The organism is Neptunomonas sp. XY-337 (genome assembly GCF_004959845.1).
GTDB lineage: Bacteria > Pseudomonadota > Gammaproteobacteria > Pseudomonadales > Balneatricaceae > Neptunomonas > Neptunomonas marina.
Window position 1 is genome coordinate 115,344 of the sequence record NZ_SPLL01000006.1, and the last position, 57,396, is coordinate 172,739.

Below are 57,396 nucleotides of genomic sequence, written 5' to 3' on the forward strand. Positions count from 1 at the left end.
CCTTAAAGGCTTGGTGCAAGTTGTAAAAGACTTAAATGCAGATCGTGATGTTTATAGCTTAGTGCTGAAAAGCGACAGCGAAAAATTCTTCTCTGCCGGCGCAGATTTGAACCTATTTGCTGATGGTGACCGTTCTGTGGCACGTGATATGGCACGCTACTTCGGCGAAGCATTCGAGACGTTATCTCAGTTCCGTGGGGTCTCTATCGCTGCCATCAATGGCTGGTCGATGGGCGGTGGTCTAGAAGTTGCCCTAGCGTGTGATATCCGTATCGCAGAAGAGCAAGCTCAGATGGCATTGCCTGAAGCGAAAGTCGGCTTGTTGCCATGTGCAGGTGGTACACAGAACCTGACCATGCTGGTGGGTGAAGGCTGGGCGAAGAAGATGATCCTGTGTGGTGAGCGCGTTAAAGCGCCGAAAGCACTGGAGATTGGCTTGGTCGAAGAGATGGTTGAGACCGGTAAGTCGGCTGAACGTGCTCTTGAACTGGCACAGCAAGTTGCAGAGCAGAGCCCAACAGCGGTCGCAGCTTGTAAACAACTGATTCAGTCTAACCGCACCCAACATTGGGATCAGGGTTATATCCTTGAGCGTGAGCTTTTCGTTGACCTGTTCCACAGTGAAGATCAAAAAGAGGGTGTGAATGCCTTCTTGCAAAAACGTGCGCCGCAATGGAAAAACCGCTAAGCAAGGAGCGAGATAATGAGTGCAGTACGCTTTACAGAGCACGCCACGCAAGATGGTAAAAAGATCGTAGAGATCTGCCTGAACGCGGAAAAGTCGCTAAATGCGTTAACGCTTGAGATGGTCGATTTTATCCAGCCAAAGCTGGATGCATGTAAAAACGATGACGATGTTGTCGCGATTGTCTTGGATGGTGCCGGTGAGAAAGCTTTTTGTGCCGGTGGTGATGTTGTTGGGCTTTACAAGTCGATGACAGGTGAAGGTGACAAAGATCTACCGGAAACCTTTTTTACCCGCGAGTACACATTAGATTACACGATCCACACCTACCCCAAGCCCATCATCTGTTGGGGTGCGGGCATCGTGATGGGTGGCGGCATGGGCCTAATGAGTGGTTGTAGTCACCGCGTTGTGACAGAAACCACCATGATGGCAATGCCTGAGGTGACCATTGGTTTATACCCTGATGTGGGCGGCACTTGGTTCCTCAACCGTACGCCTGGCCGTACAGGTCTGTTCTTAGGTTTGACGGGCGCTCGCATGAATGCGGCAGACGCCATCTTCTTGGGCATGGCTGACCGTAAGATTGCGGTAGAGCAGCGCGGTGCCATGTTTGAAGCGCTTCAAGCGGCTACATGGAATGGCAACAACTATTCGGTGGTTAGCGCGGTATTACGTCAGCTTGAGCGTCAATCCGCAGCCGCGTTTGAACAGGTGAGCTCGCCAGTTGCAGATCACTTTGATCAAATCCAAGCCCTAACGGACTACGACTCGGCTGCTGAGATCCACGCCGCGATCCAAAACTTGGAGACGGACGATAAATGGTTGCAAAAAGCTAAAGCTGCGATAGGTCATGGCAGCCCGTTGGCGGTACAGATGATCTATCGCCAGTTGCAGAATACGCTGCATATGTCGCTCAAAGAGGTCTTCCAGTCTGAGCTGGTATTGTCAGTGCAATGTTGCCGCCATCGCGAGTTCCCTGAGGGTGTACGCGCGTTGCTGGTTGATAAAGACGGTAAACCGCAATGGACCTTCAGCTCGGTTGATGATGTTGATCCGGCGTTTTTAGACGAACTCTTTGTATCTCCATGGGAAACTAATCCGTTAGCGTCGCTGTAACGGATCGAATTAATAACGATAAGAAAGGTAGAGAAAATGGCTACGATAGGATTTATTGGTTTAGGAAACATGGGCGGCCCAATGGCGATCAACTTGGTCAAGGGCGGCCATAGTGTTAAGGCGTTTGACCTTTCAGATGAAGCGATCCAGCGCGTTGTCAGCGAAGGCGGCAGTGCAGCGGCATCTGCGAAAGAAGCGGTGATGGATGCTGACTTTGTTGTTTCCATGCTACCGGCTGGCAAGCACGTGGAAGGCCTATTTGTCACAGGCGACGATCCACTATTTGAGTATGTTAAAGACGGTGCGTTGATCATCGACTCTTCCACGATTGATGCCGCTACGGCGCGTCAAGTTGCGGATGCGGCTCAAGCACGCGGTATCAGTTTTATTGATGCACCGGTATCCGGCGGCGTAGGTGGTGCTGTTGCGGGTACGCTGGCCTTCATGGTGGGTGCATCGGACGCTGAGTTTGCCAAAGCGAAACCGGTTCTTGACTGCATGGGTAAAAACATCTTTCACGCAGGTGCTCATGGTGCAGGCCAAGTGGCAAAGGCATGTAACAACATGCTGCTTGCGATCCTGATGACGGGTACGAGCGAAGCGCTGAATATGGGTATGAAGAACGGTTTGGATCCTGCCGTTCTGTCTGAAATCATGAAGCAGAGCTCTGGTAACAACTGGGCATTGCAGGTCTATAACCCAGTACCGGGCGTGATGGACGGTGTTCCATCGAGCAACGATTACCAAGGCGGCTTCCAAGTTGATCTGATGTTCAAAGATCTCGGACTTGCCATGGAGATGAGCCAGCAAAGTGCTTCTCCAGTCCCAATGGGATCGCAAGCACGTGCTTTGTTTAACCTTCACAAAGTCAATGGCAACGGCGGGCTGGACTTCTCCAGCGTTCTGAAGCTGTACCAAGATCAGTAAGCTGATCAATCGCGCCCTGTAACGGAAGCGGGGCGCTTACTTCATTGCCGTAATAACAATAAAGAACGCATGAGGCCTTTCCATGGGATATAAAGAAGAATATCTAAATGCGCTTGAGAGCCCAGAATCCTATTGGGCAGAGCAGGCGAAAGCGATCAGCTGGTTTAAAGCGCCTGAAACCATTTTAGAAAAAACGGAGCATGGTACGTACTGTTGGTACCCCGATGGTGAGCTTAACAGCTGCTATTTGGCCGTCGATAAACAGATCGAAGAGGGGCGTGGTGAACAGGTAGCGCTCTATTACGATTCGCCCGCTGCTGATAAGAAAGAAGCGATCACCTACAACCAGTTACACGAGCGTGTAGCGCGTTTTGCGGGTGCGTTGAAAGGGTTGGGCGTTGAGAAAGGTGACCGTGTTGTCATCTACATGCCGATGATCCCTGAAGCGGCCGTTGCCATGCTTGCTTGTGCGCGCTTGGGTGCAATCCATTCGGTTGTGTTTGGTGGTTTTGCCGCAAACGAGTTAGCAATCCGTATCGACGATGCTACACCTAAGCTGATTTTGACCGCGTCTTGCGGTATCGAGTTTGATAAGAAGATCGCTTACAAGCCGCTCGTGGATAAAGCCGTCGAGCTGTCGACGCATAAACCCTCCCACACAATTGTTTGCCAGCGCGAGATGCTCACGGCAGAGATGGATCCCGCCCGTGATCTTGACTGGTATGAGTTCCAAGAGGGTGCTCAACCGGCTGATTGCGTCCCGGTGAAAGGCTCCGATCCGCTTTATATTCTTTATACCTCTGGCACCACTGGCCAACCGAAAGGTATCGTTCGCGATAATGGTGGTCATGCGGTAGCGCTGCGTTATGCGTTTAACAACGTTTACGGTATGCAGGCGGGTGACGTGTGGTGGGGCGCTTCTGATATTGGGTGGGTGGTTGGCCACTCCTTTATTGTTTATGGGCCTTTGATGGGCGGTGGCAGCGCGATCTTCTTTGAAGGCAAGCCGATTCGTAACCCCGATGCGGGCACGTTCTGGCGTGTTATCGAAGAGTATGGCGTCAACTCCATGTTCTGTGCGCCAACGGCGTTCCGTGCTATCCGTAAAGAAGACCCAGAAGGTGCGCTCTCGAAGAACTATAACCTCTCGAGCCTGCGTTGGGTGTTTGTTGCTGGCGAAAAGCTCGATTCATCAACATATGACTGGTTGAGCGGACTACTCGGTGTACCGGTTATTGATCACTGGTGGCAAACGGAAACAGGCTGGCCGATGACCTCACCTATGATGGGTTGGGATAATCCGTCTGAGGAGCGCTTAGGCTCAACTAACAAACCTATTCCGGGCTACGATATCCGTGTTCTTGACGGCGACGGTAACGATGTTGAGCCAAATGAGTCAGGCAATATTTGTGTGACGTTACCTATGCCACCGGGTGTGGCATGGAGTATCTGGAATAAACCGCAGCGCTATATCGACTCTTACCTAACGGCATTCCCAGGCTTTTATCACACCGGTGATGGTGGCTTCAAAGATGACGATGGCTACATCTACATCACGGGGCGTACTGACGATGTGATCAATGTCTCGGGCCACCGTCTATCTACCGGTGAGATGGAGGAAGTGGTTTCTGCTCACCCAGCAGTGGCGGAGTGTGCCGTGATCGGTGTAACTGATTCACTGAAAGGGCAGCTACCGGTTGGCCTGATCGTTCTCAAAGCGGGTGAAGAGATTAGCGAAGAGGACTTAGAGCAGGAGCTAGTGGCACGAGTGCGTGACCAAGTGGGTGCTCTGGCATGTTTCCGCCGTGCTGTAGTGGTGGATCGTTTGCCTAAGACGCGTTCCGGTAAAATCTTGCGCGCGATTCTGCGCAAGATCGCTGCCGCTGAGAGTTACAAAATGCCATCAACGATCGATGATGAAACGATCTTGCCAGAGATAGAAGAGGTGCTGAAAGAGCGCGGCTTCGTGTAAGGTATTTTGCGGTTAAGCAATGGCACCTTAGGGTGCCATTTTTTATGGCATTTATTGATGCAGCATCGTGTTAATTAAAGCTGTTGGGCGTTTACCACTTTGCTGAGGAGTAAATTAAACGCCCAAGCGATAGTCGGGCTGTTACCCAGGCAAGCCATCGATACGCGGCCTACTTAGCATCGGGTAGAACTGCACAAAATAGATCAGAAAAGGTAGCGCCCAGATTAATGCTGATGCCAGATACATCCACTGACTGTAAGGCATAAAGAATGGGATGCTTGCTCTAATGAGAGTGGCGATGGCGATAAGCATGATACTGGCGCGAATCCAGTTGTTGGCAACAAGGGGGCGGCCAGTATGCACCATGCCAACAATGATCATGACTGAATAAAAGGCTAAACCCAGAGCACCGGTGGTGAGGAAATGTCGAAAGTGGCTGACCTGATAAGGCTGATTTTCTAAGTAGGCAAACCCCATCAATCCGTAGCCTAACGAGATGAAAATCAGCACTAGCGCAAGGGGTAAAATAAAGGTATCGAAAATAACAACGGCCTTGGTTAAAAAGAGGTCATTTAACGTATTCAGGAGTGCAGCTGTCACCGCGAAGCCTAGCCAAGCAAGTACGCGGTTGCCTGGCATCAAGTACTCCGACACCGTAAAAAGACCAATGCAGAGTATGGCAATGTTATAGCGCGGAGGGCGAGCAATAAAAATCTCATCAATCTGCCTCTGCTCTAGCCAATTGTTGACGATAGCCGTACTAACCCGCCGTAGTGTTAATAAAACCAGTACCATAAACGCGCCGAGAGATGCATATAAAGCGGCTTGAGGGTTTTCATGCAGTACACCAAGTTTGCTGGCAAAAAAAACGCATTGGATGAACCAAATTATCGCCAAGGTGACTACCAAGCTTAAATGACGCTTTTGAGGGTCGCGCCAAACAGGGGGAATTGCCCAAACAATAACCCCGAGTAGCAATGGTAGATGGAGGGTTGCAACTGTAAGAACGCCGAGAAAGTCGATCAACCAAAATCCAATACGCCCAAAAAACCAAAGTGCAACGAGGGCGAGTAACGTTCTGCCGGTAATAGGCTTAAGATCAGGAAAAAACTCGGGGAGCGCCGTCAACATGAATCCGATAATCCCGCCACTGGCAACACCAAACAACATTTCGTAAATGTGCCATGTGAGCACGTCTTGCATGAATGAAATAGAGAGCAATCCGCTCCAGACCATACCCCAAAGTACGATGGATACCACCACATAAGCGCTAAGTAACAGGAATGTAGGTCGAAAAGCATAAGCCAGCAGGGGAAGCTGTGGGCTTTTGAGGCGAGTGTGGTCGAAAGTATCCGCAATGACTTGGCGTTTATCGGGCATAAAGGCTTAACTCGAATGTTTCAATGATGGTGGGTTCTGCCAATAGCTTTGCTGTTGTCTCATGAACAAACAGGGTGTCGCGCAGGTGTTTAGGGGTATCGATCGGAAAGCAGCGCACGATTTCACCGGGTTCACCGGCGAGGAGTAGAATGTCATCACTTAGTTTCACCGCTTCCATCAAGTCATGGGTGATAAACAAAATAGAGAGGTTATGCGTTTGGTTCCGAGTAATCAGTAAGTGCTGTAGTTCTTGTTTAAGACCGATATCCAAAGCAGAGAAGGGCTCATCTAAGAAAAGTAGTTCTGGCTCGGTGACGAGCGCACGAGCAAAGGAAACACGTTGACGCATGCCGCCGCTGAGGTCTTTCGGAAATTTTGTTAAGTCACGTTGCTCCAATCCAAGTTGCTCTGCAATTTTAGTTGCGTTTTGGTGACGTATATTCCGGGGGACACCGAGCGACTTTAAACCAAAGGCGATGTTATTCAGCGTGTTTTGCCATGGTAGTAAGCGAGGCTCTTGAAACGCAAAAGCATAACGCTCAAACGAGTTTTCGATTCGCCCGGTTTCTAACGTCAGCAAGTTAGCGCATAAATGCATCAACGTGGTTTTTCCGCCGCCGCTGGGACCCACAATCGACACGACACGCCCCTGATCTAGGCAAAAACTGATATTTTTAAGAATGTCAGTCGGGCCAAAGCGGTGACTAATGTTGTGCACCTGTAATTGCTTTACTCCCGCCACTGCTCAACCTCCCGCTTGATCGGCTCCATGATGAGATACTCGATAAGTAATAACGAGGCAACCAGCATCATCACTAAGGCAAGGGCACCTGATGTATCGAGTTGGCTACGTGTGATGGCGAGCGCAGCGCCAATACCATCCGTTGTTGATAACAGTTCAGCCATAACAACAATCTTCCAGCTCATACCCAGCGCAGCAATCCATGCTGGAAAAAGATAAGAAAAAATATGGGGGAAATAGACATCAATAAACTTGATATGCCAAGGTGCCTGAAAGCTTTCGGCCATCTCTTTTAAGTTTCCCTCCAGCGTTTTTGTACCGTGGAGTGCGCCGATGAAAATGATGGGGAAGCAAGCGACCACGACCGTGAAAATTACTGTGGTGTCGCTCATACCGAACCAGATCATCGCCAATACAATCCATGCGATAGGTGGCATACCCATAAATACGGTAATCAGGGGGCGACTCAACATGGCCGCGGTAGAAAAAAGTCCTGCGCTGAGGCCTAAGAAGCTGCCTAATGCAGCAGAGATAAAAAAGCCGCTGATCGCGCGCTTTATCGTGATTTGCATTTCAGGCCAGATGCCTTCATGAGTCAGCATGTCGATGCTGCGTAATGCTGTTTCATAAGGGGCAGGTAACACCAACTGGCCGAAATGTTGGTAGCCTAATTCCCACAATGCGATCAACAAAAATAAACTGGCAATAGCGCCCCAGCCACTCCAAACATAGCGTGGAAAATCGATTAGAATCTTAAGGAATGCGTGCATACTTGCTAAGTGCTCTGGCCGCTATCGCTATTGAGGTGTTTAAAATCAGCGGCGCACATGGAACGCCGCTTATACTACTGATAGTAAAAATTATTATCAGGTAGCTTGCCACCAATGAGTGCGGGTGTGCGCTGATGTAATAGATTGAAGAAGAACGTTAACTCAGAGCGGGCATCTACAGCAGAAACAGCGTCAAATTGACTGACGCTTATCGCGTCGGCCACGGCCTCGGGCGTCAGCATGGGAAGGCGTGCTGCGACTAACTTTCCGGCCTCGATAGGATTATCAATACACCACTGCGTAGCTTTGGCATATTCTTCGATAAATCGCTTTACGACATGCTGGGGTAGCTGGCTGTTTAATAAGGCGATCCCCGCTTGAGGCACCTTACTTTCTCTGTTAAAAACCCGCCCCCACTCTGCTTGAAGGTCAACACTTCGATAAAGCTCAGGCGCGATAATTTTTGCAGGTAAGGATTTTGTTTTGCGCAGCGCCATCGATAACGCTGGCTCAGCGAGCAGTGCGTGGTCAACTCTGCGCATGATCAGTAGCTGCATGGCATCTAATGGTGTCGCGACATAGCGCAGTTGAAAATCCGTTTTGAGATTTAGGCCTTGGCGTTCAGCCAGCTCGCTGAAAATCAGGTCCGGCATATCGCCTCGGAATGGAATCGCGATCTCTTTGCCCTTAAAGTCACTGAGGGTTTCTAGGTCAGGCTCGCGGGAGATCATCCATAAAATTCCCCACACCGAAACGTTGAGTAGCTTAAGGTCTACACCACGATTGTACAGATTGGCTGCCACGTTGGTTGGGGTGGCAATAAAGTCGGTATCGCCATTTAGCGCTAGCGCCCGCATTTGGTCTGGATTTTGCCAGACTTTAAATTCGACATGAGATGCCACATCGGCAAGCGCACCGGATTCGATCATACGAATCATCGGGTTCGACACGGAGGCGAAGGGCCCTGCTAGAACGATTTTGTCTACCTTATCGGCAGCATGAGCGCTGATGCAGATGAAAAGTAAGCCTGCCAGGCTTGCGGTAATGTGTTTCAAAAGCTGCATATTAGAATGCCATGTTCCATGTCAGGTGTGCGTTAATCCCGGGAGCTAGCGGTTCGGACCCGCTTAAGCCGGTTGTTAAGTGTTCGTGATACTCTTCATCCAACAGATTATTCACGGCAAGGGAGATTGAGTTTTTGTACCCGCCTTGTGTTGGCGCAAACCGATAACCGAGTCCCAAATCAACCGTAGTGAAGTCGCTGGTTGTATCCTCTGTGCCGTTAGTCAGTTGGGTGCCAACTCGGTCTTGCTCTGCCACTATGCGGGCGGCGATGTTCCAGTTCCAGCCGTGCGATGGATCGCTGCGTAACCCCAGAGAAAGTTCGGCAGGGGGGATTCCAGCAAGCGGTTCGTTATCATATTTGTTTTCCCCACGTAGGTAGCTGAAATTGGCGAATGCGAGTAGGTCGTTGCCTAAATCATGATCTAGCGTTGCTTCAATTCCGGTCAATGTGACCTCAGCGAGGTTTTCCGTCACTTTGATCGGTAATCCAGTCTTAACGTGCTTGGCGCCTGTAACACGGCCGATAATATAGTCGTTAATACGTGAGTGGTAAGCGGCCAATGTATAGCGAGTTCTCTCTAGGCTACCTTTTATGCCGACTTCCAGTGTGGTGCTTTCCTCGGGGTCTAGCAGCGGATTTCCTTGATGGAGGAAGCCGTCGCCCCGCGGGCTAGACTCAAAGCGTTCGCGCATGTCTGGTGCGCGATAAGCGCGCGCTAGGTTTACATAGGGGTTCAATGCCGACGTGTGGTTGTAAACTGTCCCTAGGGACCAAGAGAATGTGTTGTTGGTTTGTGTTAACGGAGTTTGAGGGGGAAGACCTGCTGCTGCATCGGCTTTTCCGGTGATGCGGTCATACCGTACGCCCGCTTTAATTTTCCATTTATCGAGCATCACTTCATCTTGGAGATAGATACCTGCCGATGTGATTCGGCCTTTGTCAAACGGATCATTTCGCAGGTTGTTATTGAAATGGGGTGGGTTGGTATCCATGTAGCGATCTGGATCGCCAGTCATTTTCCATAGGTCGGCGCCCAATGTTAGTAAGTGGTTTTCGGTCGGCGCCATGTCCAATTTAAGACTGCTACCGACCGTAGAAAACGATACGTCAGTACGGACAACATCACGCTGCAGTTTGTCGCTGAACGCTGCAATCGTGCGATCAATATCTTGTTGGTATAAGTTGATACGTAGTTGCGGGTTTGATTCACCAGCCAAAGCTGTTTCAAACGCAACTTCATAGAGACTGCGCTTTGTTTGCGGCGAGCGAATCGTCTGCGTGCCATGGGCTCGGTGGGGTTTCGCAGAACCTGGATACCATACATCGTCATCAACTTGATGTTGTAGGTTGAGCGATAGCGTACTGACTTCACTAAGGCGGGTGCGGTATTTTGCCGCAACAGACTTCTGTTGGTATCCGCTGTTTTCTGTGTCACCTGCGGGCGTTGAGTAATCATCAACGTCAAGCGCTGAGAGGTTCAGGTTGAGCGCGTGGTCAGCATTACTAATCGCTAGGCCTGCTGCTGTGCGAATGCCGTTATCTGCGCTTGAGCCACCTACGCGAATGTTGCCATGTGCTTCGGGTTGCTCTGTAAAGTCTGCTTGCTGAGTCACTATATTGATAACTCCGCCGATAGCGCCGGATCCATACAACACCGATGCCGGACCTTTGACAACCTCAACGCGTTCCACTTGGTTAAGATCGACTAACGATGCGATTGCTCCGTAAGGTTGAGCGGAGTTTAATCGTATACCGTCCACCATGATAACGACTTGCTCTTTTTTCAGCCCACGGATAACAGGGTTCATACCCCACGCACCATCCGCGGCTACCGCCAACCCGGGTTCTCCTCGGAGTAAGTCGCCTAAATTATCGGCGCTACTGCGCTCAATTGCAGAGCGATCAATAATGGTCACAGCATGAGGCGTGTTAGTCACATCGGCTTCATGCCCCGAAGCGGTCACCGTTATTGTTTCCATGCGATATGATGATGTCGGTTCCGCATCCGCGAATACCATGTTGGCATGAGTAGCGGCGACGCTAGCTATGACGCCGAGCACGCTAATTGGGATAGTTTGACGGCGCAGCGCAAAGTTGACCCTCGGGTGGGGTAGGCGGTTCGAAGAGGTGGGCATGGACTTTCCTTTTACCAGTCAAATTGAATTCGTTTAAGTGCCAACGAAGAAGTTACGCAGATAATGTCTTTATTAAGAGATCTTTAACAAAAGAGTAAATGATAATTTTTCGCATTAATCGTATTATTCATTTCTGCTCTGTTAACTGAAATGATATTTGTCACATCCCCTTATGAATAACGTTGTGTTAGATGGTTTAAAGCAAGGCAATCTATTTTCTGACCTGAGCGAAGGTGAATTGCAGCCAGTGATCAGTGCGGGGCGTTTGAAGCGTCTCAAGCAAGGCGAATACTTGTTTCGTTATGAAGATGAGGCGGATCACGCCTTTTTAATTAAGCAAGGGCGTGTGAGCGTCTATCGTTGGACACCTGAGGGCGAGACTAAAAAGTTTCATACCTTTACTGCAGGCGATATGGTGGCCGAGGCGGCTATGTTTATGCGTCATGGCCTGTATCCAATGAATGCGCAAGCGGAGGCAGACACGGAAGTTTTCGCTATTCCCCGTGCTGTGTTACGTGAAATATGTCTACAACAACCGGATGTGGCGCTCAAGCTTATTGAATCTATGGGGCAGCGCTTGTTGTCGTTAGTGAACCGTGTTGATCAGCTTTCAAGCAGCAGTGCGGGTAGAACCTTTGTCAGTTGGCTTGTGGAGCAATGTAAAGGTCAGTCTGAACCGGTAGCATTGACGGTGAATCGGCAAGAGCTAGCTGTACAGCTTGGCATCGCACCAGAAACGCTCTCGCGCTTGTTAAATAAATACCGTACTTCTGGATTAATACGAGGCCAGCGTGGGCGTATTGAGATCTGCGATGTGAAAGGGCTGTTGGCGATGGAGCAACTATAAGAGAGATGTACCAGACAAACCGATGGTGGTTTTAAGGCACTCTGGGTGGTGAAGGGGAAACTGTTGAACAGAAACCACCCAGAGTGAAAAAGAACCTTCGACTTAGAAATCGAGTTTCGCTTCTACGATAAAGGCGCGGCCTTGTGCCGGTACGCGTCCCACTGGGCTAACATCGACGCCGCGAAAGTAATACTCTTCGTCGAGCAGATTGTTGACCGCTAGGGACAGCTGCAACTCTTTATTGTTAGCCAGAGCAAGTGTTCGAGCTAAGCGCGCGTTGAGCAGGGTGTAGGAAGCCAGTTCTCCTGCACTGCCGTTGGCTGTCTCTTGCTGTGTATTGGCAGCATCACTAAAGCTATCACTGACATGAAGTGCTGTTAGGTTGGCTTGCCATGGCCCAGCATCATAATTAGCCTGTGCAGAGATACGATGGCGTGGCGCATTGGGTAATTCGTTGCCGCGATGGGCGCCTGACTTCTGCTCAGTGTCCAAGTAACTGTAACCTAGCTCCAACTGGAGTTGCTCATTGGCCTGCCAGTCTGTAGTAATTTCGATCCCTTGAGATAACGCATCACCTAAGTTGAGGTAGGTATTGCTAGGCTTGTCGTATTGAATCAAATCCGTGTGGTCAATGCGGAACAGGGTAACTTGAGTACTTAGAGTATCGCTGGTATCAAAGCGTGCTCCCACTTCATAATTCCATGCCGTTTCATTCGCGACTTCACCGCTTTTGGTCACTTGAGCTGTTTGTACCGGCACGAGTGAACGTTGAGCATTGGCAAACACGAATAAGCGGTCATCGGCTTGGTAGCCGACCGTCAGACCCGGTAGCCACTCATCGACATCATTGTTCTCTTTGTTGCCGCTCTTGTTGTCGATGTAGTCGGTCGAAACATTTTCATAACGCAAGCCCGGCGTGATGTGCAGTCGCTCATCAAGCAAGCTAATTGTGTCGCTAGCGTACAGCGCATACGCATCTGTTTCGAAGTGCCAGTCACGAACGTTAGCATAGGTGCTGCTCGCTAGGGCTTCTCGGTTTACGTCGAAGTCGACGGTCTCACTGATATAGCGAGCTCCCACCGTTATCTGGTGCTCGCCTGTTTGCCAGCTCAGTCGAGGTTCCGTGCCAAACACCGTAAACAAACGAGGTGAATCAGCGATGTGCGTTGCTGCGTAGGCAGGATCTGCCCAATGACCCCCTTGCCCTAAACGCTGACCAAAGAGGAAGGTGCGATCAGCATCATGAGCGAAATTGCGCCATTGGAATTCGACATCCTCTGAGGGAGTATATGTCCATGTGAGGGTGCCGCGTAACATATCAGCGTCGTATGCATCGTGAGGGCGTTGGGACTGGCTGCTATCGGCTGCGTATGCTTGTGGGCTGAGTGCGCCCGGAAGTTCGGCATCGACATCGTAATATTGCAATTGGGCTGCTATATCGTTGTCCGCATCGAGTTGATATTGCGCATCGAGAATGAAGTTTGCTACATCGGTATCGGAGTGGTCACGCGTCCCCGCACCTGTTTGAAGGTTGGCCTGAACTTGCAACGCTAGATCTTCGTTGACCTGCCCACCGGCACGATAGAAGGTGCTACTAAAGATATGTCCCGTTGCTTCTGAAATGGTGAGCTTTTGGCTCAACGTTTGGCGGGTTTCGTACGGGATGGCACGAGTATGAAGGTTGATGACACCTCCGAGGTTATTGGGGCCAAAATGAACAGCCGCGCCGCCGCGAACGATGTCTACCGTTTCAATACTATCTAGGGTGACGGGGAAAAGTGATACGCCGACGTTGGTATAAGGGCCGATAGCGAGGGGATACCCGTCCACCAAAAACTGCACGCGTTCACTACGCAATGGGTTTAAACCCCGCACACCAATATTGGGTAGGATGCCCGTTCCTGTCTCGTCGAGGACCTGTAGCCCTGGCGCTGCTCGCAGCGCATCTTCAAGGTTGAGAGCACCGCGTTGGTGGAGTTCTTCCTCGCTGATCACGTCGCGTGAGCCTGGATACGTCTTGACCTCTTCAGGGGCGGCGGAACCTAACCAGTTACCTGTAATAACTAAGGTATCTGGAGTCTCTGGGGCGTCACTAGCATGAGCGAGTGGCGCTAGGGTAGCGAGTAAGATGAATCGATACAGCGCTTTGCGCTTGACGAGCCTTGACGGTGTGGCAGTGGGGAGGCTGAGTGTACTCATAGCTTTTTCTCTTCGTGTCCTGCTAGCTTATGGCGCCCTTGGGGCAGTTAAAGCGAAACCAGAGCCGATTTAATAGCATGGTCTGTTTCGTGGCGCGGCCATAATAGTTAGAAATTGGCGCCAATTCAAGTTGTTAATAATCATTATCATTTGAGTGGGTTTTTTACGTGCTTCTCCAAGCAGCTGTAGCTGTTTAGTGGAGAAGGGCGACAATGCTATTGCATAGATTTGAGAGTGAGCTGATAAAGAAAGGGTGTTTTCTTTCGATTAAGTGTCGATTTTTTCCAAAATTAAAGTTGATTTCGCTTTAAGTGTTGAAAGTGATTATGATATTTGTTCTCATTGGCGCCAATAAAAGTATCTGCTGATTCGAATGGAGTTAAACATGAAACCTGCGTATGCCCTCAAGCCCCTGTCGGCTGGCATTTTACTTGCTGTAACAACGATGTCTGCACAATCTCAAGAGACGGTTGTCAATGAAAGTATCACCGTTCAGGGTGATGTGTTTTCTGAATACGCAGCGCAACTGCCAACGTCTGGCACTAAAACTGATCTTCCATGGCTCGATGTGCCGCAGGCGGTGTCAGTTGTTACCGGCACAGAGATGCATGACCGTGGCGCTGTACGTTTGGTTGATGCGTTACAAGGCGTTGCAGGTATGAATAATACTCTGGGTGAGGGTAGCCGTGACCAGTTCGTGATTCGCGGGTTCGATGGTCTAAACGATCTATATCGCGATGGTATGCGTGATGAGGGCCGCTTGCAGTCCTATCGTAGCTTAGCCAATGTAGAGCGTGTTGAGGTGGTCAAGGGCGCAGCGGGAGCGTTGTATGGGCGCGGCTCGGCAGGCGGGTTAATTAATCTGGTGACCAAACGTGCAAACGGCGAGAAGTTTACCCGAGTGGTTTCTCAAGTGGGTACCGACGGTGTAATTGTCGGACGGGTTGATACCTCAGGGCAGATCAGTGAGGGTGTCAATGCGCGTCTGAATATGGAGTACCGCCAAAGTGACTCATTTGTAGATAACGTTGATTCTGAAGACTTTTTTATTGCTCCAACCATCCGAATTCAGCCGAATGAGCAACACACCGTCGACGTGGATGTAGAGTTTGCTCACCAAGAGTTAGTCCCTTATCGCGGTGTACCATCAAAAGATGGTTTGCCCGTTGATGTGCCCGTTGAAACATTTTTTGGTGGCACTGACGATTATCAAGAATTTGATAGCCTGCGCCTAGCTGTTACGCACGAAATGCAAATTTCACCCGAGGTGAAGTGGACCAATCGCGCTGCATGGAACAGCATCGAACTGGAGCAAAAAGGCACGCGCCAAGGCCGTGTTACGGGCAATGAAGTGTCACAAACGGTGAACAATTTTGCCTACGATCCACGGACGATTGGTACGCTGCAGTCAGAGCTTGCTTGGGAAACTGCCGACAACCAATTGCTGGTGGGCGTTGATTACAACAAGACTGACATTGATTTGCGCTACGCCAAATATGGTGCTTTAAGTTCTCAACCACTCTATGACCCAGTCACGCGGACAACCTTGGATCCAGGCTTTGCTCCGTGGCGTGATAATACGACGGAAACATTTGGCGTATTTGCGCAGAACGTGCATAGCTTCGGTGACTTATCGTTAGTTGCCAACGTACGTTACGATCAGATGGACCTAGAGCAACGCAAAGTAGGAAAAGATAAAGAGTATCTAGACGACGATAAGGTGAGTTACCGTGCAGGTGCAGTTTACCGCCTCAATCCAAACGTCTCGCTATACGCGACTGCAGCACGTTCTTGGCAGTTGCCGTACTCCGGTATTTATATCAATCCAAAGCTGGCGGAATTTTTCCATACCGACCTGCTTGAGGTTGGTGCTAAGGGTTATCTGCTTGATGATGCACTGATGGTCAACATGGCGTTGTTCCAGATTGAGCAAGAGCAACCAAAAACGAATGTATCTGGCGATGTTGTCGCTAAGCAAGAAGTACGTCATCGAGGTATTGAGCTAGAGGCGCGTGGCGAATTAACCCCACGTTGGAATATCGCTGCGGGTTATAGTTACCTAGAGGCTGAAGATACAGCGACGGGCTTAAAGCCCAACGATGTATCAGATCACCTGTTCTCTCTATGGTCAACATACCAATTGGATTCACAATGGAAAGTGGGTGCTGGCGTTAAGTATGTGGGCGAGCGATACGCGGGGAACGGTGAAAAGGTTAAATTAGATGACTACATGCTGCTCGATATGATGGTGCGCTACCAGTGGCGCCAGCACAGCCTGCAGCTGAATGCTAAAAATTTGCTGGATGAGACCTATTACCTGGGCGCAACTGGCGGCGGTTCAGGTTTGAACCAAATCGGCTACGGTGCACCGGCTCAATTCTTGCTCACGTATAACTATCAGTTCTAAGGGGGCTAGATGCAGGCCGCGTGTGCTATCGCGAGGCCTGCATTTTGGCGCCAATGTTATACCGCCGCTTATAACTCCTCGTAACCTTCGCGCCAGCGGTTAAGATGTTGGTAAATGAGCGATTGTAAGCGGGTTATGTTGCGTTGACGCAGGGCCTCAACCATATCGAAGTGATCTTGGCAGCTGGCTGCTACGGTAGAGGGTTTGGCCCAGCCTTGATTGGCTCGGCCCACGCCTCGTTCGCGCATTTCATCGATCATATTGGATAAGTAGGTATTGTTAGCATAGCGATAGAAGGTGCGATGGAAGGCAAAGTTGCGCTCCATCATGTGCTTTTGGTCACTATTCTCAAACGCTTCGCGGAAGCCTTCAGCGAGTGTTTGCAGCTCCTCAAGGCCCTCGCTATCGACGTTAGCCATAACTTTGAGTGCAACGGCACTTTCCAAAAGTTCGCGCGCTTCGGTAATAGCGATACGCTCTTGTATAGAGTGCTCAATAACACGGTACCCTTTGTAAGGAACGTGCTGGAGAAAGCCGCTGTTGCTGAGCTCTGTAAATGCGGAGCGCACCGTAAAACGATTGACGTTGAACGACCTTTCGATGTCGATCTGTTTAAGCCATTCACCGGGGCGATAAATGCCTGCGCCAATCTTTTCTTTAAGCTGGCAAATCAGTTGTTGGGTTGCTTGGTCAGTCAGCAGCTTGCTTTTGGTGCTCATCAATTATCCTTAATTGGGTGTGGCGGGTGCAGTTGGCTTTTATCTTACACGATTCTGCGGATTAAGCGGGCCAAGTGATTCTAATTTTGGCGCCAATTATGCCATGATGTGCGCCGACCATAAAAACCACCAAAGTTCACAAGAGAGGTAGTTGTAGCGTATGCAACGAAGAGTGTTTTGGCAGAGCCTTTTACTAAGTAGCTTGCTGATATGGGGCTGCCGGGTTGGGGCTATCACGGATGACCGGGGTGTCGATATCGTGCTATCTCAACCGGCGCAACGTGTGGCTGCGATCTCAACGTTTGGTGCTGATCTATTACTAACGCTGGGTATTACGCCAGCGGCGGTGACCAGTTTCGGACCATTGAGCCGCCCAGATTTCTTGGCAGCCGATCTGGAGGACGTGCCGATCATCGGTTCACGTGCGCAAATTAATATGGAATTGCTATCAGAAGTTGATCCGGACCTCATTCTTGCTATCCGGCGCTACACAGAGAAGTCTGCTGACCAACTGACGCGGATCGCTCCTTATATGGCGCTCGATTTAGTCACCTTAGAAGATAGTTATCGCGGCGTGCAAGTTGCCGGCGCGGCCGTGGGCAAGTCTGCAGCTGCGCTTGAGCTAAATAGCACCTTTGCGCAAACGTTGAGCGAATTTCAGGCGCGCGCGCCGGGTGGTGTTTCCGCAGCGCTATTGGTAACAAGTAGTGATACGCCTTTCATTTATTACGATCATTTTATTAGTGCACAGCTATTAACCTATTTGAATGCCACCAATATAGCGGGTGCTTCTCCACATCCTTCGCAGCGCTTGCCGTTAGGCTACAGGATCAGCCTTGAAGCGCTGTTAGAGGCGGACCCTGATGTAATTTTTCTGTTTGCTTCAAATAAAAAGCGCGCGTTTACGTTAAATCCGATTTGGCCTTATTTGAAGGCTGTGCGGAATCAGCGTGTTTACGAAGTGGGCCATCATTGGAAAGAAGCCGCCGGCCCTCAAGCTAGAGCGTTGATTTTGCGAGAGATGGCACATCGGTTATATCCCGAGGTATTTCCACTGCCCTCTTTGCCGCCTTCTATTCAAAGCCGTCCTTACCGCTGATGTTGATGTCTCATGTCACTTAATATTCGTGTTGTGTCGTTGCTCTTTATTCTGCTGGTGATGCTGTTTTTGGTCGGCCACCAGTTTATTGGCTTGGATGTTCTAGGGGCGTTCTTCCAAGGTGAGGCATCAATGCTTCAGCATGTTGTTATTTGGGAACTCCGCATGCCACGTAACGTGCTGGCGCTGTTGGTGGGCGCCGCACTGGCATTAGCGGGTGGCGTTATGCAGGGAGTTACCCGTAACCCTTTGGCTTCGCCGGGGTTAACGGGGGTGGTCTCCGGAGCCTCACTTGCGATCGTTCTGTTGGTGACTGTGGGTGAAGTCGCGGCACAGTGGCTTCCTATCGCAGGCTTCTTAGGTGGTTTGTGTGCTGCGGCGTTAACATTTTTACTTGCCTGGCAGGAAGGGTATTTCTCTCCGTTGCGGGTGGTCTTGGCAGGGGTTGCCGTGAGTGCTCTATGTGTCGCTGTTATGACCGCGCTCTTACTATTTTCAGGAGCTGAATCAGGCGACTTATTTTTTTGGTTGGCGGGAGGCTTGAGTGGGCGTGGTTGGTTGCAGGTGCAACAAGTGCTTGGCTGGGTGCTGGTGCCTATGTTGGTGAGCTTTGCGATGCTGAAGCGATTTAACCTTTTACTCTTGGGTGATGATATCGCCCAGAGTCTGGGGTTGTCTGTACAGCGCTGGCGTCTGATGTTTTTACTGGCGGCTGTTTTGATGACCTCCGCCGTTGTGAGTGTTGCAGGGCCAGTAGGATTTGTCGGACTGTTGGTCCCCCATATTAGCCAGCAATTGATCGGTCAAACACACCGGTTTTGGCTACCCTTTACCGCGTTTCTTGGCGCTTTGGTTTTGTTGTTTGCCGATGTGTTAGCGCGTGTGCTTGCTGCACCTCAAGAAGCTCCCTTAGGTGTGATAACAGCGCTGTTAGGTGGTCCATGGTTGTTACTTCTGATCCGAAAAGGGAGGGCGGATGCATAAATTAATATCTGCGTATGATCAGGCGCCGCGTTGGCCACTCGTGTTGGGATTTATAGCTCTGCTAGGTGCAAGTTTATGTCTTAGCTTGGTGGCGGGTGCTGCAAGCTTAACTTTGGCGCAGTGGACGGCGTTTTTTAACGGAGTTGCGAGCACACATGTGAATTGGGTGATTAACGAAGTTCGCTTACCGCGAGCGTTACTCGCGAGTATGGTGGGAGCGCACTTCGCGCTTGCGGGCTTTATATTGCAAACGGTGACCAGAAACGCGCTAGCAGATGCTGGTATTTTGGGTATCTCTGCGGGTGCGAGTTTAGCAGCGGTTGGTGCAATTTTGAGTGCCACGATGTTGGATTTACAGATGTTTTCCAGCAGCACTATCGTGAGTGCCCTGCCTTATATCGCTATGTTAGGAGGAGTGGCGGTTGCGCTGGGTATTTACCGGCTCAGTGGTGCCACTCGCATGACGCCGTTACGTTTGATTGTGACAGGAGTGGTACTGTCGAGTGTGCTTAATGCGTGTGTTACGGGTGCGCTGGCGCTGTGGGGGCATTCGCAAACCGAAATGATTATGGAGTGGCTGGCGGGGAGTCTACATGGACGTAACTGGTCGCATGTATACAGCTTATGGCCATGGACACTTTTCGGCTTAGCAGGGTGTGTGTTATTGCGGCGGCCTCTCGCAGTATTGCGTTTAGATGACGATCTTGCGCTGGGACTAGGGCTGCGAGTGTCTCTCTGGCGCTTTGCCGCTTTGGCGCTTGCTGCAATGTTGGCAGCCAGTGCGGTTGGTGTGGTCGGCCCGGTCGGCTTTGTAGGTCTCTTGGTTCCCCATATCTGTCGTCGCCTTTGCGTTGCAAACTTTGGTCTCCAGTTTGTTTGCTGCGTTGGTGTTGGTGCGCTGTTAATGATGCTGGCAGATGTCCTTGGGCGAGTAATTATATTGCCTTATGAGTTACCCGTCGGCGTTGTATGCGCTTTGATTGGTGTCCCGTTCTTCCTCTACCTACTGCGCCGTCAAGTTTAAATGAAAGAGACTAATAAGATGAGTCTAGTGGCTCGAAACGTATGTTTGGGTTATGCCAAAAAGGCAATTATTACTGATTTAAGTGTGTCCGTGCCCGTGGGTAAAGTAACAGCGCTTATTGGGCCAAATGGCTGCGGAAAAAGCACGCTTTTGAGAGGCTGTGCAGGTTTGCTGCAGCCCCAGTCTGGGGAGTTGCTGCTCAATGACACGCCCATTTCGTCATGGCCGCGCCGCGCATTAGCGCTGAAGCTGGCGCATCTGCCGCAAAAACCAGCAGCGCCGGACGGTATACTGGTGGAGCACCTAGTTTGCTTCGGACGCTTTCCCTATCAAGGGTTATGGAAAGGGCACAGCGCAGAGGATCAAGCGATCGTGCGGTGGGCGATGGAACGCACAGGTGTTGCTGCGTACGCCGATAAGCCAGTCGCTGCACTTTCGGGGGGCGAACAGCAGCGGGTATGGATTGCGATGGCTATCGCGCAGCAGGCCGAAATTTTAATTCTTGATGAGCCGACAACCTACCTTGACTGGGGGCATCAATTAGAAATTTTAGAGCTGCTTAGAGAGCTGAACCAAGAGGGGCTAACAGTGGTTATGTCACTGCATGACCTTAACCAAGCTGCGCAGTTTTCTGATCACATTTTGGCGATGCGCGATGGTCGGCTTATCGGCCAAGGTGAGCCTTCTCAAGTGATTACTCGCGATTTACTGCACCGTGTCTTTCAGGTGGATGCGCGTGTTGAGATACAAGCGAATGGTAAACCTTACTGCATCGCAAAGGGCACCGCTGCCAATACGGATTTGCAAGGAAGCGTATGACAATAAGAGATCTGCAGCTGCGTTTTCAGCGCGGCCGTATTCCCTTTACGGCGTGTCGAGCTGATGCGCGATTTTCCTACTGCTTGTATATCCCCCAAGCCTTGTTAGATGAACCCGAGCGTCGTCGTCCGCTCGTGGTGGTTGTGCATGGCTCTGGACGTACTGCCGAAAGTTACCGGGACTACTTTATTGAGTTTGCAGAACAGCACGCTTGTGTTGTGTTAGTGCCTCTATTTCCGCTAGGTGTACCGGCATTAGAGCCGCATGATGGCTACAAAATGCGCTATAAAAGTCGCGTACGATTTGATAGCGTGCTGCTCTCTATGGTGGCAGAGGTGAGCGAAAATTATGCAGTAGAGGCCCGGTTTTCTCTGTATGGCTTTTCCGGGGGGGCTCAGTTCGCGCACCGGTTTTTCTATTTGCATCCAGAACGTTTAAGGGCGCTATCGTTGGCGGCCCCAGGGCATATTACGCTAATCGACCCAACGCGCGATTGGCCCGATGGCACGGCAAATATTCAGCATACCTTTGACTGTCACCCCGTTGATCTTGTGGTGATGCAAGATGTTGCGATCCAATTAGTGATCGGTAGCCAAGACAACGAGACGTTACACGACCCGTTGACGGGGCGGCGTTATACTAGGCAGCAGCATGTACAGCGGCTTGCACACAACTATACCTCCCTTGGTTTGGCAGTAGAGACTGTGACTGTACAGGGTGTGGGGCATGATGGGTTTAGTTTATTGCCGCACAGCCAAGCGTTTCTAAGTAGGTTTATGTCGGCACCGGATATGGTGAGGTTATGTTAATTTCGCCGGGTCTGCTTAGGCTTTGGCGTGGCGGCTAGCTTTGAGTTGCTGCTGTGCGCTACGCTGGCCGCTTCAACTGGTTTAGAGATAGAAGAAGGGAATTTATGGATGAACGTAAAGCGCTGCTGTTCGCGTTAGGCGCTGTGTTGCTTTGGTCCACCGTAGCCACGGCATTTAAAATAACCCTGACATATTTCACACCGATCAAAATGCTGTTTTTGGCGAGCGGCTTCTCTATCGTCGCTCTGGCGGCTGTGGCAGGTATTCAAGGTAAGCTGACGCAGGCGGGGGACGTTTTTCGCTCGCGCCCGCTATTTTTTGTATCAATGGGGCTGATTAACCCCTTGGCCTACTATTTGGTGCTCTTTGCCGCCTATGATCTGCTTCCCGCTTCACAAGCTCAGCCGCTGAACTACAGTTGGGCGATCACCTTGACCTTGATGGCGGCATTTTTCTTGGGGCATCCCATTCGGCGTTACGATATCTGGGCAATCCTTTTTGGCTATCTAGGTGTGGTGGTGATAGCCACCAAGGGAGATATATTGGGGCTACAATTTGATAGTCCGTTAGGTGTTGGTCTGGCGCTATTCTCTACGATTTTATGGTCTTCGTATTGGATTCTTAATGCTAAAAATAGTGCTGACCCTGTGTTGTCGGTGCTGCTGGGGTTTATCGTTTCTCTGCCGCTGTCTGGCGCGATGAGCCTGTGGGAAGGTGCTTGGCAACCCGTACCTTGGCAGGGATGGTTCGCGGTCGGTTACGTGGGCTTTTTTGAGATGGGTATTACCTTTGTGCTGTGGTTAACGGCGCTTAAGAGTACCGAAAACACTGCCCGTATCAGTAACTTGATCTTTATCTCGCCCTTTATCTCGCTGTTATTGCTCGCCACAATTATCGGTGAAGAGATCCATTTGGCGACGATTGTTGGCCTTGTTCTTATTGTCGTGGGTTTGCTCATTCAGCAAATGAAACGCCAACCTAACTAAATTAATTATTATATCTTTCAATATGTTATAGCCAGCTCAGCGGGTCTTTTCGCGCTGGCTTCCCGCCTTGAAATGCCTTTCTACTCACTGGCGTAAGCTCTGGCAACTATCTGGCCCTACTCGTAAACAGGGCTGGATCCTAATCTGTTTACAACGTGATGGGGCAGCAAATTTCGGTTTTGCGTCCGACGTGCTCCATCCAACTCCAAGTAAATAAAAACAGATAAAGGAGTGCGAGATGCTGATAGGTGTCCCTAAAGAGATAAAAAACCACGAATACCGTATCGGTATGGTGCCTGCAAGTGTGCAAGAGCTGACGAGCCGTGGCCATCAAGTGGTTGTTGAAACCAATGGCGGTTCTGGCATCGGCTTTAGCGATGATGATTACCGCGCAGCAGGTGCGTCCATTGCAGCGACGGCAGAAGAGATCTTCGCCGCAGCAGATATGATCGTCAAAGTAAAAGAGCCTCAAGCGGTAGAGCGCAAGATGTTGCGCCCCGGCCAATTGTTGTTTACCTATCTTCACCTCGCACCCGATCCAGAACAAACAGATGACCTTCAAGCGAGCCAAGCAACGTGTATCGCTTATGAAACCGTAACCTCTCCTAACGGCGGTTTGCCGTTGCTGGCACCGATGTCGGAAGTCGCTGGCCGCATGTCTATCCAAGCGGGAGCTGCGTGCCTTGAGAAGTCCAAGTTGGGCCGTGGCATGTTGCTAGGCGGTGTTCCCGGTGTTGAACCTGCCAAAGTCGTGATCATCGGCGGTGGTGTTGTGGGCAGTAACGCAGCGCGTATGGCGATTGGCCTAGGTGCACGGGTCGTGATTCTTGATCGTAATATCGATGTGCTGCGCCGCCTTGTGGCTGAATTTGGTACGTCAGTTGAGACGGTTTATTCCAGCAAAGCAGCCCTTGAAGAGCATGTTCTGAGTGCGGATTTGGTTATCGGTGGCGTGCTCATTCCGGGTGCAGCCGCGCCAAAGTTGGTGACAAAAGAGATGGTCACGCAGATGAAACCGGGCGCTGCTGTTGTTGATGTGGCAATCGATCAAGGCGGTTGTTTTGCAACGTCACACCCAACGACACACCAAGAACCCACCTACATTGTGGATGATGTTGTGCACTACTGCGTTGCCAACATGCCGGGCGCTGTTGCGCGCACGTCGACGCTTGCACTGAACAACGCAACCTTACCTTACATCGTCGCCTTGGCCGATCTTGGCTGGGAAGAGGCACTGCGCCGCGACCCGCATTTGGCTAATGGCCTCAACGTACATGCCGGCAATATTACTAGCGAAGAAGTGGCAACAGCACTTGGACGCGAATACGTGCCTTACAACCCATAACTTGAATTGAAACTCCGGTGTGCTGCTTTTGGCACACCCTCCAATAATAAGGAAAACTGACTATGCCTCGTATGACTCCAAGTGAAGCAATGGTGGAAACACTCGTTGCAAACGGCGTAACTGACTGTTTCGGCATCATGGGCTCTGCCTTCATGGATGCGATGGATATCTTTACTCCTGCAGGTATTCGCTTGATCCCTGTCGTGCATGAGCAGGGCGCAGGCCACATGGCAGACGGTTACTCACGCGTTTCTGGCCGCCACGGTGTGTGTATCGCGCAAAACGGCCCAGGTATTACTAACTTCGTTACTGCGATTGCAGCAGCGTACTGGGCGCACTCTCCGGTGGTTTGTATCACTCCAGAAACCGGTACAAACTCCCAAGGTCTAGGTGGTTTCCAAGAAGCTCAACAGCTACCTTTCTTTGAAACAATCACGAAGTACCAAGTCTCTGTTGTGAACAACAACCGTATGGCTGAACTGACAGCTCGCTGCTTCGACCGTGCCATGCTGGAAAACGGCCCAACGCAGCTGAATATTCCACGTGACCTTTTCTATGGCGATATCAACTGTGAAATCCCTGAGCCAATCCGCATTGAGCGCTCTGCAGGTGGTGAAGCATCGCTAGATGCGGCGGCTGAACTACTAGCCAATGCTGAATTCCCAGTGATGATCTCTGGTGGTGGTGTTGTACTCGGTGAAGCATGGGATGAAGCGATTGCTATCTCTGAGCAGCTAGGTATGCCAGTTGTGAACTCTTACCTGCACAATGACTCCTTCCCAGCATCTCACCCAATGTGGTGTGGTCCGCTTGGTTACCAAGGTTCGAAAGCGGGTATGAAATTGATCGCTAAGGCGGATGTTGTACTAGCACTGGGTACGCGTTTAGGGCCTTTCGGTACACTGCCGCAGCACGGCCTAGATTACTGGCCGAAAGATGCCAAGATCATCCAAGTGGATTGCAATGCGAAGATGCTAGGTCTGGTTAAAAAGATCGACGTAGGCATCTGCGGTGATGCGAAAGCTGCTGCGAAAGCGTTGATGGCACGTCTTGCGGGCATGTCTCCAAAATGTCTTGAAAACCGAGCTGAGCGTGAAGCGACAATCGCAAACGAAAAAGCGGTTTGGGAAAAAGAGCTGGATGAGTGGATTCACGAGAAAGATGAATACTCACTAGACATGATCGCTGAGCAGAACGATGAAGAGGGCAGCTGGCTGCACCCACGTCAGGTACTTCGTGAGCTAGAAAAAGCGATGCCAGCTGACGTGATGGTGTCTACTGATATCGGTAACATCAACTCCGTTTCTAACAGCTACCTGCGCTTCGAGCGTCCACGCTCTTTCTTCGCAGCGATGTCTTTTGGTAACTGCGGTTACGCACTACCAACGATGATCGGTGCTAAAGTGGCAGCGCCAGATCGTCCGGGTATCTCTTACGCGGGTGATGGCGCATGGGGCATGTCGATGATGGAGATCATGACCTGCGTACGTGAAGATATCCCGGTAACGTCTATCGTCTTCCACAACCGCCAGTGGGGTGCTGAGAAGAAGAACCAGGTTGATTTCTACAACCGCCGCTTCGTAGCCGGTGAGCTGGAGAATCCAAGCTTTGCTGATATCGCGCGCTCCATGGGTGCAGAAGGTGTCACTGTAGATAAGCTGGAAGATGTAGGTCCTGCGCTTCAGGAAGCGATTCGTAAGCAGATGGAAGAGCGTAAGACAACGGTTATCGAGATCATGTGTACTCGTGAGCTGGGCGATCCGTTCCGCCGCGACGCGCTGTCTAAGCCTGTACGTCACCTAGAGAAGTACAAAGACTTCGTTTAAGCCTCTCGCTTAACACGTTTTACAACAGGGGCCTTGAGCCCCTGTTTCTTCTCTATGTGAGGCAAATGGACTCGCCAGCGTGACGGAGTGGGTGACTACGATGAAAGCGTTAAATAATATATTCGCACGTGCGGCAGCCGAGCCGCGTCGTATTGTGCTAGCAGAAGGCGAAGATGCACGCGTACTGCAGGCCGCTGCGATCGCTGTTGAGCGTGGTATCGCCAATGTGGTTGTACTGGGTAATGCAGCAAGCGTAAAAAGCCTCGCGCAGGCGGAAGGTATCAGTTTGGTCGGTATTGAGCTGATTGATCCTGCAACAGCGCCAGAACGCTCGCGCTATGCTGAAGTCCTCTTTTCGCTGCGTAAAGCGAAGGGTATGACCAAGGCGCAGGCGGAAGAGGCAATCGCGGATCCGCTTCACTATGCGCAAATGATGGTGCGTGAAGGTGATGCGGATGGATCGGTAGCTGGTGCTGTTTACACAACAGGCGACACCGTACGTGCTGCAATTCAGATTATCGGTATGGCGCCACAAAGCTCACTGGTTTCAAGTTTCTTCTTGATGATGCTGTGTGAGCCATTTCATGATTTAAAAGGCGGGGTCATCTTTTCTGATTGCGGATTAGTGATAGATCCCGATGCTGAGCAACTGGCTAATATCGCAATGTCAGCTGCAGATAGCGCCCAAAATTTGTTGGGTGAAGCGCCGCGGGTTGCGATGCTCTCATTTTCCACCAGTGGCAGCGCCTCTCACGCTGCAGTAACGAAAGTGGTTGAAGCAACCAACCGCGTGAAAGCGCAACGGCCCGAGATGATTATTGATGGTGATGTACAGCTCGATGCTGCGATTGTCGCTGAAATCGCCGAGCGGAAAGTTGCCAACTCCCAAACTCATGGTCGCGCCAATGTGCTGGTATTTCCGAATTTAGAAGCGGGCAATATTGGCTATAAACTTGCCGAGCGCATCGGCAAAGCGGAAGCGATCGGCCCCATTCTACAAGGCTTAAATAAGCCTGCTAATGATCTATCGCGAGGCTGCTCTGTAACGGATATCGTGAATGTAGTGGCGATTACGGTGGTGCAGGCCCAGTAAACCTTGTAGCGATTGAGCACGTTAGTGCTTTGCTTAACTCTCTCAGCGCTTTTGCTGATCTTTCTGCCTATCATTCGATAGGCAGTTTTTTATGCACCAAAGAGCAGAGGTTTGATGCGCTCTTTATCCGCCGTTACGTCGGCTAACGAATATTGATTCATAACATCGACAAACGCCTGCATTCCTTCATTTAGTGCTTGGCGTAGTTGACACGCGGGTTGTAAACGGCATTTCGTACCAGCGCAGTCAACCCCATCCAAGTGGTTCTCTAAGGCAACGATGACTTCGCCAATGCATATCTCTTCGGCGGGCTTCGCGAGCGTGATGCCGCCATTTTTACCACGATAGGCTTCGATATAACCGAGCTTGCGTAGTTGCCCTACGACTTTAACCATGTGGTTTTGTGAGACCTGATAAGTGTTGGACACCTCGCTAACGCTGCTGAGCTGTTTCGGCGGTAGGCAGGCCAAGTAGATGAGTGTTCGTAAGCCATAGTCTGTAAAGGCAGTTAGGCGCATAAGGACTCCACGCATAGCGTTATATCGTATATGTCTTATGCGTATTTTAGGCACAGCTAAGTCATGTTCGGAAGGCTTAGCTAGGTGAAAGTAGCAGAAAGTTTAACTTGTTTGTTGCATTTCTGATACAACTCAAAAAATCCAGATATTTGTTTTATATTTTTCCTTATAAGCTAATTAAAAACTGTCTGTAGGGCGCTCTATTAAGGTGTTTTGGTTAGTTTACATGGTAACTAAAATGTGCTGTCACTATCCGTATTTTGTTTGAATTTTTCTGTTACTACCGTACTGAATAATTCGATAGCTGATCGATCTTGAACCCGTCAGTGTGTGGATCAGATGAATTCTTGCAACGGTCTGTTTCGTGTTAGCTCACTAGCAGAGTTAGACTTTAGTTTACGTTGGATGTATATTTCCCAAAGGTATTAAAATCAATTTATAAATTTCCTTTTGTTATACATAAAGGGAGCGAGGTCTTTGTGAAAAAGTTTTTCAAACAAGTTGTGTTGGCGGTGGCCTTGGTGAGTGCAAGTGCTGCATCAATTGCAGAGGAAACTGTACGTGTAGGTATGTCGGGTAGTTACTTCCCGTTTACATTTAAGAAGCAGGATGTACTGCAAGGGTTTGAGGTTGATCTTTGGAAAGAGATCGGTAAACGCAATGGCTATAACGTTGAGTTTGTAACGTCTAACTTCTCTGGTCTTTTCGGGCTACTGGAAAGCGGCCGGATCGATACAATCTCAAATCAGATCACCATGACAGAGGCGCGTAAAGCTAAATATCTTTTCTCTGCACCTTACGTGATCGATGGTGCTCAGGTTGTGACGCGCAAAGGTTCTGACATAAAAGGGCCACAAGACCTAAGCGGCAAAGTTGTGGCAGTTAACCTAGGCTCAAACTACGAGTCTTTACTACGAGGGCTGCCAAATAGTGATCAGATCAAAATCAAAACCTATGACACAGGGATCGAGCAAGAGCTAGTGCTTGGCCGTATTGATGCCTTTGTGATGGATCGTATTTCATCTGCCCAGTTGATTAAGGAGCACCGTTTACCTTTTGCTCATGCGGGCGAGATATTTGAAAAGATCGAGAACGCGTGGCCATTGCTAAATAACGCGCAGGGCAAAGCCTTGAAAGCGGAGCTAGACAGCACACTTGAAGCGATGCGTAAAGATGGCACCTTAGCGGCTATCTCTAAGAAGTGGTTCGATACGGATATCACCGCGCAGTAGATCGTAGAGGCGAGTAGGGCGTTAACATGGGTTTTGATGTTTCATACTTTTTAGAGATCATACCGACTTTACTAGGCTATCTTGGTCTAACCATGAAGATGGCCTCTCTCGGCCTCGTGATCGCGCTGACATTAGCGACCGCGATGGCTATTGTGAGGGTGTTTAAGGTACCGGTGCTCGATTGGATCGTGCAGGTTGTGATCTCCTTTTTCCGTGGAACGCCTCTGCTGGTGCAGCTCTTTCTGCTGTATTACGGGCTGCCGCAGATCTTCCCAGTGCTGGTGGGTATTGATGCATTTACAGCGGCTGTCATTGGGTTGTCATTACATTTCTCGGCTTACATGGCTGAGACAATACGTGCGGCGATTTTAGGTATCGATCGAAGCCAAATGGAGGCGGCGCTCTCGATTGGCCAGTCGCCTGCCATGGCAATGCGCCGGATCATTCTGCCGCAGGCCGCACGTATAGCGTTGCCCTCGTTGATGAACCAATTTATCGACATGATCAAGTCCACATCGCTCGCATTTACACTGGGGGTAGTGGAGTTGATGGCAACGGCCCAGATGGAAGCCTCGTCTAGTTTTCGCTTTTTCGAGAGTTTCTTGGCAGTGGCGCTGATCTATTGGGTTGTGGTGGTCCTTTTTACCCAGTTGCAACTGTACTTAGAAGCTAAGTTGGGTAAGGCGTACCAGCGATGATTAAAATACGTAACTTAACAAAATCATTTAACGGCAGTACACCTGTTCTTAACGGTATTGACCTAGATATTGAAGAGGGTGAAATTGTTGCCATTATCGGCCCCTCCGGTACAGGAAAGTCTACGCTTTTACGCTGTGTGAACCTACTTGAAACGCCAGATGCAGGCAGTATCTCGCTCGATGGTGAAGAGGTTCCCGTTGCTCACGCAAGCAAAGAGCAGACCTTAGGTTTGCGCCGAAAAACCAGCTTTGTTTTCCAAAACTATGGTTTGTTTTTGCATAAAACAGCATTAGAGAATATTGCAGAAGGTTTGATTACCGTTTGGAAGCAGCCAAAAGCGGAAGCTTATAAAAAGGCGCGAGCCATTTTGCAAGATATTGGCTTGGCAGATAAAGCGGATAGCTACCCTGCATCGTTATCAGGGGGACAACAGCAGCGTGTGGGTATAGGCCGTGCTATGGCTTCTCAATCTAAGATCATGCTGTTCGACGAGCCAACATCAGCACTTGATCCAGAGTGGGTGGGAGAGGTGTTACAACTTATCAAGACGCTTGCGACGCGCAAACAGACTATGTTGATCGTGACTCACGAGATGCGTTTTGCTCGAGAAGTGGCTGATCGTGTTGTGTTTATGGAAGGGGGCAGGATTGTCGAACAGGGCCCGCCTGCACAGCTATTTGATCAACCCAAGGATCCACGAACGAAAGCATTTTTACAGCGCGTCACATCCGTGTGACGCTGCGACCAATTGCTGCGACAACTAGCTGTTGCGTTGGCTCCAACGGCGCACAAACGACACCAAACCAATCAAGAACAAACCAGCCGTTGCAGGCAGAGGCACGTCGGTGCTTGGCGGGGCAATCGGCCTATCGCTCTCTAGTCGATAACTGTATGTAAAGCTAACAGACTCATTGGTATTCAAGGTGCCAATATCAAATGCTAAGCCGATAACGCTATCGCCCTCTTCGCTCTGCGAACCTTTCAGGTAGTCATCTGGGTTTACTGACCAGGGGAAAGTCACACCCGTGTTGTGAAATAGATCATCGCTGCTGTAAAGCCCTAGGCTCAACTTGCTGTCTTTACCGGAGGAGACAACCCAATCATTAGCGGAATATTGGTTATCTCCTCGTTGGTTCATAGTCTGATGCGAGTTAATCGTAGAGGCGTCAGGGTCTGGATCTATTGCGCGCAGAAACTGCAACTCGGTCAATGGCGTCTTTGCGGTGATGGTAGTGATGAAATTGATCTGCTCGCTGTCATCATCTAAAAACGTGAGTGTCGATAGGCTAAAGAACGCGTTCTGCCCTTGCCAATCGACTGCCATATCATAAGGGCTGCCAATGGATACATCGTTCAGGGTGCCAGCAAGATCTGTTGGGCCTTCGTTGCTGTTGACGAGTAAAGATGACTGAGTCGAGTAAATGCTAAAAACTTCCCAAGGTCTCCCTGGAAGTAGATAGTCTTTGTCTCCAAATTGGCGTTGCCCTGTGGTGTCATACTGAATACCGGGGCTAGCTTTTCCGCCGTAACCGAGGGTGCCGTTTTGGCTTACGGCAGTACGTAGGTAATCTCCTTCAATGATGATGGAGGCTGATACTGGTGTTGCCGAAAGCAAACATATTAATGGTGTGATTAATGAAGCTTTCATTTTCTATCCTTGAGTTGTTTCTTCTTTGTTTTTTATTCATGCAATAATTGATCCATTAATCTTAAGTTTTTGAATTGTCATTAAATTAATATTTTATGGGATTTTTTATTTATTGGTTGTGTAAAAGTTGCTGACAAAAATTTTAGCGTAACTTATTGTTTTTTATGGTTTATTTTAGTCTCTTTTTTGCTTCAATATTAATTATTTTTAATCTTTGTTGTTTTTTAAATACATTTTCTAAGTAAATGTTTATCTATTATTTGCATGCTCGTTGAGGCTAGTCAGTGCACTGACTACGCAATGAACTTAACGACTGTCTAGGTGATCCAAAAGAAAAGCATCTGACGAGATTAACTCATGAGTACGGCGCTATCTGCTTCCACTGTGGCAACGCAGCTGAATCGTCGCCTGCTGCAAACCGTAGATCGGTTGCCCAGTTCTGAAGCCGTTCATGAAGTACGAAAGATTATTAAGCAGCAGCGGTCGTTGCTGTGGTTCCTGCAAACCCGTAAGCACGCAAAACCGATTTTGAAACATAAAAAGCGTTTGCAGGTTTTGGCGCGGCAATTAGCCCCAGCGCGTGAGCATGACGCGCTGGTTGAGTTAGTTCGCAATCGTGCGCGTCGCTCTAAGGGAGCTGAGAAGCGATGTTACAAACAGGTGTTGCCCTACCTTTTTGTAAGCGAAAGGAGAGTTGAGCCTGCACAGGCATCGCGTCAGATAAACGCGCAAAGCTATCGCAATGTAGTTAGCAAGACGCCGCTGAGCGCATTTGAGTGTGCAACAGACCGATCGGTGGCGATGGCATACAAAAGGGTGTTTAAGCGAGGCAAGCGCCTTTTGCTATCGGTCAAGCGCTGCCCTGACGCAGAGGCTTTGCATCGTTTGCGTAAACAGGTCAAGCATCGCCTTCACTTTCATAAGCTCTTGTTGCCCTCTGATCAGCCTGATCACACGAGGCTTATTAAACGCCTTAGTCGCTTGGCTGAACTCCTAGGAGAACACCATGACAGCGCTGAGTTGCTGCATTGGCTGAAAGCAGCAGACAATCTGCCAAAAGCGCTGCGTAAGTCACTTAAACGGTATCTTAGATGCCATCAAGCGGTTCTTGAAAAGAGGTGCTTAGCACTCGGCGCTAAGCTCTATTAGGCCCTGTCTTGCCAAATGAGCCTGGTGGTTGCAAGTTACGCAACTTTTTCGGCTTCGCTCTTCGCGCTTCTATTGTAGTGAGAGACTCCTGCTTCATTGCTAGAGGAGTGCACAGTATGTTTTTTACATTGATGGCAGTTACGTTCGGTATCTCTGCTTTTGTTGCTTGGTTATCAGTAACGTTATTTAAGCGTCCCTTGGCCGAGATATTTGAGCGCATTATTAAAGACCCCATTAGCGTTGCTTGGCAAAAGTATGTGGTGTTTGCAACCTATGTTGTCGGCGTATCGGGCGGTGTGAGGATCTATCAATTGGAGCGTTATATCACGGCGCCGCATCATGACGCCGAGATTATTACGCTTTCCGCAGAGCGTTGGGTACTAGAGCTGTATCGAACGGTGATTGAAACACTGCAGAGCATCGCTTGGATGTATCTTATCGTGTTTATCTTCGCATTGGTCGCTTACGTTATCGTTAAAGGATTTGAGTTTAAGTACCGCAGTTACGAAGCACCTAAACCAACGCCTGAAAAGAAAGACTAACCTTGCTATCTGAGATAACACTTGAACTAATACTTTGGTATGATGCACGGCTTTGTTTCCGGCGTTCGATATTAAGCAGTTTGAGACTGGCGGAGCGCGCCAGTTGATGCTCAGCGATGAGAGCGCTTGCTGTTTCATTAAGTATGGTTGAGGTTTACGTTGATAGATCGACTAAGTAAGGCTGATATGCTCGGCCTAGGTTTTATGACATTCGCGTTTTTTCTAGGCGCAGGCAATATTATTTTTCCACCTTTGGCGGGTATGTCTGCTGGACAAAGCGTGTTGCCAGCGATGCTCGGGTTTCTGACAACAGCGGTGGGTCTTCCGTTGCTAGGCCTGTTTGCGGTAGCGAGAGCAGGCGGTGGTATTCCAGAGATGACCAAACCGCTGGCAGCATGGGTAGGTGTGGTACTTTCAGTTGCAATCTATACCATCATTGGCCCACTCATCGCTGCGCCACGCACTGCTTTAGTGGCGTTTGAGTTGGGTTACCAGCCTTTTTATACGTCAGCTGAGGGCTCTCAGGTTGTCTATTCTGCAGTATTTTTCTCGGTGGCAACGGCGCTTGCTCTATACCCCGGCAAGTTAATGGATTCTGTTGGTAAAATATTGACCCCGTTATTGATTATTTTGCTATTGACACTGAGCGCTACAGTGCTGTTAGGAGATGCAGGTGACCTGAAGCTTCCAGTAAAGGGGTATGAAAGTGCGCCTTACGTGACGGGGTTTATTGAAGGCTACAACACAATGGATGCCTTGGCGTCTATCATGTTCGGTATGCTGATTATCGATATCCTCAAGAAAAAGGGTGTGACCGCGCCATCAGCGCAGTATCGTTACCTTGTTGTTGCGGCGGTTATCGCTGCGTTGGGTTTGGCAGCAGTTTATATCTCGTTGTTCTATTTAGGGGCGAACAATGCTGAGCTGGTGCCAGATGCTCAAAACGGTGGTGCAATTCTTAGCGCCTACGTGCAGCAACAGTTTGGCTTAACAGGCTCTCTTGTATTGGCAGGTGTGATCACGTTGGCATGTCTAACCACCGCTGTTGGACTGATCAGTGCATGTTCTGATTACTTCAACTCATTGTTACCCCGTGTTAGCTATCGTGCTTTTGTGTTTTTGAACGCGTTGGTATGTATTGCGATTGCAAATCTTGATCTGAGCAAGTTGATCGGTTTGAGCATCCCTGTGTTAGTTGCTTCGTATCCGATCGCGATTGCGTTGATCATCTACAGCTTAGTAAAAGACCGCCTGGCTACTCCTCATATGACGTTGATCGCAGTATTAGTTGTCTCAACACTTTTCGGGTTCGTTGAGGGGGCTAAAGTCGCAGGTGTCGAGATGAGCTGGTTGGCATTCTTGCCATTTTCTGATGTTGGAATGGCTTGGGTGTCGCCAATAGCTATCGTTATTTCAGCTTCAATATTTATAAGGCTTTTTAAAATAAGCTCGGTAACCGAAGTTAAAGCGTAAATAATTCATAAAAAAGAGAGGAAAAAACCTCTCTTTTTTTATTTGTAAAATCTAAAATATGGTCTATGAAAGATTTTAATAATATTTTTGAGCGTTTATTTTTTGTTAATTTAATTAATGAAAACTGTATGTTAAAGCATATAAATTAATTTTTTGTTAATCTTAATGTGTTGTTTTTGTTGCATATTTAATACATTTAAATATTTTTCAAACTTTTAATAGACCATCTATTTTTGTAAAGGTTCGCTTAAGTTTTATTTATTAGACTAGTCCCATGTCGAAAAGACAGCCGTCGAATTCAGGAGGACATATGGCTAAGTCTAAGCAAGTTGTTTTTAAATTATCAGTTTTATCTGCTGCAGTATTAATGGCTGCATGTAGCTCAAATAATACTAAGAGCCAACTAACAGAAGCTGGTATTTCAGCTGAACAGCTGGAAGCGCGTCAGCAACAATTGCTAGAGCGTGAAAAACAACTCACTGCGCGTGAAGCACGAGCTGAAAATGCACTGCAAAAAGCATTGGCTTCAAGCAAAGCAGTTGCAACAGGGAATGAACCTCTTCTACCACCTAATGCAAAACCAGGCGAATGTTACGCGCGTGTTTGGGTAGAGCCTTCATACGAGCACTACACAGAAACTGTTCTGGCTAAAGAAGCGAGTGAGCGTGTGGAAGTTATCCCAGCGCGCTTCGAAACGGTTAGCCAGCGTGTAGAAGTAGCTCCAGCAAGCTACCGCATCGAGACGGTACCAGCTCAATACCGCACCGTTAAAGAGCGTAAGCTAGTGAAAGAATCAGGCCTGCGTTGGTTGGTTGATCGCGCTGCTAACTCTGCTCCAGCAAGCCAAGAGTTGCTAAACGCTGCGCGTGCGCACGGTATCAACTTAGACGCTGCTAAGCCTGGCATGTGTTTCCATGAGCACTACACACCAGCTAAATACGAAACTGTAACTGAAGCGGTATTGGTTCAAGATGCTTACGAAAAAGTAAGCACAACGCCAGCTAAATACCGTTGGGTTGAGAAACAAGTACTGGTTCAAGATGCAACAACTCGTATCGAGCAGGTACCTGCTAAGTACAAGACTGTTACTGAGCAAGTGATCGATAAGCCAGCACACACAACATGGAAAAAAGGCACAGGCCCTATCCAGAAGATCGACTCTGCGACAGGCGAAATCATGTGTTTGGTTGAAGTACCAGCAACGTACAAGACCATCACTAAGCGCGTATTGGTTGCTCCTGCGACAACTCGCACAGTTAACGTTCCAGCTAAATACGACACTGTTCGTGTGAAAGAGTTGGTTGCAGAAGCGTCTGAACAGCGCCACACGGTAGCTGCGAAGTACAAAGATGTACCTGTTAAGCGTAAGGTATCTGATGTTGAGTTCGTATGGCACGAAGTACACAACAAAGAGCACCCATCCAGCACGCGTACAGGCAACAAGATCTGCTTGACTGAAACACCAGCACAGTACAAAACGATCACGCGTCAAGAAGTTGTTCGTGAAGCGCAAAGCCGTAAAGTTGAGATTCCAGCACAATACAAAACTGTAAAAGTGACGCGTGAAGTGTCGCCTGCTCAGGAAAAACGTATCGAGATCCCAGCTGAATACGCTACAGTTAGCCGCAGCAAGCTGAAGGCTGATGGTTTCATGGAGTGGCGCTCAATCCTATGTGAGACAAACATGACGCCACGTACAGTCATGAACATCCAGCGCGCACTTAAAGCAAAAGGCTTTAACCCAGGTGCGGTAGATGGCATCGTTGGTAGCTCAACAGTACGTGCAATCAACGACTTCCAGCGTAAAAACAACCTGCCAGTTGATAAGTACATCAACATCGACACGGTTAAAGCGTTGCAAGTAGAGATCTAATAAAGCACGACTAAAAGTAAAAAGCCTCTAGTGTCGCTAGAGGCTTTTTTGTATCTGCAGGTTTAATCTGAGAGGTAATATTCTACGGTAGATACAACGCGCACCTTCTTGATATGAGGGTTATTACTATCGCGAGAATAGATACTAAACTGCCCCTGTGATGCTTTCTTAATTTTGCCAAGCTTGCTTTCAGAATCGGCTGCAAATTTCTGTGCGACTTCGCGCGCTTTGCGCGTTGCCTCTTCGATCATCTCTGGTTTCACTTCGTTCAAGCGGGTAAAGAAATACTCCGTTTGTCCTTCATAGCTGTTGCCAATAAAAACGATACCGCGTTTGCCAAGTGACGAAAGGTTACCCATAACGCTGCGGGCTTTATCAACATTGGTGGAGTAGACTGTAACGGTTTGGAAGGCTGAATAACGATATGTTGCGCCGCTATCACCCCCGTATTGTTGGGCGGATTTGTCGGTGATATTCGGGGCAGCAACCGAAATTTCCTCTGCCGAAATGCCGCTATTAGTCAAATATTCCTTGATCCACTGAGTTTGTCGCTCAACGCGGCTGTACAACTCCGCCAAGTCATTGCTAGCGACATTAAACTGGATCGGCCATAGCACAATGTCAGCCTTGTACTCCCGCTCCGATAGTCCTTTAACCGTTACGCTGCGGTCAAATGCTTTGTAGCGCGAAGCGGCCTCCGTTAAAAAGTAGCCGAGTGTGCTTAAGCCTAAGATTAGTGAAATACCCAAAATGAGTGCGCTACTGCGGTTAAGAGATGACATAAATGCTCCTTGGTGATGACAACCTCTATAAGTGACTAAGGGTAGAGGATGTTTCCCTAAAATTGTTCAGTTTTTCTTTGTTAAGAGAGAGGTCAGTGGCTTCGTTCAGCTACTTGGATAAAAGCGCTTGACCTGTCTACTGGGCTAGAGTTGATGATTGCTGCGCTACCAAGAGGAGAGAGTTATGTTAACGATTGCCAAGTTGGCAAAGCGGTGTGGTGTTTCGCGCACGACTATTTTGCATTATGAGAAGGAGGGGGTGTTGTTACCGGCATTACGCACGTCAAATGGCTATCGTTGGTACGGTGATCGAGAGGTTGAGCGCTTGCAGCAGATCAAAGCTTATCGCTCATACGGTTTGCCGCTGCGGACAATCTCTTCCCTCTTGAGCCATTCAGAGCTACAAGCCGAACTCTTGAAAAGGCACTTCTACGAGCTAGAAGGTGAAATTACGCGCCTACGTCGCCAACAAGAAGGCATTGTGGCGTTACTCAATGATCCAAATTTAATAGGAGATAAAAGCGTGACAAAAAAACGCTGGGTTGAAATTATGACGGCAGCTGGGTTCAGCGAAGAGGATATGACCAAGTGGCACCAGACGTTCGAAACCCTTGAGCCTGAAGAGCATCAAAAGTTTCTGGTATCTCTCGGTATCGGTGCTGAAGAGATAGCGAAAATCAGAGCCGTATAGTAGGAAAAGAAAAGGGCGCTTGCGCGCCCTCGTCTTGCCATATCACCTAACGCGATTAACCGAACTGGTTCATCGTGTTGTCTTCACCAGCCGCTTTCAGTGCAGCGTCGCCAGAGAAGTATTCTTTGTGATCATCACCCATGTCAGAGCCGGCCATGTTTTGGTGTTTAACACACGCAATGCCTTGGCGGATCTCTTTACGCTGTACGCCAGCCACGTAGCCCAGCATACCTTGATCACCGAAGTACTCTTTTGCAAGGTTGTCAGTAGACAGCGCTGCAGTGTGGTACGTTGGTAGCGTGATCAAGTGGTGGAAGATACCCGCTTCACGCGCAGCGTCTGCTTGGAACGTACGGATCTTCTCATCTGCTTGTGTCGCCAGTTCGGTTGCGTCGTACTCAGCGCTCATTAGGTTAGCGCGGTCGTATGCAGACACGTCTTGGCCCGCTTCAGCCATCGCATCAAACACTTGCTGACGGAAGTTCAGCGTCCAGTTGAATGATGGCGAGTTGTTGTACACCAGCTTCGCATTCGGTACCACTTCACGGATACGGTTAACCATGCCCGCGATTTGGCCGACGTGTGGCTTCTCAGTCTCGATCCACAGCAGGTCAGCACCGTTCTGCAATGATGTGATGCAGTCTAGGACAACACGGTCTTCGCCTGTGCCTGCACGGAACTGGAACAGGTTAGATGGCAGACGCTTAGGCTTCAGTAGTTGGCCGTTTGCTTTGATCACTACGTCACCGTTTGCGATATCGTCAGGGCCGTTAACCACGTCACCGTCTAGGAAGCTGTTGTACTGATCGCCCAGGTCGCCTGGCTCGTTTGTTACCGCGATCTGCTTCGTCAGGCCAGCACCCAAAGAGTCGGTACGTGCTACGATCACACCGTCATCAACACCCAGCTCAAGGAACGCGTAACGTACGGCACGGATCTTCGATAGGAAGTCTTCGTGCGGCACCGTCACTTTACCGTCTTGGTGGCCACATTGCTTCTCGTCAGATACTTGGTTCTCGATCTGGATACAGCATGCACCCGCTTCGATCATCTTCTTCGCCAGCAAGTAGGTGGCTTCTTCGTTACCGAAACCAGCATCGATATCCGCGATGATTGGCACGATGTGCGTTTGGTGGTTATCGATCTTGCTCTGAACGTCCGCTTCTTTTGCGGCATCACCGGCTTTACGTGCTGCGTCTAGCTCACGGAACAGACCGCCCAGCTCACGCGCATCTGCTTGGCGCAAGAAGGTGTAAAGCTCTTCGATCAAGGAAGCAACCGACGTTTTCTCGTGCATAGACTGGTCAGGCAGTGGGCCAAACTCAGAGCGCAATGCAGCAACCATCCAGCCAGACAGGTACAAGTAACGGCGATCTGTGCTGTTGAAGTGCTTCTTAATAGAGATCAGCTTCTGTTGGCCGATGAAACCGTGCCAGCAACCCAAAGACTGCGTGTATTGGGAAGGATCGTTGTCGTAACGCTCCATATCTTTACGCATGATCGCTGCTGTGTATTTAGCGATGTCCAAACCCGTTTTGAATTTGTTCTGAGCACGCATACGAGCCGCGTATTCTGGGTTGATCGCATCCCACGCAGCGCCTTGAGCGCCTTTAAGTGTCGCGATTGCGTCGATATCTTTAGTTAGTGTAGACATGGTGTGTGTCCTTCCTATTTATATTTAATTATTCTGTTTGTTATTAAGCAAAGTACCCTTAGCAGATGGATTTCATGTTACGGATAAAGCTCACATAATAGAAATAAATGGTGTTTATTTTAAATATTCATGATATGAATGTTTGTGTTAACTAATTGAATTAGAAAGAATAATGGAACTGTCACGCGTTGATTTAAATTTGTTGGTTTATCTAGATGTGCTCTTGCGAGAGCGTAATGTCACACGTGCAGCCAGCGCGTTGGGTATTACTCAGCCTGCGATGAGCAACGGGTTGCGTCGCCTTCGGGAGACATTTGATGATCCTTTGTTAGTGCGCACCGGAGATGGCATGTCGCCAACAGAGAGAGCATTAACGCTACAACCGCAGCTACGAACGATCTTGGCCTCTATCGAGCAAGTCGTTGAGCCAACTGAGTTCGATGCGGCGTCGAGCAGTCGTGTATTCCGCATAATGACCAGCGATTATGGTGAATCGACACTGATACCACTGTTGTTAGCGGTCATCGCTGAGCAAGCGCCTGATGTGATTCTAGATGTGCTCACCCCCAGTGATATGAGCTTTTCGGAGGTGGAGCAGGGTCATGTTGATCTAGTGATTAACCGTTTTGACGAAATGCCGCAGGCTTTCCATCAAGCAACGCTATGGCACGATACCTTCTCCTGTTTGGTCAGTACCGATAACCCGATTGCGGATGCGTTCACGCTGGAGAACTATCTAGCAGGGAAGCATGTATGGGTTAACAAGACGGGCATGGGCGCAAGTATGGGGATTACGCCGAAAGATACCAACCGGCTAGGTTGGGTAGACGAGGCACTTAAACGTATCGGTCATCAGCGCAACATCTCTGTATTTACGCGCCATTACCAATCGGCATTGAAAATGGCGGAACAGCAGCACCTCATCGTCACAATACCCACACGGGCTGCGCTGAGTCAGATGGATAACCCAAAGTTAGTAGTGCATAAGCCGCCGTTTGAAGTGCCACCTTTTGAGTTAAAAATGGCATGGAGCCCGCTGCTACAGCATAACCGGGCCCATCAGTGGTTACGCCGCATTGCGCTGGATGTTGCGCACCACTCATAGATGGTCCTTATTTATGAGGAGAGCTGTTGTGCCGTATTGAGGTACGCCTGATACTCTTCGGGTGGGACAAATGAGCCGCCGGTCAGCCAACAGATATGTGTTGCGTTATCTTTGTATGCCGTCAAACCGTGTGCCTTTTGATAGTGTTGGCCAAGTGGCGAGTCTAACCACGTTGGGCCGAAGTAGCTGATCGCTGCCGATGGTTCTACTTCAATATTTGCGCCAATTTTTAGCCGCAATAAAGCGCTAAAGAGGCTCTTATCTGACGCGGTGTAGACGCCTGATAGCAGGTCTCGGGTGGCATCACAGACCCACTGCGAAGCGGTGCCAACGGCTAAGCCATCAGCTTCTGTCAATCCATCTAAGCCTGCATCATAAACAGACTGCACAGGTTGCGCAGGTGTTGTTGCCATACCCGTTAGCATACAGGGCGCAGCGGTTGGTTCCGCGAAGAAACAGTGAACATGAGCGCCGAAAATCGATTTCAAGCCATACATTATCCCACCGGGTGCACCACCGACGCCTGCTGGGAGGTAAACGAATAGAGGGTGTTGCTGGTTCACGGTGATGCGATTGGCTTCAAGCTGCTTTGCTAAACGACGCGCGGCAACGGCATATCCCATAAATAGGTGTGTGGAGCGCTCATCATCAACAAAGTAGCCCTTGGGATCTGCTGTGCTTGCTTTGCGTCCCGCCTCAACTGCGGCGCCATAGTCTCCGCTGTGTTCGACGACGATAACACCGCGCTCGCGCAGGCGAGTCTTCTTCCATTCTTTCGCATCGGCTGACATATGCACGACGGTTTTGAATCCGAGTGCTGCGCCGATAATACCAATGCTGAGTCCCAAGTTGCCGGTGCTGCCGACTGTTATGGTGTAATCAGCGAAGATGTGGCGTGCTGAATCTGTGGCAAGATGAAGGCAGTTGTTATCTGAATCGCCAAGTAAGTTGTGTTTTTTGGCAACGTGCTCTGCAAACCAGAGTACTTCATGAATGCCGCCGCGGGCCTTGATGGAACCTGCAACAGGCAGTAGATGGTCGCCTTTAAACCAGAGTTGGGCCTCTTTGAGGTTGAGTTCTTCAGCTAGCGCTGAACCGCTCAATAGAGGAGATTCGATAATGCCTGCACTAGGTTCAAGCTCGGGGAATATGTGTGCCAGCAAAGGCGCAAAAAGGGCAAGGCGTGCCTCGGCCGCATCAAGCTCCGCTGGATCAGGGGTGAGGGGGGCGCTTTCGGTATCTTCATAGTAACTGTTTAGCCAAAGTAAAGGATGCTGCTGTTGTAAAGCCTGCAATTGGTTTTGGCTCAGCGTGGATGCCGACATAATTGTGCTCCATATAGATGAATGCATATATTCTCGGTAAGCCAAAGCACAAGCTCAAGTGATATATTCTTAACACGTTTTAGTTTTTCTAAAAGGTTAGCCATGAAGGTAACAGCTCGTATTTTATCTAGCTTGCCCTATTTTGAAGCGGTTGGGCGTTTGGGTAGTGTGTCTCAGGCAGCGATGGAGCTGTGCGTGACGCCCGGTGCCGTTAGCCAGCAAATACGCAAGTTAGAGGGGCAGTTGGATACCGCTTTGTTTAGGCGCAGCGGGCAACGTTTGGTGCTTAGCGAAGCCGGTCGAGCTTTCTTGCTGAGTGTACAAGGTGGCTTCACCGAAATTGAACGAGGATGCACCCAATTGCAGGCGCTTAATCATGCTGTGCCGGTTAGACTGCGTGCGACACCCTCATTCGCATATAAATACCTCATTCCCAAACTAGCCCTGTTTCATGAGCAGTATCCCGATATCGCTGTTGAAACCCATGCGGATACATCGCTGCATCTTGAAAGCGGGCGTCCGTATGATTTAGCGATCGACTACTGCTTGTTGGAGCAAGCGCCTAACAGCGGTACGTTACTGTTTGAGGAGAAGCTGATTCCGGTTGCCAGCCCACATTACTTTGCCCAGTTGCCAGACCAAGAGGCGTTTTGGCGCAGCGCGGCGCTGCTACATGATGGAGAGCCGTGGCAGCATGCGTCTCGAGATGCTGAGTGGGCCTTTTGGCTGCAGCGTCACGGTATCAGTGAGGTAAGCGCCAGTTCTGGCCACTATTTTAATCGATCCGATATGGCACTGGCTGCTGCCGTTGCCGGTTTAGGTGTGGCATTGGCGCGTCAGTCGTTGGTTCAGGAGGAGTTGGCGCAAGGCTCGCTGATAACCCTAGCGAAGCCAGTATCTGCGCCATGTGGATATTACTTGCTAGAAGCAGGAAGAGCGGCGACGAAGCCGCACGCTCTCGCGTTGGCATCTTGGCTACAAGAGACAGCTATTGCATAGCGGCAACGGCGGCTTTCGCACACTCTTGATCATGCAGTGTTAGACCGCCTGCAACACCTACCGCCCCGATTAACGTCCCGTCAGGCGCTGTGATTGGTTCACCACCGGCAATAGGAAGTAAGCCAGGGAATTGATTAAATTCTGGTTTCTTTTTCACAATCTCAGCGACTCGGCTGGTAGATGAGCCCCATGCCAGTGCTGTTTGCGCTTTCAGTTCGGCACCCGTGGATGCTGCACTGAGTGCGTTATCCATACGTAATGAGCTCACCGTATTTGCCCCGCGATCAATGATGGTGATCGCCAGGTTCCAACCATTCTTTTCCGCCATCTTATAGCAGCCTTGTAAGCCGTTTAGAGCGTCCGCCGTTGTTAAAAATGGGCGTGATTCCGCATACGAATGGCTTGTTGTCATCAGCAGTAAAGCCAGTGTGCTAGATGTTAGAAAACGCATAGTTTATTCCTTGATAAAAAGTTAAAACGTAAGTCGAGTATCTTGACCTTTAAGACATCAAAATGCCACTGCGTTGCAACATTACTGCTTTAGTGTTCCGGTTTTATCTTTCTAAGGTTGGAGCTCATGAAGCATATTTCACGCCGCGAGTTTGTTCGTTTATCTGCGTTAGGTATCGGCGCCGCTGTTGTGTCGACTGGGTTAGCTGGTTGCGGCAGTAGCCATGGCAAAATTGCGGTTAGTTTTTCGAATGGTGTTGCTAGTGGAGATCCGCTACAAGACCGTGTGATTATTTGGACCCGAGCCATCCCCGAGGACTTGGCGTCCGTTGAGGTATCTTGGGAAGTCGCTACAGATCGTGAGTTTGCGAACTTAGTACACACGGGTGTCACACAAACGGATGCAAGCCGTGATCACACGGTTAAAGTGGATGTGCAAAACCTAGTGGCCGAAACTGTTTATTACTATCGCTTCCGTGCCAACGACAATACCTCTACAGTCGGCCGCATGAAGACCCTAGCGAACGGCCCCCTAGCCAGTGCTAAGCTCGCGGTGGTCTCCTGTTCCAACTATCCTGCCGGATTTTTTCATGTCTATCGTGAAGTTGCCAAGCGTGACGATCTAGATGCTGTATTGCATCTGGGTGATTACTTGTATGAGTATGAGATGGGCGGTTACGCGACAGAGGACGCAGTGGCTCTTGGCCGCACGTTAGCGGCGGATAACGCAGGAGAGCTGCTTACCTTAACCGATTACCGACGCCGTTATGCGCTCTACCGAAGTGATCCTGATTTACAAACGTTACATGCAAAGCTGCCTTTGATCGCGGTGTGGGATGATCACGAGGTGAAGAACGACACATGGCGTGATGGTGCTGAGAATCATACCGAAGCGACGGAAGGGCCTTTTAGCGAACGCCGGATGGCAGCGCTGCAGGCTTACTTCGAATGGCTGCCAATCCGCCCCGCCGTGGCAGGTGACAACGAGACGATCTATCGACACTTCCGCTTCGGTGATCTGGCAGATCTCTATATGCTTGATACACGTGTGATTGCCCGTGATGAACAACTGGCGATGGCGAGTTATCTTGATCCTGCGACCGGTACGTTCGATGCTGCTCGGTTTGCAGCGGATATCGCCGACCAGAATCGCAATTTACTGGGAGCCGAGCAGATGCTGTGGTTGCAGCAGATGATGACGGTATCCCAAGGCAAGTGGCAGGTGCTAGGCCAGCAGGTACTGATGGGGCGTATGCTAATACCCGCTGAAATGCTGCAAAATCCGGCGTCAGTGGCTGAACTTGTGGCTATTCAACAGCGTATCGACGGCGGTGATGACAGTGTAACTGAACAGGAACGCAGCCGCGTAGAAACTAAGATTCCCTACAATTTAGATGCGTGGGATGGCTATGCTTACGAGCGAGAAGTTATTCTTGGTTTGGCAAAAGCGCTAGATAAAAACTTGATTGTGCTGGCGGGGGATACTCACAACGCATGGGCGAATAACCTCAAAACGTTGGCAGGTGATCAAGTCGGCGTTGAGTTTGCAACGGCCTCGGTGAGTTCGCCGGGTCTTGAGAGTTACTTAGGGCTGGATTCATTGCCGGCAGTTTTGCAAAGTGAATATAGCTTTGGACTGCTGATCGATGATCTAGCGTACTGTAACCTCAATCAACGCGGTTATATGGTACTTGAGATGGCGCAGGAGGAGGCGCGCGCAGATTGGCACTTTGTGAACACCATTAAAGCACCCACTTACATCGAAGACAGTGGACGCCACAAAGCGCTTAAAGTCCGCTCAGGGCACGAGTATCGCTACATAGAAGCTGTTTAAAGATCTACTTGCAGCGGTCTGGGTTGGCCGCTGCGTTCTGTTTATTCTTCTATATAGACTGCATCAGCTGCTTGCAGCGCACAGAGTGTCGCAAAGGCTTCTGCGGTGGAGGCGTCTTTAATGCTAACGGCGGGTTGATCGGTTAGCGCTTTAACAAAACTCATCTGGCGAGCTGATACCTCGCACGCCTTACCGTCGACGAATAGCATAATGCTTTTATCGTCACGAATACGGTAAGCAAAGCGGACACCTTCATTGCGATACACCAAGCCGCCGCTCATCAGATAGCCCTCCATCTCGGCGATGGACAGTTGCTCTGATTCTGGCAGTGGCATGCTGTTCTCTGGGTATTTAGGTTCCGTCATGTACTGGCCAAACCAGTCCTCTAGTACACCCGGCTCGTTGATATAGTCCAGCATAATTTGGCGGACTTTATCGAACGCTTCGTTGCGAATCTCGCTCGGGCTGTCTTGTGGTGTGAGGTCTGCATCGCTGTAGCGAATCTCACTTTTCAGGTGCTCACCTAAATGGTCGGTAAACTGGCGCAAAAGATCGGCGTGGGAAGGTGCTCTGAAGCCGACGGAGTAGGTCATGCAGTCGTCCGATTCGGCAACACCATTATGTCCGACACGTGGCGGTAAGTAGAGCATATCACCCGGGTTGAGGACAAAGCTTTCTTGAGCTTGCCACTCAGGTAGGATCATGACCGGCGTATCGTCGCGCCGTGGTGAATCTTCACCGTAGATGCCACCATACTCCCAGCGGCGTTGGCCACTGGCTTGAATCAGAAAGACATCGTAATTGTCGTAGTGAGGGCCGACACCGCCGCCTTGGGCAGCATAGCTGATCATCAGATCATCGATGCGCCAGCTTGGTATGAAGCGGAAGCGTTCTAGCAATGCGTTCGCATCGGGCACCCAGTGATCGACCGCTTGCACTAATAAGGTCCAGTGGCCGGCCGGCAGCTTACTTAAATCCTCCTCAGAGAAGGGGCCGTGTTGAAGCTGCCATTGCTCCCCGTTGGCATCTTGGCTGATAAGACGTGATTCGACCATCGCTTCGCACGCAAGGCCTGCGAGTGTGTCCGCATCAACAGGCGGCTCAAAATCAGGAAATGCATTACGAATCAGCAGTGGCTTTTTCTGCCAGTAATCGCGCAGAAACTCTTCTGCGCTCATATCGCCAAGGGGAGCTATATCGTTCATCGTTTTAGTAGTTCTACCAGTTCAAGTGCGGCATTTTCTAGTTCATCCATCACTTTACGCTTGTCGCGAGCAGCGAGCGCAGCGATACGATTGTTACCTAGCACTTTAGCGCATTTTTGGATTTTTAGGGCACACTCCTGAATACCACCAAGGTTGGTTTCATATGCATTCATCTCGGCAGCGACAGTCTCCAGACCGGCTTGTAGGCGAGCAGCATCTTCTTTCAGGTTATCTAGCGTGGTGTGCATTCGGTTAATCCTTCTTGTCATTTTTTGATAGTTTATCAACGGTTTCCTGAACAGAAGTCAGAATACCGCGGAGCATACCGAGCTCGGCCTTCTCTGGGCGAGTGCGGTTAAAGTAGCGCTTGAGTTTCGTCATAGCACGGCCCTCATGTTGAGGGATAATAAAGTTCGTCGTTCTTAGCACGGTTTCTAGATGCTCGTAGAACAACTCCATTTCATTTTGGCGTGGATATTCAGAGACCTCGTGTTTTAGATCAGGTTCCTGAGCGGCCATCCAGATTTCATAACACAGCAGCTGTATTGCTTGTGCGACATTAAGTACTGGGTACTCTGGGTTTGCTGAAATGTAGGTGTGGAAATTACACAACTGCAATTCTTCGTTCAATAATCCCATAGTTTCACGGCCAAAGACGATCGCTACTTCGCCTGAAACCGCTTCTGAAACCACCTTGGTACCGCAGCTACGGGCATCTAGCATCGGCAGGTCAAAGGTGCGGCTGCGAGCACTGGTGCCGATAACGAGCTGGCAATCGCCAATCGCCTCTTCTAATGTTCCGACAACATGCGCGCTGTCGAGCAGGTCTTTGGCCCCTGCTGCTCGGGAGTCGGCTTCTTCGCTGGGGAATACTTGCGGATCAACTAGCCAAAGCTGCGAGAGCCCCATGTTTTTCATCGCACGCGCTGCAGCGCCGATGTTTCCGGGGTGGAAGGTGTTGATTAAAACGATTCGAACATTACTTAACATATGACAACGGGCCTTATCAGTTTGCGCGCTATTATAGGCCAGAGGTGAGGTGTCACAAACCCTCAACGAAGCGATTTAGGTCGTAAATAAAACGCTCGCGATGCCATAGGTGGGGAGAGTGGTCTGCATTTTCGTACACGGTGAGTTTGGCGTGTGGTATCTGCGACAAAACCCACTGCTGAAGCGCTTGGCTGTAGAACTGACTTTGATCCCCATAAACAAGTAAGGTAGGAATGGAGATGGCACCCAGTACGTCACGGTAGTCTTGTTGTGTGATGTCCCTCCAACATGCGGTAAGAAGCGCAGCTGGCAGCGTTTGGTAGTGTTCGCGCATCTGCTGAAAACCGCGCGAGTTATTGAGATAGTTATCGCGCGAGCGCTCGTTATAGCCGAATGCAATGAGCTCAAGTACGCCTTCTGGAAAGTCCGCTTGTAAACGGCTGAGAAAGCGCTCGTTATGCTGTTCGGTGAAGGCTCCGTAGACGCCATGCTGCCAGTTGTCGTTGGTCACGAGTTTGGGTGATTGATCCAGAATACATAGGCCGCTCAAACGCGCTTCACCGTGGCGACGAATGTACTCCCACGCGGTTAGTGCACCCATTGAATGGCCGATGAGAACCGCATCTGTGATCTCTAGGTGTGCTAGCAACTCGGCAAGATCATCTGCCATGGCCGCGATCGACATGTCGATTGAATCATCATAATTATGTGCACCGTGCCCGCGGGCGTCCCAGCAAACAACGCGGTGGTGATCTGATAGCTCAGAAGCAAAGGGTAACCACTCTCTGACGCTAGCGGTCCAGCCATGCAAAAAAATCAGCGTCTGAGCGCCGGTTCCCAACGAAATGTAGTGAATTGTTGCTCGGCCTGCGGGGGTAAAAGTTTCCATCTCGCCACTCGTCAATTAGTTATGGCTAATAGTATAACGAGCGTGTCTGGTGGAAGGGCAGGTAAAGTGCTGCGACGATAGTCGCACAACGGAATCTTAGGTGGATAATAAAAAACGGGGCACGTTGGCCCCGTCTTGTAGAAGATACTTGCGTTAAATCTTCTCTGCTTGAGCAACCGCATTACCGATGTAGTTGTGCGGTGTCAGCGCTTTGAGCTCAGCTTTGGCTTCTTCTGGCAGTTCTAGCGTATCAACGAATGCGAGAATCGTCTCTTTGTTCATTGTTTGGCCACGCGTGAGTGCCTTGAGTTTCTCGTATGGTTCTTCGATGGCGTAGCGGCGCATCACTGTTTGGATCGGCTCCGCTAGCACTTCCCATGCGTTTTCAAGGTCTTCATCAAGACGTGCAGCGTTAAGCTCAAGCTTGCTGATGCCTTTCAGAGTCGATTGGTAAGCGATGAGGCTATAACCGAAACCCACACCCATGTTACGCAGCACGGTGGAGTCTGTTAGGTCGCGCTGCCAGCGAGAGATCGGCAGCTTCGCAGCTAAGTGCTGCATCACAGCATTCGCGATACCCAAGTTACCTTCGGAGTTCTCAAAGTCGATTGGGTTAACTTTGTGTGGCATCGTTGAAGAGCCCACTTCGCCAGCAATGGTTTTTTGCTTGAAGTAAGCTTGAGAGATATAACCCCAAACATCGCGGTCGAAATCGATCAGGATGGTGTTGAAGCGGCAAACCGCGTCAAACAGCTCGGCGATGTAGTCATGTGGTTCGATCTGCGTGGTGTAAGGGTTCCAGCTTAGACCTAGACCTTCAATGAAGCTTTGCGCGTTAGCTTCCCAGTTAATTGCAGGGTAAGCCGATAGGTGTGCGTTGTAGTTGCCGACCGCACCGTTGATTTTGCCTAGGTACTCAATCGCTTCAATCTGCTTAATCTGGCGTTGCAAGCGGTAGGCAACATTGGCCATCTCTTTACCAACAGTTGTTGGTGATGCCGTTTGGCCGTGTGTGCGCGATAGCATCGGTTGTGCAGCGTAGTCACGGCCCATCTGAGCGATAGCATCGGCAATGCTTTGCATCACCGGTAGCATGGTTGCTACACCATCTTTTAGCATGAGTGCGTGAGAGAGGTTGTTAATATCCTCAGACGTGCAGGCAAAGTGAACAAACTCATTTACAGCTGCCAGCTCGGCGTTACCTTGGATCTTCTCTTTGATCAGGTACTCAACCGCTTTCACATCATGGTTCGTGGTGCGCTCGATCTCTTTGACGCGCTCTGCATCTGCAAGGCTAAATTCGTCAACAATACCGTTTAATAGTGCGTTAGCTTCGGCACTCAGTGCGGGTACTTCTGAGATCTCGGCGTGAGCAGCGAGCTGCTGCAGCCAACGAATCTCAACTAAAACACGGTTACGAATAAGTCCAAATTCACTGAAGATCGGGCGTAGGTCAGCGGTTTTGCTGGCATAACGTCCATCTACCGGGGATACGGCAGTGAGGGCAGAAAGCTCCATGAAGTGTCTCGCTGTAGCTGATAATTGAAAGCGCGTGATTATACCTGCTTCGCTGGTATAAATCTGCACTTTACTCGGTATCTGTTGTTAACAGCCTTTGCTCGGCTTGCAGTAGCGTTGTAACTCTGTCTAGCGAGAGCGGTTTGCTGTACAGATAGCCCTGAATTTCGTCGCAGGCTGCTTGTTCAAGGAAGCGCTGCTCAACCTCGGTTTCTACTCCCTCGGCTGTCACACTCAATCCTAAGTTATGCGCGAGCTGTATGATGCTACGAATGACGCCTTTGTGTTTATCGCCTTGCTTAATTCGGGAGATAAACGAGCGGTCTATCTTCAACCGGTCAACCGGTAATGCGGTGATATAGGACAGCGATGAGAACCCGGTGCCGAAATCATCGACAGCAACGCTGATCCCTAGCGCACGCAGTTGCTTTAACGTCTCGATTACTTTGTCTGAGCTGTCCATGAACACCCCCTCGGTGATTTCGAGCTCGACCTGTGAGGCTAGAATGTTGGCGGTCTTCAGTGCTTCCGCGGTGCGTGCTACAAAGCCTGGGTCAAGCAGTTGAACCGGAGATACGTTGATCGCAACCCGATAGGGAAATGGGCCTTGATCACTCCAGTGCTTAATCTGCTCAAAAGTCCGAACCATCATGCGGTGGCCAAGCTCGAGAATCACGCCAGTCTCTTCCGCAACACGAAACACCTCGTATGGGGAAAGTGGGCCTTTTTTCGGGTGATAAAAGCGTGATAGTGCTTCGAAACCGCTAAGTGATTGAGTGTGCAGATCAAGTTTGGGCTGCAGCACGATGTCAAACTCATCACGTGCGGTTGCATCGTGCAAAATAGCTTCTAGCTCGGTGCGGTACTTCAGCTCTGCATCCAGTGAGTCGCTGTAGACAGTCGCTTGCTCTCTGCCATGCTCCTTAGAGTAGTACATGGCTAGGTCAGCTTTGCGCAGCAGCGCATCGTAGTCGTCACCGTCTTCGGGGTAACTGCTAATGCCGATGCTCGCACCAACGCTGGCACGATAGTTATCGATCATGTAAGGCGACGATATGAACGCAATAACTTCGTTGGCAAAAGCTTGTGCGTTGCTGCCACTCATGTCGGTCACAAAAATTGTAAATTCGTCACCACCAAAGCGTGAGAACGTGGCCGTTGGTGGAACAATTGCTGTGAGCCGAGCTGCAACCTCGCGCAGTAACTTGTCACCGATATGGTGGCCTAAGGTGTCATTAACCCCCTTAAAACGGTCAAGATCGATAAACAGGAGGTGCGCGCGCTCCATCGTCGGGAATATCAGCGCTTCGTTGACGATCGCGCTAAAACTCTTGCGGTTACGCACGCCGGTTAGCTCATCGAAGTTGGCTTGATATTTTAAGGCGCGATCTCGCTGAAGTGCTTCAAGGACGACTCTTACATGGCCCAAAAAGTCGGTTGTTCGGGTGTGATCCGGTGTGAGCTGATGCCCTGCGATCAATACTGCGTTTACTTTAAATCGATTACCGAAATAGTAAGCGCTGTAATCAAGATCTTCAGATACAGTTAGCTGTAGGCTATCCAATAAGGCTTTTGGGTAGCTCAGCTGAGCAGGCCGTCCGGGCAGAATCTCACTATTGAGAGGGCTGAGTAGGCTGTCTCTTTTTAGGTACTCGAGGTGTGTTTGATCTGTAGTGTGGTCGTAATAGGAGACTAAGCAGTCGTTATGTATGTGCTCCCCATTCAGGCAAAGCACTGTTATGTCGGCAGCGCAAATGTCTGGTAAGGCGGCATGCACGGCCTGCAGAAAGCCCTCTAGCTTTTCGGACTTGAGTACAGCGGCGTCTACTGATGAGACTGCCTGGTTAAACTCGAACGCGCCTTTCAGGTTCGAAGACATCAAGTTGAAATGCGTAGCAAGTGCTTCGTACTCATCATCACTTTTAATGACAACTTGGTGATTAAAATTATTCTGCGCAACCTCTTGGGTTCCTCGCATGAGTCGGTTGATCGGACTCAGGCTGCGCCGCACAATTTGTAAAGCTGCTAGCACAACGAGCAGCAGAGTGAGGAGTGCGGCGGCGGTATAGGTATAAGTAAACTTTGTTAGCCGTTGCTCTAATTCGCTAAGAGGCTTACTTGTTACCACAGTCCACTCTGGCACGCCAAACTGATAATCCATAAACAGCGACCACTTAGCCAACATAAGATCACGTTCGGTATCTGTTGTGCTGAAGACCTGCGTGCTCTCTGGAGCTGTTAGGATCGTTTCAATCGCGTTTTGCGATAGTGGTGACGAGGCATGCACTAACGAACGATTCTCATCAAACACATAAAAGTGCTGCGCTCCATCAAGATTGACAGGATCCCATACATAGGCGCTCTTTAAACGGCCGATCGCAACCAACTCCCGCGATAGCGACGACGTAGTGCTCACAATGGATAGCGAGGGCCACGTTGTCGTATTCGATACAAAGAGTTTTTGCTGCTGATTGAGAGCGAGCTGGCTGGCGATAGCAGGGGCTTCGTTTTCGAGCTCGTTGCGCGCCACGATGGTGACGTCGACAAAGTATTCGGCCAAAAATGCATTGAGTGCCGAATTGGGTACTTGGCTGCGCTGGGTTTGTTCTAAATATAGGGCCAAGTAGTCTTGAGCGCGCTTAAGCCGCCCGTGCATTAAAAGGCCAAACTCTGAGCTTTCTTTTACCTGGCTGTCTTGTATCTCATTGATGATTAGGCGCTTCATCTTGTTATATGAGATAGCACCTGCCACGGTCAATGGGATAAATATGGTGACAAGTAACACTGCAAAAAGGCGCTTTGCAACTTTGGTACGTAGAGCGGTAAGTTCCAGTTTCATCTATCTCTCATAGTCCGAGGCTAATCCGATGAAGCCGCCGTTGTTCGCGCGCACAATATCGTCGCGACTATGTTTAGCGGTGAGAGGAGATACCGAGCGCTGATCCTTACCACTGCTATACAGATCATAATCAGTATTTATAGGAACCAGGTTCTTGTTTTTGCGTGCTTTACCTTTGCCTTTTAGGGTTGCTAGAACGGTATAGCGATAGGGTGTATCCCATGGATCAACTAGCATATCGCCAGGTATACCAATCTTGCTTAACGATTCGGGTAGGCGGTTATTCACGATAAAGTACTGATCAATCTTGCCGGCAATAACCGTAATCTCGGAGATGGCAGTTGCTTGATTTACACGCTCGACATAATCCTTATAAGACGGGTAAGCAACCGAGGCTAATATCGCGATAACACCTACCGATATCATGAGTTCGACAAGGCTGAAACCTGCTGAACGTTGACGTTTTATAGCGTTGTTCATCGTAGCCCTACTGCTGATGATGAGCGATCTTTGGTGCTGTGTGAGAGGGAGAGTGTTGCGTATTTGCGATATTGAAACTCACCCCGTTAATCGTCCCTTAACGCTTTAGCTTTCTTAATGATGGACGTAACCGCGACCTGAAGAACAGCAGGTGCCAGCGGCTGCCGCCTACTTGACGCCATAGCATCGCAGCACGGATACCCGCTAGAAGCAGGGATCTAATTCTCGCTGCATTCTCGCTGTTCTGTAAATGACGCGGGTCACCACCTACTTGGATGCGGAAGCTAAAGGTGCTGATCGTCTCTTGGTAGCAGTTAGCGATATTGGCAATCACATTGCTATGAGTGTAGTCCGATGCTGTGATTTCGCGATCGCCAGTGTTTTCGGAGAAGTAGGCGGCTTTACCTTCAATTTCTTGGAGGCGCTGCGCTAGCGTGTTAAGCATGGCGGAATTCGCTGACAGCTTCTTCTCTAGCATGATCATGCTAAGCGCATAGTTTGTGATATTGTTGTTCTTTGGCTCTTTCTTCTCGACCAGATCGTTAAGCAGTTTTAATCCCAGAGAGAGGTTGTAAGGCAGGTCTTGCGGTTCTCCGAAGACGGCTTCCGTTGATGAAGGGCTCATCTGGAAGAGGCTGTAGATACTGGTCTCGAAATTGTGCTGGGGAACCATACCGCGGTTAGCGATCTGATCTACCAGTGCCGCCGCTTGAAACATTCCGGCCAGTGCAATTGTCTGCTCATCATGTGCTCTGGACATGCTTATTTCTCATCCTTTCCTGTCGATTCAATAACGCCGCCGCCTAAACAAACGTCGTCTTGATAGATTACTACTGATTGGCCAGGTGTTACCGCTCGTTGAGGTTCATCGAAAACAAGCATGTACTTACCATCGCTGTTACGCGAAAGCGTACAGTGTTGATCGCTCTGGCGATAGCGTACTTTAGCTGTGCAGCGAAACGGAAGCTCGGGAGTGTTGCCGTTGATCCAGAAAATATCCTCTGCAACGAGCCAGTCAGTGAAGAGCAGGTCGTTTTGTTTCCCTTGCACGGCAATAAGAACATTCCTATCAAGGTCTTTGCCGGCAACAAACCACGGCTCTTCGGGATAATCCTTCAAGCCCCCGATATGTAGCCCTTGGCGTTGGCCGATGGTGTAGTACATTAAACCAGCGTGTTCGCCGATTTCGACTCCGGTGTCTGTTTCAATCTTGCCCGGCTGTGCCGGCAGGTATTGTTGTAAAAAGTCTTTGAAGCGGCGCTCACCAATGAAACAGATACCAGTGCTGTCTTTTTTGTTGTGTGTAACGAGATCATGCTCTTCGGCAAGGCGACGTACCTCGGGTTTTTCCAGCTCTCCGACAGGGAAAAGGGTTCGCGCTAACTCAGCTTCGCCGACTTGGTGTAAAAAGTAGCTCTGGTCTTTGTTGTTATCGAGACCTTTGAGTAACGATGCGCTGCCATCAATATCAGCGCGCCGGACGTAGTGGCCAGTAGCGATAAAATCTGCGCCAAGCTCTAGGGCATATTCTAAGAATGCTTTGAACTTGATCTCTCGGTTGCAGAGAATGTCGGGGTTGGGTGTTCTTCCGGCTTTATACTCTTCAAGGAAGTGTTCGAAAACATTATCCCAGTACTCAGCCGCAAAGTTCGCCTTATGAAGATGTATGCCTAACTTATCGCACACGGCTTGCGCATCGGCAAGGTCATCCAGCGCGGTACAGTACTCTGTGCCATCATCTTCATCCCAGTTTTTCATAAAGAGGCCTTCAACTTGATAACCTTGTTGAAGGAGGAGTAAAGCGGATACGGAAGAATCGACACCGCCGGACATGCCGACAATTACTTTTTGCTGCTGGGTATTCATTTATCTCTCATGATGATGGCTAACAAGCTGCCATTATAGCTGACGAATAAGGTCTAGTGGAAAGCGTCGATTATCCCGATAATCCTCGATACATGCCAGTACCATTGGACTGCGCAGCTGTGCTTCGCGCTCCTTAATCTCTTCGTATGTTAACCAGTGGACGGCAACAATATCGGCGTCTAGTTCGGTGCTGGGGGTAGGGTCTTTAATATCGGCGCAATAACAAACGCGATGATAAGTTGTGCCGTTAGCCGCGGAAGCCGCATAAAGGCCAATAACCCCCGTTAGCTGGACGTTGTAACCTGTTTCTTCTAGCGTTTCTCTGATTGCGCCTTGGTGGATTGTTTCTCCGTCTTCGAGGTGGCCTGCAGGTTGGTTAAAACGGTGCTCACCGTTATCAATCTCCTCGACCATAAGATACTTTTCATTTTGCTCTACAATTACCGCCACTGTGGCGCGTGGTGTCCAGATCATTAACTTCTACCTGAGTCTATTTGTTTCTGTTGAGGATACTGTACGATACTGGCGTAGGGTTAGATTTTAAAATGTGCGGTTGCGGGGGACGTAGGTGTTAGGTTCAGAAGCCGATAGTAGGGTGCTGGTTGATACGAAAGATTTTGATATTGCTGAGTTGCATGGCTGGCTAAAGGCCAATGATGGCGCGCATGGGGCATTGGTGACTTTTACCGGTATGGTGCGTGATTTGACAGACTCCGCCATTGAAAGGCTGTATCTGGAACACTATCCGGGTATGACGGAAAAAGCACTGCACAATATTATTGCTCAAGCCCGCAGCCGCTGGAGCTTGGGGTGTGTTGCTGTTTATCATCGTGTTGGAGCACTGGAGGCGGGTGACAATATCGTATTTGTAGGTGTTTCAAGTGCGCACCGCAAAGAGGCTTTCGACGCAGCTCAGTTTTTGATGGATTATCTGAAACGAGACGCGCCTTTCTGGAAAAAAGAAGTTTCAGCGGAAGGGGAAAACTGGGTTGCGCAAAAAGAGTCAGATATGGAGGCCGCTGAGCGCTGGGATTAGCGTCTGCGTTGCGGCCGTGGATTCCGCGGTTTGTTCGGTTTTGCGATGTTAATCTGCGCTTGTTTTTGTTGCCCGGGTGCTAGGCCGTCCAGCGTCCAACTGCCAATGGCGTAACGGATGAGGCGCAAAGTCGGCAACCCCACGGCCGCGGTCATGCGTCTGACTTGCCTATTTTTACCTTCACTAATTTTAATTTCCAGCCACTGGGTGGGGATGTTTTTACGCTCACGAATCGGAGGCTTGCGCTCCCAAACAGGTGGCTCTGGTATTGCTTTTACGCGCGCTGGGCGTGTTTTTCCATCTTTCAGTTCAACGCCTTTTCTGAGTTTGTCTAACGCTTCTGGAGATACATCTCCTTCAACCTGCACCCAATAGGTTTTTTCTAGCTTAAAACGTGGGTGTGCTAGCTGGTTCTGAAGCGCGCCATCATTGGTCAGAATCAGCAAGCCTTCTGAGTCGTAGTCTAGTCGACCGGCCGCGTAGAAACCCTTGTCAGAGATAAAGTCAGCGAGCGTGCTCCTGCCTTGTTCATCGGTGAATTGGGTCAGGACCTGAAAGGGTTTGTTGAACAGAATAATATTGGACATGAACTCAGTGCTAGTAACGGACTTTGGTGCTGCGGATTATGCCAGAGCGTTGATAGGCCGGAAATGGCGCAGATACAAAAAAGCCCACCATAGGGTGGGCTTTTGTCGCTTTATAAGCGCTTAGGCTGTGAGATTATACTGCAACCGTAGGGATCACTGTTGCTGCTTTGTCCTGATACGTTTTGATCTGGTCAAAGTTCAGGTAGCGGTATACATCATCAGACATTGTGTCTAGCTTCTCTGCGTACTGAAGGTACTCAGCAGGCGTTGGCAGTTTACCTAACAAAGATGCAACAGCTGCAAGCTCAGCGGATGCTAGGTATACGTTTGCACCTGTACCCAGACGGTTAGGGAAGTTACGTGTCGATGTTGAAACAACTGTGCTGTTATCAGCTACACGTGCTTGGTTACCCATACATAGTGAACAACCTGGCATCTCCATACGAGCACCGGCTTTACCGAAGATGTTGTAGTAGCCTTCTTCAGTTAGCTGAGCTGCGTCCATCTTAGTCGGTGGTGCAATCCACATGCGAGTAGGGATTGCTTGGCCCGCTGCGTCTAGCAACTTGCCTGCTGCACGGAAGTGTCCGATGTTTGTCATGCAAGAGCCGATGAATACTTCATCGATCTTGTCGCCAGCAACTTCAGATAGCAGTTTAACGTCATCTGGGTCGTTCGGGCATGCAACGATTGGCTCTTTAACGTCAGCTAGATCGATCTCGATCACGGCTGCGTATTCAGCGTCGGCGTCGCCTTCCATTAGCTCAGGGTTAGCCAACCACGCTTCCATACCTTCGATACGGCGCTCGATTGTACGAACATCGCCGTAACCTTCTGTGATCATCCACTTAAGCATAGTGATGTTCGAGCTCAGGTACTCTTTGATTGGCTCTTCGTTTAGCTTGATAGTACAGCCGGCTGCAGAACGCTCAGCAGATGCGTCAGACAGCTCAAACGCTTGCTCTACTTTCAGGTCAGGCAGGCCTTCGATTTCAAGTACACGACCAGAGAAGATATTCTTCTTGCCAGCTTTCTCTACTGTCAGTAATCCTTGCTGGA

52 protein-coding genes (2 of these 52 running past the window's edge) are annotated in these 57,396 nt (G+C 49.8%); 27 read left to right on the forward strand and 25 right to left on the reverse strand.

The genetic code is table 11. The features are described from left to right. The 4 genes from E4L36_RS13955 to E4L36_RS13970 all read left to right on the forward strand — a co-directional run. On the forward strand, positions 1-688 hold the 3' portion of the coding sequence (locus E4L36_RS13955; protein WP_136681107.1) for an enoyl-CoA hydratase. 89 nt of this gene lie to the left of the window's left edge; the window shows 688 of its 777 coding nt (coding positions 90-777); the start codon falls outside the window, past its left edge; it ends in the stop codon at positions 686-688. A gap of 15 nt (positions 689-703) precedes the next feature. Further along, a complete protein-coding gene (locus tag E4L36_RS13960; RefSeq protein WP_136681108.1) occupies positions 704-1,804 on the forward strand; it encodes an enoyl-CoA hydratase/isomerase family protein in 1,101 nt (366 codons plus the stop codon). A gap of 36 nt (positions 1,805-1,840) precedes the next feature. After that, positions 1,841-2,731: a 3-hydroxyisobutyrate dehydrogenase gene (gene mmsB, locus E4L36_RS13965; protein WP_136681109.1), complete on the forward strand. Its 891-nt coding sequence runs from the start codon at positions 1,841-1,843 to the stop codon at positions 2,729-2,731. Positions 2,732-2,813: 82 nt separating this feature from the next. Next, positions 2,814-4,703, forward strand: coding sequence for an AMP-binding protein (locus E4L36_RS13970; protein WP_136681110.1), 1,890 nt, complete (start codon positions 2,814-2,816; stop codon positions 4,701-4,703). 141 nt (positions 4,704-4,844) lie between these two features. Here the strand turns inward: E4L36_RS13970 and E4L36_RS13975 are convergent, their stop codons facing one another. From E4L36_RS13975 to E4L36_RS13995, 5 genes are all read right to left on the reverse strand, one after another. Next, positions 4,845-6,083, reverse strand: coding sequence for an NnrS family protein (locus E4L36_RS13975; RefSeq protein ID WP_136681111.1), 1,239 nt, complete (start codon positions 6,081-6,083; stop codon positions 4,845-4,847). Next, positions 6,073-6,825 (reverse strand): ATP-binding cassette domain-containing protein, encoded by a 753-nt coding sequence (locus E4L36_RS13980; RefSeq protein ID WP_136681112.1) that lies wholly within the window; start codon positions 6,823-6,825, stop codon positions 6,073-6,075. The genes E4L36_RS13975 and E4L36_RS13980 overlap by 11 nt, the downstream gene beginning before the upstream one ends. Beyond that, positions 6,813-7,595, reverse strand: coding sequence for an ABC transporter permease subunit (locus E4L36_RS13985; protein WP_136681113.1), 783 nt, complete (start codon positions 7,593-7,595; stop codon positions 6,813-6,815). The genes E4L36_RS13980 and E4L36_RS13985 overlap by 13 nt, the downstream gene beginning before the upstream one ends. 74 nt (positions 7,596-7,669) lie before the next feature. Continuing rightward, positions 7,670-8,659 carry an ABC transporter substrate-binding protein gene (locus E4L36_RS13990; protein ID WP_206064562.1) on the reverse strand — a complete coding sequence of 330 codons (990 nt, stop codon included), beginning with the start codon at positions 8,657-8,659 and terminating at the stop codon, positions 7,670-7,672. Position 8,660: 1 nt separating this feature from the next. Then, positions 8,661-10,796: a TonB-dependent receptor gene (locus E4L36_RS13995; protein ID WP_206064563.1), complete on the reverse strand. Its 2,136-nt coding sequence runs from the start codon at positions 10,794-10,796 to the stop codon at positions 8,661-8,663. A 172-nt stretch (positions 10,797-10,968) separates the two neighbouring features. On the opposite strand from E4L36_RS13995, the gene E4L36_RS14000 reads away from it, so the two are divergent. Then, positions 10,969-11,643 carry a Crp/Fnr family transcriptional regulator gene (locus E4L36_RS14000; protein WP_136681114.1) on the forward strand — a complete coding sequence of 225 codons (675 nt, stop codon included), beginning with the start codon at positions 10,969-10,971 and terminating at the stop codon, positions 11,641-11,643. A gap of 102 nt (positions 11,644-11,745) precedes the next feature. Here E4L36_RS14000 and E4L36_RS14005 read toward each other — a convergent pair whose 3' ends face one another. Beyond that, the gene (locus E4L36_RS14005; protein WP_136681115.1) at positions 11,746-13,842 is read right to left on the reverse strand and encodes a TonB-dependent siderophore receptor; all 2,097 of its coding nucleotides are present in this window, start codon (positions 13,840-13,842) and stop codon (positions 11,746-11,748) included. 385 nt (positions 13,843-14,227) lie between these two features. Here E4L36_RS14005 and E4L36_RS14010 point away from each other — a divergent pair, with 385 nt between their 5' ends. Continuing rightward, positions 14,228-16,249 (forward strand): TonB-dependent siderophore receptor, encoded by a 2,022-nt coding sequence (locus E4L36_RS14010; RefSeq protein ID WP_136681116.1) that lies wholly within the window; start codon positions 14,228-14,230, stop codon positions 16,247-16,249. A gap of 68 nt (positions 16,250-16,317) precedes the next feature. On the opposite strand, the gene E4L36_RS14015 is transcribed toward E4L36_RS14010, so the two are convergent. Beyond that, complete coding sequence (locus E4L36_RS14015) at positions 16,318-16,968, reverse strand: GntR family transcriptional regulator (protein ID WP_136681117.1); 651 nt, start codon at positions 16,966-16,968, stop codon at positions 16,318-16,320. Between the two features lie 160 nt (positions 16,969-17,128). Here E4L36_RS14015 and E4L36_RS14020 point away from each other — a divergent pair, with 160 nt between their 5' ends. The 9 genes from E4L36_RS14020 (at position 17,129) to pta (ending at position 26,953) form a co-directional block, all read left to right on the forward strand. Beyond that, positions 17,129-18,067 (forward strand): ABC transporter substrate-binding protein, encoded by a 939-nt coding sequence (locus E4L36_RS14020; protein WP_136681118.1) that lies wholly within the window; start codon positions 17,129-17,131, stop codon positions 18,065-18,067. A 12-nt stretch (positions 18,068-18,079) separates the two neighbouring features. Continuing rightward, positions 18,080-19,051, forward strand: coding sequence for an iron ABC transporter permease (locus tag E4L36_RS14025; RefSeq protein ID WP_136681119.1), 972 nt, complete (start codon positions 18,080-18,082; stop codon positions 19,049-19,051). Next, the gene (locus E4L36_RS14030) at positions 19,044-20,075 is read left to right on the forward strand and encodes an iron ABC transporter permease (RefSeq protein WP_136681120.1); all 1,032 of its coding nucleotides are present in this window, start codon (positions 19,044-19,046) and stop codon (positions 20,073-20,075) included. Before E4L36_RS14025 ends, E4L36_RS14030 begins: the two co-directional genes overlap by 8 nt. An 18-nt stretch (positions 20,076-20,093) precedes the next feature. After that, positions 20,094-20,894 (forward strand): ABC transporter ATP-binding protein, encoded by an 801-nt coding sequence (locus E4L36_RS14035; RefSeq protein WP_136681121.1) that lies wholly within the window; start codon positions 20,094-20,096, stop codon positions 20,892-20,894. Then, positions 20,891-21,703: an alpha/beta hydrolase gene (locus E4L36_RS14040; protein ID WP_136681122.1), complete on the forward strand. Its 813-nt coding sequence runs from the start codon at positions 20,891-20,893 to the stop codon at positions 21,701-21,703. The genes E4L36_RS14035 and E4L36_RS14040 overlap by 4 nt, the downstream gene beginning before the upstream one ends. A 104-nt stretch (positions 21,704-21,807) precedes the next feature. Then, a complete protein-coding gene (locus E4L36_RS14045; protein ID WP_136681123.1) occupies positions 21,808-22,689 on the forward strand; it encodes a DMT family transporter in 882 nt (293 codons plus the stop codon). 238 nt (positions 22,690-22,927) lie between these two features. Further along, positions 22,928-24,034 carry an alanine dehydrogenase gene (ald, locus tag E4L36_RS14050; RefSeq protein ID WP_136681124.1) on the forward strand — a complete coding sequence of 369 codons (1,107 nt, stop codon included), beginning with the start codon at positions 22,928-22,930 and terminating at the stop codon, positions 24,032-24,034. Positions 24,035-24,096: 62 nt separating this feature from the next. Next, entirely contained in the window at positions 24,097-25,860 is a 1,764-nt protein-coding gene (gene xsc / locus E4L36_RS14055) for a sulfoacetaldehyde acetyltransferase (RefSeq protein WP_127693925.1), read from the forward strand. A gap of 100 nt (positions 25,861-25,960) precedes the next feature. Continuing rightward, complete coding sequence (gene pta, locus E4L36_RS14060) at positions 25,961-26,953, forward strand: phosphate acetyltransferase (protein ID WP_136681125.1); 993 nt, start codon at positions 25,961-25,963, stop codon at positions 26,951-26,953. Positions 26,954-27,042: 89 nt separating this feature from the next. On the opposite strand, the gene E4L36_RS14065 is transcribed toward pta, so the two are convergent. Continuing rightward, positions 27,043-27,471: an Rrf2 family transcriptional regulator gene (locus E4L36_RS14065; protein ID WP_136681126.1), complete on the reverse strand. Its 429-nt coding sequence runs from the start codon at positions 27,469-27,471 to the stop codon at positions 27,043-27,045. A 479-nt stretch (positions 27,472-27,950) separates the two neighbouring features. On the opposite strand from E4L36_RS14065, the gene E4L36_RS14070 reads away from it, so the two are divergent. Genes E4L36_RS14070 through E4L36_RS14080 form a run of 3 tightly spaced genes read left to right on the forward strand, consistent with a single transcriptional unit; the run spans position 27,951 to position 30,138 of the window. Continuing rightward, the gene (locus E4L36_RS14070; RefSeq protein WP_240770742.1) at positions 27,951-28,703 is read left to right on the forward strand and encodes an amino acid ABC transporter substrate-binding protein; all 753 of its coding nucleotides are present in this window, start codon (positions 27,951-27,953) and stop codon (positions 28,701-28,703) included. 26 nt (positions 28,704-28,729) lie between these two features. After that, the gene (locus E4L36_RS14075; protein WP_136681127.1) at positions 28,730-29,401 is read left to right on the forward strand and encodes an amino acid ABC transporter permease; all 672 of its coding nucleotides are present in this window, start codon (positions 28,730-28,732) and stop codon (positions 29,399-29,401) included. After that, positions 29,398-30,138: an amino acid ABC transporter ATP-binding protein gene (locus E4L36_RS14080; RefSeq protein ID WP_136681128.1), complete on the forward strand. Its 741-nt coding sequence runs from the start codon at positions 29,398-29,400 to the stop codon at positions 30,136-30,138. The genes E4L36_RS14075 and E4L36_RS14080 overlap by 4 nt, the downstream gene beginning before the upstream one ends. A gap of 24 nt (positions 30,139-30,162) precedes the next feature. Here E4L36_RS14080 and E4L36_RS14085 read toward each other — a convergent pair whose 3' ends face one another. Next, positions 30,163-31,050: a hypothetical protein gene (locus tag E4L36_RS14085; RefSeq protein ID WP_136681129.1), complete on the reverse strand. Its 888-nt coding sequence runs from the start codon at positions 31,048-31,050 to the stop codon at positions 30,163-30,165. Between the two features lie 357 nt (positions 31,051-31,407). Here E4L36_RS14085 and E4L36_RS14090 point away from each other — a divergent pair, with 357 nt between their 5' ends. The 4 genes from E4L36_RS14090 to E4L36_RS14105 all read left to right on the forward strand — a co-directional run bounded on the left by E4L36_RS14090 (position 31,408) and on the right by E4L36_RS14105 (position 36,087). Continuing rightward, positions 31,408-32,199, forward strand: a complete 792-nt coding sequence (locus tag E4L36_RS14090) for a CHAD domain-containing protein (protein WP_136681130.1) — start codon at positions 31,408-31,410, stop codon at positions 32,197-32,199. Between the two features lie 116 nt (positions 32,200-32,315). Next, positions 32,316-32,741, forward strand: a complete 426-nt coding sequence (locus E4L36_RS14095) for a hypothetical protein (RefSeq protein ID WP_127693918.1) — start codon at positions 32,316-32,318, stop codon at positions 32,739-32,741. Positions 32,742-32,927: 186 nt separating this feature from the next. Then, positions 32,928-34,214: a branched-chain amino acid transport system II carrier protein gene (brnQ, locus tag E4L36_RS14100; RefSeq protein WP_206064564.1), complete on the forward strand. Its 1,287-nt coding sequence runs from the start codon at positions 32,928-32,930 to the stop codon at positions 34,212-34,214. A 310-nt stretch (positions 34,215-34,524) separates the two neighbouring features. Next, complete coding sequence (locus E4L36_RS14105; protein WP_206064565.1) at positions 34,525-36,087, forward strand: peptidoglycan-binding domain-containing protein; 1,563 nt, start codon at positions 34,525-34,527, stop codon at positions 36,085-36,087. A 62-nt stretch (positions 36,088-36,149) separates the two neighbouring features. On the opposite strand, the gene E4L36_RS14110 is transcribed toward E4L36_RS14105, so the two are convergent. After that, positions 36,150-36,869 carry an SIMPL domain-containing protein gene (locus tag E4L36_RS14110; protein WP_136681132.1) on the reverse strand — a complete coding sequence of 240 codons (720 nt, stop codon included), beginning with the start codon at positions 36,867-36,869 and terminating at the stop codon, positions 36,150-36,152. Positions 36,870-37,053: 184 nt separating this feature from the next. Between E4L36_RS14110 and E4L36_RS14115 the strand changes: the two genes are divergently transcribed. Then, the gene (locus E4L36_RS14115) at positions 37,054-37,560 is read left to right on the forward strand and encodes a MerR family transcriptional regulator (protein WP_136681133.1); all 507 of its coding nucleotides are present in this window, start codon (positions 37,054-37,056) and stop codon (positions 37,558-37,560) included. 55 nt (positions 37,561-37,615) lie between these two features. On the opposite strand, the gene E4L36_RS14120 is transcribed toward E4L36_RS14115, so the two are convergent. Beyond that, on the reverse strand, positions 37,616-39,214 hold the full coding sequence (locus E4L36_RS14120; RefSeq protein ID WP_136681134.1) for an isocitrate lyase: 1,599 nt from the start codon (positions 39,212-39,214) through the stop codon (positions 37,616-37,618). Positions 39,215-39,386: 172 nt separating this feature from the next. Here E4L36_RS14120 and E4L36_RS14125 point away from each other — a divergent pair, with 172 nt between their 5' ends. Beyond that, positions 39,387-40,319 (forward strand): LysR family transcriptional regulator, encoded by a 933-nt coding sequence (locus E4L36_RS14125; protein ID WP_136681135.1) that lies wholly within the window; start codon positions 39,387-39,389, stop codon positions 40,317-40,319. 11 nt (positions 40,320-40,330) lie between these two features. Here the strand turns inward: E4L36_RS14125 and E4L36_RS14130 are convergent, their stop codons facing one another. Continuing rightward, positions 40,331-41,644, reverse strand: coding sequence for a D-serine ammonia-lyase (locus tag E4L36_RS14130; RefSeq protein ID WP_136681136.1), 1,314 nt, complete (start codon positions 41,642-41,644; stop codon positions 40,331-40,333). A gap of 102 nt (positions 41,645-41,746) precedes the next feature. Here E4L36_RS14130 and E4L36_RS14135 point away from each other — a divergent pair, with 102 nt between their 5' ends. Beyond that, positions 41,747-42,643 (forward strand): LysR substrate-binding domain-containing protein, encoded by an 897-nt coding sequence (locus E4L36_RS14135; protein WP_169051549.1) that lies wholly within the window; start codon positions 41,747-41,749, stop codon positions 42,641-42,643. Here the strand turns inward: E4L36_RS14135 and E4L36_RS14140 are convergent. Further along, complete coding sequence (locus tag E4L36_RS14140; RefSeq protein ID WP_136681138.1) at positions 42,633-43,094, reverse strand: heme-binding protein; 462 nt, start codon at positions 43,092-43,094, stop codon at positions 42,633-42,635. The genes E4L36_RS14135 and E4L36_RS14140 overlap by 11 nt on opposite strands. A gap of 126 nt (positions 43,095-43,220) precedes the next feature. Here E4L36_RS14140 and E4L36_RS14145 point away from each other — a divergent pair, with 126 nt between their 5' ends. After that, positions 43,221-44,927, forward strand: a complete 1,707-nt coding sequence (locus tag E4L36_RS14145) for an alkaline phosphatase D family protein (RefSeq protein ID WP_136681139.1) — start codon at positions 43,221-43,223, stop codon at positions 44,925-44,927. A 41-nt stretch (positions 44,928-44,968) separates the two neighbouring features. On the opposite strand, the gene E4L36_RS14150 is transcribed toward E4L36_RS14145, so the two are convergent. The 10 genes from E4L36_RS14150 to E4L36_RS14195 form a co-directional block, all read right to left on the reverse strand. Beyond that, a complete protein-coding gene (locus E4L36_RS14150; protein ID WP_136681140.1) occupies positions 44,969-46,132 on the reverse strand; it encodes a cupin domain-containing protein in 1,164 nt (387 codons plus the stop codon). Next, positions 46,129-46,380 carry a hypothetical protein gene (locus E4L36_RS14155; RefSeq protein ID WP_127693907.1) on the reverse strand — a complete coding sequence of 84 codons (252 nt, stop codon included), beginning with the start codon at positions 46,378-46,380 and terminating at the stop codon, positions 46,129-46,131. Before E4L36_RS14155 ends, E4L36_RS14150 begins: the two co-directional genes overlap by 4 nt. Positions 46,381-46,384: 4 nt before the next feature. Continuing rightward, entirely contained in the window at positions 46,385-47,122 is a 738-nt protein-coding gene (trmJ, locus tag E4L36_RS14160) for a tRNA (cytosine(32)/uridine(32)-2'-O)-methyltransferase TrmJ (protein ID WP_136681141.1), read from the reverse strand. Positions 47,123-47,174: 52 nt separating this feature from the next. Beyond that, positions 47,175-48,011, reverse strand: coding sequence for an alpha/beta hydrolase (locus tag E4L36_RS14165; RefSeq protein WP_136681142.1), 837 nt, complete (start codon positions 48,009-48,011; stop codon positions 47,175-47,177). Between the two features lie 153 nt (positions 48,012-48,164). Next, complete coding sequence (gene purB, locus E4L36_RS14170; protein ID WP_136681143.1) at positions 48,165-49,529, reverse strand: adenylosuccinate lyase; 1,365 nt, start codon at positions 49,527-49,529, stop codon at positions 48,165-48,167. Between the two features lie 70 nt (positions 49,530-49,599). Next, the gene (locus E4L36_RS14175) at positions 49,600-52,368 is read right to left on the reverse strand and encodes an EAL domain-containing protein (protein ID WP_136681144.1); all 2,769 of its coding nucleotides are present in this window, start codon (positions 52,366-52,368) and stop codon (positions 49,600-49,602) included. After that, positions 52,369-52,848, reverse strand: coding sequence for a prepilin-type N-terminal cleavage/methylation domain-containing protein (locus tag E4L36_RS14180; RefSeq protein WP_136681145.1), 480 nt, complete (start codon positions 52,846-52,848; stop codon positions 52,369-52,371). Between the two features lie 97 nt (positions 52,849-52,945). Further along, complete coding sequence (hflD, locus tag E4L36_RS14185) at positions 52,946-53,608, reverse strand: high frequency lysogenization protein HflD (protein WP_136681146.1); 663 nt, start codon at positions 53,606-53,608, stop codon at positions 52,946-52,948. A gap of 2 nt (positions 53,609-53,610) precedes the next feature. Continuing rightward, the gene (gene mnmA / locus E4L36_RS14190; protein WP_136681147.1) at positions 53,611-54,714 is read right to left on the reverse strand and encodes a tRNA 2-thiouridine(34) synthase MnmA; all 1,104 of its coding nucleotides are present in this window, start codon (positions 54,712-54,714) and stop codon (positions 53,611-53,613) included. Between the two features lie 33 nt (positions 54,715-54,747). Continuing rightward, on the reverse strand, positions 54,748-55,188 hold the full coding sequence (locus tag E4L36_RS14195; RefSeq protein ID WP_136681148.1) for an NUDIX hydrolase: 441 nt from the start codon (positions 55,186-55,188) through the stop codon (positions 54,748-54,750). A 94-nt stretch (positions 55,189-55,282) separates the two neighbouring features. Here E4L36_RS14195 and moaE point away from each other — a divergent pair, with 94 nt between their 5' ends. Next, entirely contained in the window at positions 55,283-55,750 is a 468-nt protein-coding gene (moaE, locus tag E4L36_RS14200) for a molybdopterin synthase catalytic subunit MoaE (protein ID WP_136681149.1), read from the forward strand. On the opposite strand, the gene E4L36_RS14205 is transcribed toward moaE, so the two are convergent. Together E4L36_RS14205 and acnB are read right to left on the reverse strand one after the other, a co-directional pair. Then, a complete protein-coding gene (locus tag E4L36_RS14205) occupies positions 55,747-56,337 on the reverse strand; it encodes an rRNA large subunit pseudouridine synthase E (RefSeq protein ID WP_136681150.1) in 591 nt (196 codons plus the stop codon). The genes moaE and E4L36_RS14205 overlap by 4 nt on opposite strands. A gap of 133 nt (positions 56,338-56,470) precedes the next feature. Then, positions 56,471-57,396: the final stretch of a bifunctional aconitate hydratase 2/2-methylisocitrate dehydratase gene (gene acnB / locus E4L36_RS14210; protein ID WP_136681250.1), read on the reverse strand. Its footprint extends 1,675 nt past the window's final position; the window shows 926 of its 2,601 coding nt (coding positions 1,676-2,601); its start codon lies off the right edge, out of view; the stop codon is at positions 56,471-56,473.

What these genes read in the sequence shown, in the direction of transcription:
- E4L36_RS13960 (WP_136681108.1), top strand. Translation starts at nt 704, where the DNA reads ATGAGTGCAGTACGCTTTACAGAGCACGCCACGCAAGATGGTAAAAAG.
- mmsB (WP_136681109.1), top strand. Translation starts at nt 1,841, where the DNA reads ATGGCTACGATAGGATTTATTGGTTTAGGAAACATGGGCGGCCCAATG.
- E4L36_RS13970 (WP_136681110.1), top strand. Translation starts at nt 2,814, where the DNA reads ATGGGATATAAAGAAGAATATCTAAATGCGCTTGAGAGCCCAGAATCC.
- E4L36_RS13975 (WP_136681111.1), bottom strand. Translation starts at nt 6,083, where the DNA reads ATGCCCGATAAACGCCAAGTCATTGCGGATACTTTCGACCACACTCGC.
- E4L36_RS13985 (WP_136681113.1), bottom strand. Translation starts at nt 7,595, where the DNA reads ATGCACGCATTCCTTAAGATTCTAATCGATTTTCCACGCTATGTTTGG.
- E4L36_RS13990 (WP_206064562.1), bottom strand. Translation starts at nt 8,659, where the DNA reads ATGCAGCTTTTGAAACACATTACCGCAAGCCTGGCAGGCTTACTTTTC.
- E4L36_RS13995 (WP_206064563.1), bottom strand. Translation starts at nt 10,796, where the DNA reads ATGCCCACCTCTTCGAACCGCCTACCCCACCCGAGGGTCAACTTTGCG.
- E4L36_RS14000 (WP_136681114.1), top strand. Translation starts at nt 10,969, where the DNA reads ATGAATAACGTTGTGTTAGATGGTTTAAAGCAAGGCAATCTATTTTCT.
- E4L36_RS14005 (WP_136681115.1), bottom strand. Translation starts at nt 13,842, where the DNA reads ATGAGTACACTCAGCCTCCCCACTGCCACACCGTCAAGGCTCGTCAAG.
- E4L36_RS14010 (WP_136681116.1), top strand. Translation starts at nt 14,228, where the DNA reads ATGAAACCTGCGTATGCCCTCAAGCCCCTGTCGGCTGGCATTTTACTT.
- E4L36_RS14015 (WP_136681117.1), bottom strand. Translation starts at nt 16,968, where the DNA reads ATGAGCACCAAAAGCAAGCTGCTGACTGACCAAGCAACCCAACAACTG.
- E4L36_RS14020 (WP_136681118.1), top strand. Translation starts at nt 17,129, where the DNA reads ATGCAACGAAGAGTGTTTTGGCAGAGCCTTTTACTAAGTAGCTTGCTG.
- E4L36_RS14025 (WP_136681119.1), top strand. Translation starts at nt 18,080, where the DNA reads ATGTCACTTAATATTCGTGTTGTGTCGTTGCTCTTTATTCTGCTGGTG.
- E4L36_RS14030 (WP_136681120.1), top strand. Translation starts at nt 19,044, where the DNA reads ATGCATAAATTAATATCTGCGTATGATCAGGCGCCGCGTTGGCCACTC.
- E4L36_RS14035 (WP_136681121.1), top strand. Translation starts at nt 20,094, where the DNA reads ATGAGTCTAGTGGCTCGAAACGTATGTTTGGGTTATGCCAAAAAGGCA.
- E4L36_RS14040 (WP_136681122.1), top strand. Translation starts at nt 20,891, where the DNA reads ATGACAATAAGAGATCTGCAGCTGCGTTTTCAGCGCGGCCGTATTCCC.
- E4L36_RS14045 (WP_136681123.1), top strand. Translation starts at nt 21,808, where the DNA reads ATGGATGAACGTAAAGCGCTGCTGTTCGCGTTAGGCGCTGTGTTGCTT.
- ald (WP_136681124.1), top strand. Translation starts at nt 22,928, where the DNA reads ATGCTGATAGGTGTCCCTAAAGAGATAAAAAACCACGAATACCGTATC.
- xsc (WP_127693925.1), top strand. Translation starts at nt 24,097, where the DNA reads ATGCCTCGTATGACTCCAAGTGAAGCAATGGTGGAAACACTCGTTGCA.
- pta (WP_136681125.1), top strand. Translation starts at nt 25,961, where the DNA reads ATGAAAGCGTTAAATAATATATTCGCACGTGCGGCAGCCGAGCCGCGT.
- E4L36_RS14065 (WP_136681126.1), bottom strand. Translation starts at nt 27,471, where the DNA reads ATGCGCCTAACTGCCTTTACAGACTATGGCTTACGAACACTCATCTAC.
- E4L36_RS14075 (WP_136681127.1), top strand. Translation starts at nt 28,730, where the DNA reads ATGGGTTTTGATGTTTCATACTTTTTAGAGATCATACCGACTTTACTA.
- E4L36_RS14080 (WP_136681128.1), top strand. Translation starts at nt 29,398, where the DNA reads ATGATTAAAATACGTAACTTAACAAAATCATTTAACGGCAGTACACCT.
- E4L36_RS14085 (WP_136681129.1), bottom strand. Translation starts at nt 31,050, where the DNA reads ATGAAAGCTTCATTAATCACACCATTAATATGTTTGCTTTCGGCAACA.
- E4L36_RS14090 (WP_136681130.1), top strand. Translation starts at nt 31,408, where the DNA reads ATGAGTACGGCGCTATCTGCTTCCACTGTGGCAACGCAGCTGAATCGT.
- E4L36_RS14095 (WP_127693918.1), top strand. Translation starts at nt 32,316, where the DNA reads ATGTTTTTTACATTGATGGCAGTTACGTTCGGTATCTCTGCTTTTGTT.
- brnQ (WP_206064564.1), top strand. Translation starts at nt 32,928, where the DNA reads ATGCTCGGCCTAGGTTTTATGACATTCGCGTTTTTTCTAGGCGCAGGC.
- E4L36_RS14105 (WP_206064565.1), top strand. Translation starts at nt 34,525, where the DNA reads ATGGCTAAGTCTAAGCAAGTTGTTTTTAAATTATCAGTTTTATCTGCT.
- E4L36_RS14110 (WP_136681132.1), bottom strand. Translation starts at nt 36,869, where the DNA reads ATGTCATCTCTTAACCGCAGTAGCGCACTCATTTTGGGTATTTCACTA.
- E4L36_RS14115 (WP_136681133.1), top strand. Translation starts at nt 37,054, where the DNA reads ATGTTAACGATTGCCAAGTTGGCAAAGCGGTGTGGTGTTTCGCGCACG.
- E4L36_RS14120 (WP_136681134.1), bottom strand. Translation starts at nt 39,214, where the DNA reads ATGTCTACACTAACTAAAGATATCGACGCAATCGCGACACTTAAAGGC.
- E4L36_RS14125 (WP_136681135.1), top strand. Translation starts at nt 39,387, where the DNA reads ATGGAACTGTCACGCGTTGATTTAAATTTGTTGGTTTATCTAGATGTG.
- E4L36_RS14130 (WP_136681136.1), bottom strand. Translation starts at nt 41,644, where the DNA reads ATGTCGGCATCCACGCTGAGCCAAAACCAATTGCAGGCTTTACAACAG.
- E4L36_RS14135 (WP_169051549.1), top strand. Translation starts at nt 41,747, where the DNA reads ATGAAGGTAACAGCTCGTATTTTATCTAGCTTGCCCTATTTTGAAGCG.
- E4L36_RS14140 (WP_136681138.1), bottom strand. Translation starts at nt 43,094, where the DNA reads ATGCGTTTTCTAACATCTAGCACACTGGCTTTACTGCTGATGACAACA.
- E4L36_RS14145 (WP_136681139.1), top strand. Translation starts at nt 43,221, where the DNA reads ATGAAGCATATTTCACGCCGCGAGTTTGTTCGTTTATCTGCGTTAGGT.
- E4L36_RS14150 (WP_136681140.1), bottom strand. Translation starts at nt 46,132, where the DNA reads ATGAACGATATAGCTCCCCTTGGCGATATGAGCGCAGAAGAGTTTCTG.
- E4L36_RS14155 (WP_127693907.1), bottom strand. Translation starts at nt 46,380, where the DNA reads ATGCACACCACGCTAGATAACCTGAAAGAAGATGCTGCTCGCCTACAA.
- trmJ (WP_136681141.1), bottom strand. Translation starts at nt 47,122, where the DNA reads ATGTTAAGTAATGTTCGAATCGTTTTAATCAACACCTTCCACCCCGGA.
- E4L36_RS14165 (WP_136681142.1), bottom strand. Translation starts at nt 48,011, where the DNA reads ATGGAAACTTTTACCCCCGCAGGCCGAGCAACAATTCACTACATTTCG.
- purB (WP_136681143.1), bottom strand. Translation starts at nt 49,529, where the DNA reads ATGGAGCTTTCTGCCCTCACTGCCGTATCCCCGGTAGATGGACGTTAT.
- E4L36_RS14175 (WP_136681144.1), bottom strand. Translation starts at nt 52,368, where the DNA reads ATGAAACTGGAACTTACCGCTCTACGTACCAAAGTTGCAAAGCGCCTT.
- E4L36_RS14180 (WP_136681145.1), bottom strand. Translation starts at nt 52,848, where the DNA reads ATGAACAACGCTATAAAACGTCAACGTTCAGCAGGTTTCAGCCTTGTC.
- hflD (WP_136681146.1), bottom strand. Translation starts at nt 53,608, where the DNA reads ATGTCCAGAGCACATGATGAGCAGACAATTGCACTGGCCGGAATGTTT.
- mnmA (WP_136681147.1), bottom strand. Translation starts at nt 54,714, where the DNA reads ATGAATACCCAGCAGCAAAAAGTAATTGTCGGCATGTCCGGCGGTGTC.
- E4L36_RS14195 (WP_136681148.1), bottom strand. Translation starts at nt 55,188, where the DNA reads ATGATCTGGACACCACGCGCCACAGTGGCGGTAATTGTAGAGCAAAAT.
- E4L36_RS14205 (WP_136681150.1), bottom strand. Translation starts at nt 56,337, where the DNA reads ATGTCCAATATTATTCTGTTCAACAAACCCTTTCAGGTCCTGACCCAA.